This is a genomic window from Pedobacter glucosidilyticus (assembly GCF_002483235.1).
GTDB lineage: Bacteria > Bacteroidota > Bacteroidia > Sphingobacteriales > Sphingobacteriaceae > Pseudopedobacter > Pseudopedobacter glucosidilyticum_B.
Window position 1 is genome coordinate 1 of the sequence record NZ_DLHN01000011.1, and the last position, 54,560, is coordinate 54,560.

Annotated in this window: 48 protein-coding genes; 13 read left to right on the forward strand and 35 right to left on the reverse strand. The window is 34.9% G+C overall.

Annotated elements, in window-relative coordinates:
* Both B2745_RS02350 and B2745_RS02355 read left to right on the forward strand, forming a co-directional pair.
* The coding region (locus tag B2745_RS02350; protein WP_304063170.1) for a hypothetical protein at positions 1-180 on the forward strand (180 nt) is incomplete at its 5' end.
* 4 nt (positions 181-184) lie between these two features.
* Positions 185-892 (forward strand): hypothetical protein, encoded by a 708-nt coding sequence (locus B2745_RS02355; RefSeq protein WP_304063173.1) that lies wholly within the window; start codon positions 185-187, stop codon positions 890-892.
* Positions 893-1,181: 289 nt separating this feature from the next.
* Here the strand turns inward: B2745_RS02355 and B2745_RS02360 are convergent, their stop codons facing one another.
* Together B2745_RS02360 and B2745_RS02365 are read right to left on the reverse strand one after the other, a co-directional pair.
* On the reverse strand, positions 1,182-1,745 hold the full coding sequence (locus tag B2745_RS02360) for a DUF4276 family protein (RefSeq protein ID WP_304063176.1): 564 nt from the start codon (positions 1,743-1,745) through the stop codon (positions 1,182-1,184).
* A complete protein-coding gene (locus B2745_RS02365) occupies positions 1,742-2,968 on the reverse strand; it encodes an ATP-binding protein (RefSeq protein ID WP_304063180.1) in 1,227 nt (408 codons plus the stop codon). The genes B2745_RS02360 and B2745_RS02365 overlap by 4 nt, the downstream gene beginning before the upstream one ends.
* A gap of 441 nt (positions 2,969-3,409) precedes the next feature.
* Between B2745_RS02365 and B2745_RS02370 the strand changes: the two genes are divergently transcribed.
* Positions 3,410-3,601, forward strand: a complete 192-nt coding sequence (locus B2745_RS02370; RefSeq protein ID WP_304063183.1) for a hypothetical protein — start codon at positions 3,410-3,412, stop codon at positions 3,599-3,601.
* 23 nt (positions 3,602-3,624) lie between these two features.
* On the opposite strand, the gene B2745_RS02375 is transcribed toward B2745_RS02370, so the two are convergent.
* From B2745_RS02375 to B2745_RS02445, 15 genes are all read right to left on the reverse strand, one after another.
* Entirely contained in the window at positions 3,625-4,584 is a 960-nt protein-coding gene (locus tag B2745_RS02375) for an HNH endonuclease (RefSeq protein WP_304063186.1), read from the reverse strand.
* 537 nt (positions 4,585-5,121) lie between these two features.
* Positions 5,122-5,433 carry a hypothetical protein gene (locus B2745_RS02380; RefSeq protein WP_304063189.1) on the reverse strand — a complete coding sequence of 104 codons (312 nt, stop codon included), beginning with the start codon at positions 5,431-5,433 and terminating at the stop codon, positions 5,122-5,124.
* A gap of 43 nt (positions 5,434-5,476) precedes the next feature.
* Positions 5,477-6,031, reverse strand: a complete 555-nt coding sequence (gene mobA, locus B2745_RS02385; protein WP_304063192.1) for a molybdenum cofactor guanylyltransferase — start codon at positions 6,029-6,031, stop codon at positions 5,477-5,479.
* 4 nt (positions 6,032-6,035) lie between these two features.
* Entirely contained in the window at positions 6,036-6,314 is a 279-nt protein-coding gene (locus tag B2745_RS02390) for a SelT/SelW/SelH family protein (RefSeq protein ID WP_304063194.1), read from the reverse strand.
* Between the two features lie 6 nt (positions 6,315-6,320).
* Complete coding sequence (locus B2745_RS02395; protein WP_304063197.1) at positions 6,321-6,827, reverse strand: molybdenum cofactor biosynthesis protein MoaE; 507 nt, start codon at positions 6,825-6,827, stop codon at positions 6,321-6,323.
* Positions 6,787-7,020, reverse strand: coding sequence for a MoaD/ThiS family protein (locus tag B2745_RS02400; RefSeq protein WP_304063200.1), 234 nt, complete (start codon positions 7,018-7,020; stop codon positions 6,787-6,789). Before B2745_RS02400 ends, B2745_RS02395 begins: the two co-directional genes overlap by 41 nt.
* A 6-nt stretch (positions 7,021-7,026) precedes the next feature.
* Positions 7,027-7,962, reverse strand: coding sequence for a GTP 3',8-cyclase MoaA (locus B2745_RS02405; RefSeq protein WP_304063203.1), 936 nt, complete (start codon positions 7,960-7,962; stop codon positions 7,027-7,029).
* Positions 7,963-7,970: 8 nt separating this feature from the next.
* On the reverse strand, positions 7,971-8,705 hold the full coding sequence (locus B2745_RS02410) for a sulfite exporter TauE/SafE family protein (RefSeq protein ID WP_304063206.1): 735 nt from the start codon (positions 8,703-8,705) through the stop codon (positions 7,971-7,973).
* The gene (locus B2745_RS02415; protein WP_304063208.1) at positions 8,702-10,165 is read right to left on the reverse strand and encodes a rubredoxin domain-containing protein; all 1,464 of its coding nucleotides are present in this window, start codon (positions 10,163-10,165) and stop codon (positions 8,702-8,704) included. The genes B2745_RS02410 and B2745_RS02415 overlap by 4 nt, the downstream gene beginning before the upstream one ends.
* The gene (locus tag B2745_RS02420) at positions 10,165-13,686 is read right to left on the reverse strand and encodes a nitrate reductase (protein WP_304063211.1); all 3,522 of its coding nucleotides are present in this window, start codon (positions 13,684-13,686) and stop codon (positions 10,165-10,167) included. The genes B2745_RS02415 and B2745_RS02420 overlap by 1 nt, the downstream gene beginning before the upstream one ends.
* A gap of 8 nt (positions 13,687-13,694) precedes the next feature.
* Entirely contained in the window at positions 13,695-15,002 is a 1,308-nt protein-coding gene (locus B2745_RS02425) for a NarK family nitrate/nitrite MFS transporter (RefSeq protein ID WP_304063214.1), read from the reverse strand.
* A gap of 392 nt (positions 15,003-15,394) precedes the next feature.
* Complete coding sequence (locus B2745_RS02430; RefSeq protein ID WP_304063217.1) at positions 15,395-16,273, reverse strand: ABC transporter ATP-binding protein; 879 nt, start codon at positions 16,271-16,273, stop codon at positions 15,395-15,397.
* Positions 16,274-16,287: 14 nt separating this feature from the next.
* On the reverse strand, positions 16,288-17,076 hold the full coding sequence (gene ntrB / locus B2745_RS02435) for a nitrate ABC transporter permease (RefSeq protein ID WP_304063220.1): 789 nt from the start codon (positions 17,074-17,076) through the stop codon (positions 16,288-16,290).
* A gap of 89 nt (positions 17,077-17,165) precedes the next feature.
* Complete coding sequence (locus tag B2745_RS02440) at positions 17,166-18,362, reverse strand: CmpA/NrtA family ABC transporter substrate-binding protein (RefSeq protein ID WP_304063224.1); 1,197 nt, start codon at positions 18,360-18,362, stop codon at positions 17,166-17,168.
* Between the two features lie 20 nt (positions 18,363-18,382).
* Complete coding sequence (locus tag B2745_RS02445; protein WP_304063227.1) at positions 18,383-19,984, reverse strand: alginate export family protein; 1,602 nt, start codon at positions 19,982-19,984, stop codon at positions 18,383-18,385.
* A gap of 526 nt (positions 19,985-20,510) precedes the next feature.
* Here B2745_RS02445 and B2745_RS02450 point away from each other — a divergent pair.
* Complete coding sequence (locus B2745_RS02450; RefSeq protein ID WP_026903448.1) at positions 20,511-21,203, forward strand: Crp/Fnr family transcriptional regulator; 693 nt, start codon at positions 20,511-20,513, stop codon at positions 21,201-21,203.
* A gap of 3 nt (positions 21,204-21,206) precedes the next feature.
* On the opposite strand, the gene B2745_RS02455 is transcribed toward B2745_RS02450, so the two are convergent.
* The 4 genes from B2745_RS02455 to nirB are packed head-to-tail and all read right to left on the reverse strand — an operon-like array spanning position 21,207 to position 26,315.
* The gene (locus B2745_RS02455) at positions 21,207-22,382 is read right to left on the reverse strand and encodes a molybdopterin molybdotransferase MoeA (RefSeq protein ID WP_304063229.1); all 1,176 of its coding nucleotides are present in this window, start codon (positions 22,380-22,382) and stop codon (positions 21,207-21,209) included.
* Between the two features lie 2 nt (positions 22,383-22,384).
* Positions 22,385-23,335, reverse strand: coding sequence for a bifunctional molybdenum cofactor biosynthesis protein MoaC/MoaB (gene moaCB, locus B2745_RS02460; RefSeq protein WP_304063232.1), 951 nt, complete (start codon positions 23,333-23,335; stop codon positions 22,385-22,387).
* A gap of 51 nt (positions 23,336-23,386) precedes the next feature.
* On the reverse strand, positions 23,387-23,770 hold the full coding sequence (gene nirD, locus B2745_RS02465) for a nitrite reductase small subunit NirD (RefSeq protein ID WP_081987655.1): 384 nt from the start codon (positions 23,768-23,770) through the stop codon (positions 23,387-23,389).
* 40 nt (positions 23,771-23,810) lie between these two features.
* Positions 23,811-26,315, reverse strand: coding sequence for a nitrite reductase large subunit NirB (gene nirB / locus B2745_RS02470; RefSeq protein ID WP_304063235.1), 2,505 nt, complete (start codon positions 26,313-26,315; stop codon positions 23,811-23,813).
* Between the two features lie 382 nt (positions 26,316-26,697).
* Here nirB and cobA point away from each other — a divergent pair, with 382 nt between their 5' ends.
* Positions 26,698-27,420: a uroporphyrinogen-III C-methyltransferase gene (cobA, locus tag B2745_RS02475; protein WP_304063238.1), complete on the forward strand. Its 723-nt coding sequence runs from the start codon at positions 26,698-26,700 to the stop codon at positions 27,418-27,420.
* Here cobA and B2745_RS02480 read toward each other — a convergent pair.
* On the reverse strand, positions 27,413-28,117 hold the full coding sequence (locus tag B2745_RS02480) for an NUDIX hydrolase (protein WP_304063241.1): 705 nt from the start codon (positions 28,115-28,117) through the stop codon (positions 27,413-27,415). The two genes, cobA and B2745_RS02480, sit on opposite strands and share 8 nt — an antisense overlap.
* 114 nt (positions 28,118-28,231) lie before the next feature.
* On the opposite strand from B2745_RS02480, the gene B2745_RS02485 reads away from it, so the two are divergent.
* Positions 28,232-29,389 (forward strand): aldose epimerase family protein, encoded by a 1,158-nt coding sequence (locus B2745_RS02485; protein WP_304063244.1) that lies wholly within the window; start codon positions 28,232-28,234, stop codon positions 29,387-29,389.
* Positions 29,390-29,461: 72 nt separating this feature from the next.
* Positions 29,462-30,520, forward strand: a complete 1,059-nt coding sequence (locus B2745_RS02490; RefSeq protein ID WP_304063247.1) for an aldose epimerase family protein — start codon at positions 29,462-29,464, stop codon at positions 30,518-30,520.
* On the opposite strand, the gene B2745_RS02495 is transcribed toward B2745_RS02490, so the two are convergent.
* The 6 genes from B2745_RS02495 to B2745_RS02520 all read right to left on the reverse strand — a co-directional run bounded on the left by B2745_RS02495 (position 30,517) and on the right by B2745_RS02520 (position 37,802).
* Positions 30,517-31,368 (reverse strand): N-acetylglucosamine kinase, encoded by an 852-nt coding sequence (locus B2745_RS02495; protein WP_304063250.1) that lies wholly within the window; start codon positions 31,366-31,368, stop codon positions 30,517-30,519. The two genes, B2745_RS02490 and B2745_RS02495, sit on opposite strands and share 4 nt — an antisense overlap.
* A gap of 1 nt (position 31,369) precedes the next feature.
* The gene (locus B2745_RS02500; RefSeq protein ID WP_304063252.1) at positions 31,370-31,762 is read right to left on the reverse strand and encodes a response regulator; all 393 of its coding nucleotides are present in this window, start codon (positions 31,760-31,762) and stop codon (positions 31,370-31,372) included.
* A 75-nt stretch (positions 31,763-31,837) separates the two neighbouring features.
* The gene (locus B2745_RS02505; RefSeq protein WP_304063254.1) at positions 31,838-33,148 is read right to left on the reverse strand and encodes a TolC family protein; all 1,311 of its coding nucleotides are present in this window, start codon (positions 33,146-33,148) and stop codon (positions 31,838-31,840) included.
* A 2-nt stretch (positions 33,149-33,150) separates the two neighbouring features.
* Positions 33,151-36,249 carry an efflux RND transporter permease subunit gene (locus B2745_RS02510; protein ID WP_304063257.1) on the reverse strand — a complete coding sequence of 1,033 codons (3,099 nt, stop codon included), beginning with the start codon at positions 36,247-36,249 and terminating at the stop codon, positions 33,151-33,153.
* Positions 36,250-36,264: 15 nt separating this feature from the next.
* Positions 36,265-37,332 (reverse strand): efflux RND transporter periplasmic adaptor subunit, encoded by a 1,068-nt coding sequence (locus B2745_RS02515; RefSeq protein WP_304063260.1) that lies wholly within the window; start codon positions 37,330-37,332, stop codon positions 36,265-36,267.
* Positions 37,329-37,802, reverse strand: a complete 474-nt coding sequence (locus tag B2745_RS02520) for a MarR family winged helix-turn-helix transcriptional regulator (RefSeq protein ID WP_304063263.1) — start codon at positions 37,800-37,802, stop codon at positions 37,329-37,331. Before B2745_RS02520 ends, B2745_RS02515 begins: the two co-directional genes overlap by 4 nt.
* 173 nt (positions 37,803-37,975) lie before the next feature.
* On the opposite strand from B2745_RS02520, the gene B2745_RS02525 reads away from it, so the two are divergent.
* Positions 37,976-39,724, forward strand: a complete 1,749-nt coding sequence (locus B2745_RS02525) for a M61 family metallopeptidase (RefSeq protein WP_304063266.1) — start codon at positions 37,976-37,978, stop codon at positions 39,722-39,724.
* A gap of 51 nt (positions 39,725-39,775) precedes the next feature.
* Here the strand turns inward: B2745_RS02525 and B2745_RS02530 are convergent, their stop codons facing one another.
* Positions 39,776-40,267 (reverse strand): hypothetical protein, encoded by a 492-nt coding sequence (locus tag B2745_RS02530; RefSeq protein WP_304063269.1) that lies wholly within the window; start codon positions 40,265-40,267, stop codon positions 39,776-39,778.
* Positions 40,268-40,446: 179 nt separating this feature from the next.
* Between B2745_RS02530 and B2745_RS02535 the strand changes: the two genes are divergently transcribed.
* A complete protein-coding gene (locus tag B2745_RS02535; RefSeq protein WP_304063272.1) occupies positions 40,447-42,222 on the forward strand; it encodes an AMP-dependent synthetase/ligase in 1,776 nt (591 codons plus the stop codon).
* Positions 42,223-42,364: 142 nt separating this feature from the next.
* Here B2745_RS02535 and B2745_RS02540 read toward each other — a convergent pair whose 3' ends face one another.
* From B2745_RS02540 to B2745_RS02565, 6 genes are read right to left on the reverse strand one after another with little or no spacing between them, the layout of a single operon-like run.
* On the reverse strand, positions 42,365-42,742 hold the full coding sequence (locus B2745_RS02540) for a response regulator (RefSeq protein ID WP_304063275.1): 378 nt from the start codon (positions 42,740-42,742) through the stop codon (positions 42,365-42,367).
* A gap of 57 nt (positions 42,743-42,799) precedes the next feature.
* The gene (locus tag B2745_RS02545; protein WP_304063278.1) at positions 42,800-43,363 is read right to left on the reverse strand and encodes a chemotaxis protein CheB; all 564 of its coding nucleotides are present in this window, start codon (positions 43,361-43,363) and stop codon (positions 42,800-42,802) included.
* Position 43,364: 1 nt separating this feature from the next.
* Complete coding sequence (locus B2745_RS02550; RefSeq protein WP_304063281.1) at positions 43,365-44,222, reverse strand: CheR family methyltransferase; 858 nt, start codon at positions 44,220-44,222, stop codon at positions 43,365-43,367.
* Positions 44,215-44,592, reverse strand: a complete 378-nt coding sequence (locus B2745_RS02555; RefSeq protein WP_039455091.1) for a response regulator — start codon at positions 44,590-44,592, stop codon at positions 44,215-44,217. Before B2745_RS02555 ends, B2745_RS02550 begins: the two co-directional genes overlap by 8 nt.
* A 22-nt stretch (positions 44,593-44,614) precedes the next feature.
* A complete protein-coding gene (locus tag B2745_RS02560) occupies positions 44,615-48,196 on the reverse strand; it encodes a response regulator (protein WP_304063283.1) in 3,582 nt (1,193 codons plus the stop codon).
* Between the two features lie 2 nt (positions 48,197-48,198).
* Positions 48,199-49,659 carry a hybrid sensor histidine kinase/response regulator gene (locus B2745_RS02565; protein ID WP_304063286.1) on the reverse strand — a complete coding sequence of 487 codons (1,461 nt, stop codon included), beginning with the start codon at positions 49,657-49,659 and terminating at the stop codon, positions 48,199-48,201.
* A 202-nt stretch (positions 49,660-49,861) separates the two neighbouring features.
* Here B2745_RS02565 and B2745_RS02570 point away from each other — a divergent pair, with 202 nt between their 5' ends.
* The 4 genes from B2745_RS02570 to B2745_RS02585 all read left to right on the forward strand — a co-directional run bounded on the left by B2745_RS02570 (position 49,862) and on the right by B2745_RS02585 (position 54,490).
* On the forward strand, positions 49,862-50,296 hold the full coding sequence (locus tag B2745_RS02570) for a MarR family winged helix-turn-helix transcriptional regulator (protein ID WP_026903472.1): 435 nt from the start codon (positions 49,862-49,864) through the stop codon (positions 50,294-50,296).
* A gap of 55 nt (positions 50,297-50,351) precedes the next feature.
* The gene (locus B2745_RS02575; RefSeq protein WP_304063289.1) at positions 50,352-52,757 is read left to right on the forward strand and encodes a 3-hydroxyacyl-CoA dehydrogenase/enoyl-CoA hydratase family protein; all 2,406 of its coding nucleotides are present in this window, start codon (positions 50,352-50,354) and stop codon (positions 52,755-52,757) included.
* A gap of 89 nt (positions 52,758-52,846) precedes the next feature.
* Complete coding sequence (locus tag B2745_RS02580; RefSeq protein ID WP_304063291.1) at positions 52,847-53,200, forward strand: four helix bundle protein; 354 nt, start codon at positions 52,847-52,849, stop codon at positions 53,198-53,200.
* Between the two features lie 114 nt (positions 53,201-53,314).
* Positions 53,315-54,490, forward strand: a complete 1,176-nt coding sequence (locus tag B2745_RS02585) for an acetyl-CoA C-acyltransferase (RefSeq protein ID WP_304063294.1) — start codon at positions 53,315-53,317, stop codon at positions 54,488-54,490.
* Positions 54,491-54,560 lie beyond the last annotated feature (70 nt).

Here is a 54,560-nt window from a genome sequence, read left to right on the forward strand (position 1 = left end):
AAGTCAAATAAATCTTTTGTAAAAGCTTTCGTTAAGCACTATCAGAAAGCAAGCGGAAAAAGTGTTACAAAAACTTTCAACAAAGCACAAACTTCTCCACGACTCCCGTTTGTGGCTAAAAGATTTTTGGAGGATTTACAACAATATTTTTATTTTACCTTAATGGAGCATATACCCTAAAAGGATGTATAATATAATTTTAATTTGCACTGCACATTTGGAAAATGGAAAATGTAATTCTGATGAATTATTTGACATCCTGAAAGAGATAAAGCCCGAAGTAATATTCGATGAGTTAACAAGTGATTATTCTGATATGTATTATAGCGACTCATTTGATACGTATTGTGTGAATTGCATTTTGCGTAATAAGCCAGCGCCAGTAGTGCCTCTTGAGGTGAAATGTATCAAAAAATATAAACAATACCATAGGGTCAAAATTGTTCCTGTTGATATTGATGTAAGTAAAAAATTATCGAATTATCAGAATGAGATTACCTATACTTTTCTAAAAATCTTTAAACACGAGGATTATATAAAGTTAGAGAATGAGAGAGATGCTTTGGTAGCACAGGAAGGTTTTCAATACCTTAACAGTGATAAATTTTTAGACTTTTTAGATAGAAAGGAGTCAATAGAAAAAAATATTCTGGAATGTGATATCGAGAATGAAAGGCTACTTAATACTTATAGATTATTTTATGCTGAGCATCGCGTAAACCGCGAGAACTCAATGATTCAAAATATTTACAATTACAGTAAAGAAAATCAATATCAGCAAGCAGTTTTTTTAATTGGTGCTGATCATAAAAAGTCTATCATGCAAAAAATTATAGGTTATGAAGAACTGTCAGAGATTAAATTGAACTGGAGAATGTATGGCAGCAGATGAAATAGAGATGAATTATTTATTTTTATATAGGGCACTTATGCAACTTGAAATAGAGTCCGACTGCACTTTAATCCCCAAGGTGCTTAGTGAGGTAAATTCATTTCTGACCCAATGTTTGGGGTCGACCCACTTCTATCGCAAACATCGGCCTGTGACTAATATTATAACTTAAACATAACAGGAATTAGATAAGAAATCCTTACTGGTTTTCCATTATTTTTCCCCGGGATAAATTTAGGGGAAGCTTTTAATAGTTTATTGATTAATCAATGCATTGTGTCTACATGAATTATGCAGAAAGCTTTCCTTCAAACTCTAACATAAACTCCTTAAAAAAAGCACAGTTTTTTATCAACAAATCTATATTTAATGATTGAAAAACTTCTGGTGCATGAGATTCTTTATACTGTCTCTTTCCATTAGCAGTTTTTGATTTTAGAAATTCTTTTGGATCTTTCTGACGCATAGGATTACCTGTAAAACTAATATTACATTTATACAGGTTATTAAAGGCTGCAATGTCTGCAAGAATTAAAGCCTCTAACTCCCATACATTTAACAATAACACGTCTTCTTTTTTACTCAGTTTTTTAAACCAAGTTTTCTTCCTCTCTACAAAGTCTTGTTGGGTATCAAAGCCGTCCAGATCTCTGATAAAAATGATGATTTTGCAGGATGTTCTTTTTACTTCCTGCTCTAACGCCCTAGATGTTTTAGGATTGTCTAACTGATAGCCCTTTATACCTTTCAGTAAAGGTTTAAACTGAAGTTTACCTTCATATTTACTACTTAGCAAGTTCTTTATCGCTGCAGTATCGTTAGGATCTTCGCCAACCAAACCTACCTGAATCATTCTTCTAAATCTGATAGTAACCAATAATCGCTTAGGTAGCCCACTTCATTCATGTAAGCAGTAGCTTTTTCACGCTGTTCTGTTATCATCCTTGAAATTTGTGTTCCCTGCCCTTTTTCATACCTGGCAATCATAATTCTATCTAATTCTTCAGAGGTTAAAATATCCAGCGCTTTTGGAGAATGGGTGGAAATTATGATTTGTTGATCTTCTGACTGCTCTTTGAGAAATTGCATTAATAAAGACAGCTGGTGTGGATGTACTCCAAGTTCTGGTTCTTCTACAAGGGTTATTCCTCCTTTGTTAAGGGTAACATCAGTAATAATAAAAAATAAGCGTTTGGTACCATCTGATAGTTGAGACCAAGGCAACCAGTTGTCGTTTACTAAAAAATCTAACCTAATATTATCAACAATCAAATGGGAATCGTTTCTATAAAGTGAAATATTCTTATTAAACCTTAACCCTTTAATAGGGGTAAACAGACGTAGATTATCAATAACCTCTTGGTCTAACTCCATTTGCGAAATAATATTTTCAGCATTTAAATTGCTTAGTGCATGATTCCATTTATTTTGTAAATCATCATCATCTTCATCATCTATTGAGGCAAAAAAGCTGTCTTCCAATTTACTATAAGACTTATACAATAACGTTGAATCAACATCGTAATCCCAAAAGTCATCAGCCTCTAATGTTATATTTAGTGAACTTGGAATGGCAATTCCCTTAATATCAGCAGGATAATCAAAGCGAACATATTTAGGAAGAATAAAACGCATTCCCAGTCTTTGCAAAACCAATCTAAGATTACCTCCGGATCTAATATTCTTTCCTTTAAAGTTAAAAGTCTTAGCTTCTATATCTGTGCTATCGAAAATAACTTCTTTATTAAGAAGTAGTTTTTGTTGGTACGCTTCATTGATATCATCAACTGTACTTGTAGCGGCCTTTGCACTTAACCTATCAATAGTATAAGAAATACTATAATCTTCTATAGCATTAAATACTAAGCTACCATTTTTAAACCCAATGATTCCACGATAAATGCTATGTAAAATACTGTTTAAGCCTTCAAGAAAATTAGATTTACCGGCTCCATTTTTTCCAATTAGTATATTAAGACCAGGCATGATAGTTACCTTTAAATCTTCAATAGATTTGAAGCCTCTTATAGAAACTTCGGAAATTGAATATGTAGATTTTGATATGTGATCAGCCATTATACAAATGTAATAGAATTAGGCGTAATAGGAAAAACCACAAAACATGGAACTTTATTAAACTTTTAAAATAGTACGCTGTTATGACGAATATAAAACCTCAATCTAAATGTTTAATAAAAGTATAATTTTTTCTGTAAAATTATACTTTGAACCAAACCACTTGACAAAACAAACTGACATATTAAAAATTCTTCTGTGGCAAGAATAATGACCAAGGGAAGCGGCAAAGGCTTCTTGTGCTAGATAGAGGATAAGCTGGGATGATGTTTTGGCAAGCCGGATGGAAGACTTAAAGCGAAAGGCTTTAAATCATCATGAGAAGACTAACTATGAAATAAAGCGGATCTTTTACGCCATCCTACGGGAATAAAAGAAATAGCGCTATCTTTATTGTACCTCTTGAAAGAGAAAAAGAACATATCAAAACTGTAAGGAACTATGAAAAGATTTTCGCAGAAACCAACTGATTGTACGTCTAATGGGTCTGTTATCCAGAGCGGTCAGGCTGTTAGTTCAAAAAATTGTTCGAGGGTAAAAAAAGAAGCCTCTTCTAGCAGGTTTAGTGGTATGTCTAAAGATTTGGAAAGAGTACCGCCTTTGTATATCCCAGGATACAAGTCGAGAGGTTAAAACCACAAAGTTTCTCGTTTTCATTATTTGCCTTTAAATATATTTTCCCTGTGCCATTTTAAGTTCTCGTGTGCAGGATAATACCTTTCGCCGGGAGGCAGGTGTATTTGTTTACCTTCTAGTTTGTTGATACTGTAAACATGTTCTGCATCTTCGATAATAGCGGGAGAAACGAGTATTTTGTAGTTTTCATCAATACTTAATAGCCCTCGATCGAATGCCCTATGCATATTGGGGCATAAAGCAATGCCATTACTAATTTGATCGTCATGTGTGATGCTAAAGGGTATGATATGGCAGGCATCTACAAAACTGTGACCATAAGTAGAGCTTAGTTTCATCCCTGTAAAGCTGCAAGTAGCTAAATATGCTTTAGGTATGAGCTTTTTAAACAGTCCGTTGCGTACAAAAACATCTTCTTCTGTTTCTATCTTGATGGTTTTATAACGAGCTTGTGGTTCGTTTAAAACATAGTCTTCTAATTGATGAAGATAACCTGCTTCTTTTGCCTGGCTTTGTAATTTTTGCTGGGTTAAAGGGAAATAAGTTGTTAAAAGCTTTTCTTTGATAAGCTGGCGTGACAAAGGATTGCTTAGTAAGAGATACAGTTCTTCGTTGAAAAAACCATAGGCTACGGTTGCGGCTAAGGTATTTACACTTTTAATATGAGCATTAATTTGACATCCAGAATGTGGCAATAAAAACCAAAAAGGCTTAGCATCTGCTTTATCACTTTGTAGATAATAGAAAGGCTGGGTAAAGTCGGCCTGATTTAACGTATTAACCAATAACTGCCAATTCTCTTTGAATGTACCCACGAGGTCTGCATTGATGTATACCTTATTTTCCGTAAGCACACCTCTATCTATTAACTCTATGATACTGATGAGTAAAATAGGTTTATGTGGCGCTAAGCCATAGGGTGTAGAACCTCGCTTGAGCTTACTAAGTGCGTAAAGATATTTGTTTAGTGTCTCTTGCATAAGGGTATCATACAATATTGCAGAATTTGATGGAATAATGCAAGTGGGATTTCGAAAGTAGAAAGATGCTTAATTGTTTATGGTTTCTATAGCCACAGGTTTAAACCTGTGGCTATGGTGATGATGATAAACCAACGATAAAATCGTTAAACCATGTTAAGTACGCGTTGCAAACGAGCACAAGGGTGATGCAATATTTCGATTATTTTTTCTTCCTCCTCCTTCGCCTCCTCCAAGAGGAGGACACCTTGCAAATGGTTGATTACGATGACAAAACAATCGTGATAGCTTTACTGTGTTCGCTATGACAAAATTATGGGGGAGCTTACATTAAAACAAGAGGTTGTCTCCAAAATCTTATTTGTCAAATTGAGCGGAGTCGAAATGTTCTCTGATATACTCAAAAAAGGCTTCGACTCTGCTCAGCCTGACATAAAGTGGTGATTTGGGACAACCTCATGCTCCTGCATCATTTCTGAGCTTCAAACATTAAGCAAATTGAATTTATGCTTAGGGTTATGGGGTTAAAAATCAAATTTATGGTGTTTTAGCAGGCTTTAAATCTGATGTTTTGATGTAAATTTTATTTCCTTTACCATCTATATAATAAATGCGGTCTTTACCATCGCGGTAAACGCTTTGTCCGGCTGGGCCTACCTTATCTTTTATTTGTTGGTCTAAGATTTTGGCTCCGCCTTTTACACCAAGTTCTGCAGTTTTATGACCAGCTTTTTTTACGCCTTTTTTAATATCGTTTACAACAGTATCTGTTTTGGTGTTTTTCTCTTGGGCAAATGCAGCAATACTTACCATGCCAGCAAATGCGGTTGTTAAAATTAACTTTTTCATAGTATTTCATTTTTGGATAGATAGTATCCAAAAGAGATGCCAATTATAAAGCTTGGTTATGGTTAATAAAACTTTCTGGCTGCTGTATATCCAATTTATAGGTGTTCCCTTGGTTTAACAAAGCTTGAAAACTATGCTTAGGCGATGCTTGATCATCATAAGCTTTTAACGCTTTAGCCGTATAAATGGCACATAAAGGTTCCCAAAATTGTTGGTTATGGTAGGCGTAATAATCATAATCAGGAAATTGTTGATAGCTTTCTATCAGTTTAGTAAGGGTAGCTGCTTGCAGATTTATCAAATCGCAAGCTAAAACTATAAAATCTGTTTCAGGATGTAGTTGATGTGCAGATAACAAGCCGTTTAAAGGGCCTTTAACCTCATGATGGTCAATAATAAAAATTTCTGCGTTTGCATGAGTTTGATAGTGTGCTAGCTGTGTTCTATTGATAGAAATAAAGGTTTGGAGGTGAAAAGGTTTGAGTTTTTCGGTCATCAAGGCAAACCAAGGTTGCTTATCTTTTAAAATTAAGCCTTTATCGGTCCCCATTCTTTTGCTTTGGCCTCCGCATAAAATTAATCCGCTTAACGTTGGCATAGGCTTATTTTTTATCAGAATGACCTAAGCTTTTCTCGGGGTTTACCTGATCTCTTATCAGTTGTTTTAGCTCTTTTATTTCTGGAAACCGACCTTCTTTTTTTCTGTCGAATAGTTCTAGTTCGCCTACGCTGATGCTGTATTTTCCACTTGTCTCACTAGGTTTTAAGCTAACCGCTGTAACATCATCTGTAAAAGTTGATAATATTTCCTGAGCCATGTAAGCAGCTCTTAACATCCAATTACATTTTGGACAATATTCTATGGTGATGGTTGGTTTCATATTTGATTAACCCTCAAATTCATAAACGTGTTTATTAGCATCGCCAGTGATTTTTTGGCAAGAACAATTTCCTCCCCATTCTTTGGTTCCATCGCTAAAATATTCGCATTTCCAAATGGGCACTTCATGTTTTATCCTATCAATAATATATCTATTTGCGGCATAAGCTTCTTTTCTGTGTGGCGAGCAAGTAATCACCACCACAGCAGATTCGCCAGACATTACTTTCCCAGTTCTATGCTGGGCTAGAGCTTTGGTTAAATGCCAACGTTTTGCAGCTTCTTCCACAATACTCGCAATCATTTTACTAGCCATACTTTCATGAGCTTCATAATCTAGATAGTTAACCGTTTTGCCAATACTGTTATCCCTAACTTCGCCACTAAACAAGACCACAGCACCCGCTTTTGGGTCGTGGGCCAAGCTCAGCAATTGAACCAAATCTAAATCTATATCACTTAAAGGAGAAATATTAACCTCCGCTACTTGGGGGAATAACGCTGATTTCATCATTTTCATGGATTAAATGGCTTAAGTCTACAAATTCATCATCTACAGCAAAGCGGCAAAGGTTTAGCAATGCTAAGGCTTTAGGTTGTTGTTGGGCTAAGTGAGCCTTTAAATCTGTAATCGTTTTAAGATTTTCTTCTAAGAGAAAATCCTTATCGAAATAATCTTTAAGGGCGGCAAAAACTTTTATTTTCATGATGATTTATCCTCCAATCTCTAACATAGTTAGGCTACTTCCGGTAAATTTAAGGCTTTGTTTTTGTTTCATGGCGTATTGTAGCTTCTGTTTTAAAAGCTCTTCCGAGTCTTCATCAGCCATGTAAACAGATCTGTTACTACTTAAACACCCAAATAAATTTCCTTGAGCATCCATACGTAAGCGGTTACAGTCATGACAAAATGGGGCGCTTTCATTGGCGATTATCCCAAAAAAATGCCCTTCTTGTGTTTGCCAATAATTGGCTGTAGCCGATGTTTTTCTAATCACTCTGGTGAATTGATATTTCTGAGCGATGGTAGCCAAAATCTCATCCTTAGTGAAAATTTGAGCTGTAGTTTGCTCATGTAAATGGCCCATAGCCATCAATTCTAAAAACCTGATAGGGATATTTAAATCAAAAGCATATTTTAATAAAGGTAAAATCTCTTGCTCGTTTAGCCCCTTCATGATAACGGCATTTAATTTAACCTTTAAACCAGCTTTGATAGCTGTTTCAATACCGTTTAATACTTCTTGTACTTTTTTTCTTTTGCTTATTTTCTGGAAAGTAAGTTCATCTATCGCATCTAAAGAAATATTAATACTATCTAAACCCGCATTTTTTAGGTTGGATGCTTGTTTAGCTAATAAAAAACCATTGGTGGTTAAAGTGATTTCTGGTATTTCTAATTTCTTAAGCTCATGAATAAGAGATGCAAGTTGATGATACAATAAAGGTTCGCCTCCTGTAAGTCTTATACTGTCTAGTGCTAAGTATTGATGTAATTTTGCAACTCTCTGAATAAAAAAATCTACCTTTTGTTGAGGTTTGCTAGCTACATTATCAGTTCCCATAGTACAGTAAGAGCAATTGAAATTGCAATGGTCTAGTAGGCTAAGTCTTAGCTTTTTAAACTTTCTGTTGTAGATATCTTCCATTTCCTCCATCACATCAAAAATAAAAGTTTAAAAGAAGCAATTGCTAATACCACAGTTAATAAATATCGTACGGTAGAAATTTTAAAATAGCGGCTACCAAAATATGCGCCTGCAAAGCCTCCGGCTAAAGCCGAAAAAAACCAAAACCATACCGATGAATCTTGTATTTCTAAAGCGTTTGGATAACCTAAAAGCCCCGCTAAAGAGTTGCAAACGATGAATAAGGTTGAAACCGATGCTGATTCTTTGCTATTTGCCCAGCCCATCAGCATAAGTAGAGGACTTAAAAATATACCACCGCCTATGTTTAAAATGCCTGCTAATAAACCTAATAGTGCTCCCCAAATTAAAGCTTTTACCAAAGGAATATCTTTTTTTATTAGAGTTTCTCGGCTACCAAATCCCAATAACCTGATGACCGGAAATACCAAAGCTATACCTAAAAGTGTATGGTAAATTTGAGTATCTAATGCGAATTTTGAGCCTAAAAATGCAAATGGGATAGAGGTTAATAGGAAAGGCCAGCACAAATGCCATCTGAAAAATCCGGCTCGGTAAAACTGGATAAAACCAGCGCCAGCAACCAAAATATTGAGCAAAAGCACCATGGTTTTATATTGAGCAAGCGGAATAGCAAAAATAGAAAGTACAGCCAAATAGCCGCTAGCGCCACCATGCCCTACAGATGCGTATAAAAATCCAACTGAAAATAAGGCCAATAGCAATAAGATTTCTATGCTCATAAAAAAGGCTGTTTTGCTAAGTGAATTTCAAGAAAATCTTCTTTTGGAGCCTCACATACAGGGCAAAAATAGGATTCTAAACTGTTAAAATTTGTTTTTGGAGCTATTTCTTGTGTGCTATCTCCGTAATTCTCATCATAAATGGTTAAACAGTTTTTACACTGATAAACATGATGTTTTTGTATTTGCTTAGGTCTTTCCTTTTCTATTTCAGAGCTTTTTCCTGTATGTTCTCTCAAATGATAATACAGGGTACAAATTTCTGTCAATTTTGGTACAAGCTGTTCTATGGTAACACCCTCATGAAAAGTGATATATTCTTTAGAATTTGGATTAAAGTTTCGTGTGTACAAAAGCTCATACAACTCTTTACCAGTGCTATTTTTACTGTTTCTTTTTCTGATAACGATAGAGCTAAATAAGCCTGTTTTAGGCTTAGTTTTGATGGCAAAACATAAGCGATAGGTTCTTAAATCGGCTTCTTCAAACTGTTTAACCAAGTCTATTTTTAGCTTTAAAGCTTCTTCGCATAAATCTTCAACTTGCCAATTTAATTCGTTAGCAGCATGCCTAATATTGATTCTAAATTTATCTAATAGGCTACTCCAATAAGTTCTGTCTTTGATATTGATATTTTTGATAACTATAGATTTCCACGAGGTGGTATAGAGCTGGCCAATTCTTGTTGATTTGCAAATCTCGCAAACGGCTTTTAAGAATTTGATGCTATATTCCTCATGCCTCCTGTAAATACCTAGCCACAATTTGTTTTCGCTGTATTTGTTAAGTCCTTCGTAATAAGGTAATTGAAAATCGGTATGTATTAAGGGTTTTTGAATTTCTTGTTGATGAAAATTATGGCTTTTAAGAACCTGAGCGTAAATATCCTCTCCGTTTAGGTTAGTTGTTTCTTTATTAAAATTAGGACTAATGTAATTTTCTAAAACTGAACTCAAAGCCGCAATATCTTCAGAATAGATTAATGAGGGCCAGCAAAACATATCATTCGTTTTTGGAAAACGGATATATAAATACCAGAAATTATTAGTCTCTGAGGCTATAAAATTAAGGTTGCCCGTAAAAAAGGGAATTAAATTTTGGTAGTAATCAACTATATTAATTTTAAGCTTTGGCTGGTGATTAAAGCCGTCTAAAATATCTTTATAAACACCTTCTGTTAACCATAAGGATGTTTGAAAAATTTCTTCTGTAACATAAGAACTTACAATGTTAGGAAACTCATCTTGGTCTATTTCATAGGGAATATCATGAACCATAAACCTATCTTTTAAGTCTTCTAGTGCAGTTGCTGTAATTTTAAATAGAATTTGTTGGCGATTACCAAATCTGATATTCTCTACATCGCACTGTTCTGCAATGGTCAAGATTTCATGTAAATCTCCGATAGAGACAATGCCACCCGGTAAGTTTATTTTGATGATGTGCGTTTCTATAGCCATTAGATTAGATTTAAAACTACTTCCTCTTTTTGGGATGCTTCATCAAGGATTTTTTTAACTTCTGATTTACAAGAGCCGCAACCTTGACCTGCACCAGTGGCACTGCATAAGGTGTTTAAATTTGTACAACCCAAAGCTATTTTTTCTTCTAAATTACCTTTACCAACGTTATTGCAACTGCAAACGAGTTTACCTTTAACAGGTTCTGCTTTTTTGCCGCTTCTAAGCAACTGCATTCTCTTTTCGCTCAGCTCTATTTTGTTAGCAATAAGTTCTTTAAATTCTAAAAATTCAGATTTGTCGCCAATGAGAATAGCACCAACCAGTTTATCTTGCTTGATGATACATTTCTTATAATATCGCTTAGCTTTATCGATAAAAACTATTTCTTCATAACTCTCATCAGGGCATTCTGGTAAACCAATGCTGCATAAATCAAAACCATTGATTTTTAACAAATTCATGTTGGTGCTACCGCTATAGTAGCTGGCAATATCTCCGTTTAAATAGTTGGCAACTATGCTGGCTTGTTGTTCTGCGGCAGCGGTAATGCCATATAAGCTACCATTAAACTCGGCAATTTCTCCTATCGCATAAATATTTGGGTCGTTAGTTTGCAGATAATCATTAACCACAACACCTTTTTTGCAGTTTAAATCCGATGCTTTGGCTAGTTCTATATTTGGTGTGGTGCCAATAGCTAAAATAATAGCGTCACAATTTATTTTTCTTCCGCTTTTTAGACCAATAGCTGTTAGTTTTGATCTTCCGTAGTAGAGTTGTACTTCGTCATCATAATAAATATCGCAACCTAGATCTACCATTTCTTCGTGTAAAAGCTGACTGCCCAAAGCATCTAGCTGCCTGCCCATAAGCCTAGAACTTCTTTGGATAATGGTGATTTTAACACCTATTTCTCTTAAAGAAGCAGCCATTTCTAAACCTAGCAATCCACCACCATAGATAGCAACATGGGCATTTTTAGGAATATGATTTTTGAAATTATCCGCATCTGTACGGCTCCTCATGGTGAAAATACCTTTTAAATTGGGTAAGTTTTTTGGTACTGATGCTCTGCTTCCTGTTGCCATGATCAGAATATCGTAAGGTGTTTTTCTACCCAAGCTATCGATAACCAATTTTTGCTCCCGGTCTATTTTTTCAACACTTACACCGCGATGAAGCCTAATTTTATAATCTGGTTCTTCTTCATCTGTCATTTTTACCAGTTGCTCCCAGCGTTGTTCTCCACTGATATAATCTGGAAGCATGACCCTATTATAAAAAGGAAAATTTTCTTTGCTAAAGATGGTTATCGCATCTTCTTGGTTAATTTCTCTATAAGCTTTAACAAAGCCATAAGCACCTGCCCCGGCGCCAATAACCACTATTTTTTGTTCTGGTTTTTGATATTTAGTAACCTTAACAGCGCAGTATTTAAAATCTGGTTCTTTAGAAATGGGGTCAAGCAAATCATTGGTGATATTATTTGCTCGGTTTAAATCGTTTCCTAAAATTTTACCCCAATGCATAGGTAAGAAAACCACACCCGGTTTAATGGTATCGCCAATTTTTACTTTAGCTCTTACTTCTCCTCTTGTGGAAGTAATGATGGCTATGTCATCTTCTTTCAGCTGCAAATGCTCAGCATCCTGAATATGAATTTCTAGATACGCTTGTTTGATATGCTGGTTTAGCTTGTTTACTTTACCCGTTTTACTTCTGGTATGCCATTGGTCTCTAATACGGCCAGTGGTTAGGATAAAAGGAAAATCGGGATTTGGTTTTTCGCTGGTTAAAGTATCCGGTACGGCATGTAAGATGGCTTTTTGTGATGGTGTATAAAACTTTTTATCCTCAAAAAGACGTTTTGTTCCGTTTGGTTTATGCTTTTTATAAGGCCATTGAATGCTTCTATTTTCTTTCAGGATAGCATAATTTAAGCCATGTATATCAATGTTGGTTCCTTTGGTAAGTTTGGTATGTTCTATGAATATTTCTTCAACGTTGTTGTAGTTGAAGCTATCATAGCCCATTTTTTGAGCAAATTTACAGATGATTTCAGCATCAGGTAAAGCTTCGCCGGGGGCATCTACAGCTTTATGTAGATAGGTGATTCTGCGTTCAGAATTTGTCATGGTACCTTCTTTCTCTGCCCAAGCTGCTGCTGGTAAAACAACATCAGCGTAAGCTAAAGTTTCTGGTTTATTGCTGATTTCTTGTACCACCACAAATTTGGCTTTTTTTAATGCAGCTTCGGCTTGCCGGGTATTGGGTAAGCTGGTTAATGGATTGGTACACAGTATCCAAATAGCCTTTAATTGCCCGGTTTCTAAGGCCTCAAACATTTCTGTTGCGGTTAAGCCGGGTTTCTCTTGTATTTTTTTTCCTCCCCAAAAAGCTTGCACTTCTTCTCTGTGTAGGGGATTATTAAGGTTGCGATGGGCAGGTAAAAGGTTTGATAGGCCTCCAACTTCTCGGCCGCCCATAGCGTTGGGTTGGCCGGTTAATGAAAACGGACCAGCACCAAGTTTGCCAATTTGACCGGTAATTAAGTTGAGGTTAATCAAACTTAGGTTTTTATGAGTCCCTATAGCACTTTGGTTAAGCCCCATCGTCCACATACTGATAAAGCCTTTGGCTTCGCCAATATATTGTGCTGCCAGTGTAATATCATCAAGGTTTAAGCCGCAAATTTGGGCCGCATCTTCTAAGCTTTTTTCAAAAACTACAGCCTTATAAGCCTCATAACCTTCTGCATGTTGTTGGATAAAGTTGATATCAATATCTCCATTTTCTATCAACAGCCTGCCAATGGCGTGGTTAAGGGTAACATCAGTTCCGGGGTTGATTTGTAAATGTAAATCTGCAATAGCACAAGTATCGGTTATGCGTGGGTCAACAATGATGATTTTTACCTCAGGATGAGCAGCTTTATGAGTTTCAACTCTTCTCCAGATGATAGGGTGACACCAAGCTGGGTTAGCACCGGTAACATAAAAGCAATCTGCCAGTTCTATATCATCATAACAAATGGGTACGCTATCTTCGCCAATAGACATTTTATAGCCTACAACGGCGCTACTCATACATAATCTAGAATTGGTATCTATATTATTGCTGCCAATAAAACCTTTGATGAGCTTATTAATCACATAATATTCTTCAGTTAAACATTGCCCTGAGGCATAAAAGGCAACCGAATCTGGGCCATATTTATCTATAAAAGTTTTAAAAACTGCGGCCGTACGTTCTAAAGCATCATCCCAGCTTACCCTTTGTAAAGGCATGCTTTTATTGTAACGCATTTGCGGATACAGCAACCTATCGCTTTTATCGTTTACAGTATGATGCAGGTTTAGGCCCTTACTACAGAGCATTCCTTTGTTAGAAGGATGATTTTTATCTCCCTCAACCAAAATATTTCCGTTTTTTTCTTTTTGGATAAGCACACCACAACCCACTCCGCAATAGCTGCAGGTAGAAGTAAGTTGTTCTGTTGTTTTTTTAGTGTGCGACATATAAATTTTTATTTAGATGTTTTCAACGATAAGTTTTGAGTTTCAAGGCTTGCTGTTTTTGAGGTAGAAAATTTTGTAATGAGGATAATGATAGAAACGATAATGATGATATAGCCTATGTATTGAAATGCTTGAACATAGCTGATAGATTCTACTTTAAACAAGAAACCAAAGGCCATACCACCCAAATTTCCACCGGCACCTACTATACCGCTCACCATTCCTACATTTTTTTCGTTCACAAAAGGAACAATACCATAGGTTGCGCCATTTGCCATTTTTAAGAATAAGGCGAAAGTGAGCATAGACACAATGGCTAATACAAACGAACCGGATAAAGCAAATAACAGTAAGCCAAAGCCTTCTAACAGCAGCATGATGGCCAGTAAAATACCTTTACCTTTTAAGCCATATTTTAATCCGGTTTTGTCTGATACGATGCCGCCCATTGCCCTGGCGAAAATATTCATGAAGCCAAATACACCAGCCCAAAAGCCGGCACTACTTTGCGATAGGCCAAAAGAGTCTACAAAATGAAGGGCAGCTATATTATCAAAGGTTATTTCCATACCAAAGCACATGGCATAAGCTAAGGTTAAGGCCCAAACTCGCCAATCTCCCAAAATAGACCAATCTGTTTTAGCAGCAGCTGATTTCTCTTTGTTAATCTCATCAAAATTTCCTGCCGGAGTATCTTTGGTATACTTCCAGTATAAAAAGGCGGCTACAAGCATCATCAGCCCGGGTACAATCATGGCGTATCTCCAGGCTTGGGCATCGGTATAACCGAAGCCAACAATAGCCGCAAAAATTAAGGGCATCACCATATTGGTTACGCCACCACCTAAATTTCCCCATCCTCCGGTTATGGCATTGGCAGTTCCTTTAATTTTTGGTGCAAACATCATAGAAGTATGGTATTGTGTAATCACGAAAGATGCACCTATGACGCCTATAGCAAGTCTGAATAATAAAAAAGTCTCGTAAGAATCGGCCAAGCCAACTAAAAACACAGGTAAAGATCCTAAGCTTAATAACCAAATTGCAGCTTTTCGTGGGCCTATAACATCACACAACCTGCCAATAACTAAGCGGGCTATGATGGTAGAAGCTACAGAGGCTATAATGAGGTTGCCAACTTGCGCTTTACTTAAATCAAGTTCTGCCCTGATGGTTGGCATTAAAGGGGCTAAACCAAACCATCCGAAGAAACAAACAAAAAACATGAGCCATGTGATATGGAAAGTTCTCATTTGTATACCTTTTACACTAAATAAGTTAAGTTTTTCTAGTGGTTTTTCGTTTGCTTTTATCATGATTCTAGTATTTGATAGATTTTAATTCTGATTTATCTAATAATTTTAAATGATTTTAAAAATTAGCTCAAAAAATTGATATTAAGTGTTGTTTTTATTGATATAAATTTATCATAAGTAATATTTTAAGACAAATTTTTAAGCGAAATACTATAATTTATATGATATTAGTAATATTTAAGTGTTATTTATGTTGGTTTTTGATGATTTATTATGACTTTTATTTGTTTATTGAGGATTTTTAAATTTAAAAATGGTTAAAAACACAATTTTTATACTTAGAAACTCATTTTTATGTCGTTTTTAAGTGTAATTCTTCTTAAAAACTGCTTATTTATTTTGGAATGTGGTTTTTTGTAGATTAAAAATTAGTTTTTATGGAGATAATGAGCTTAATAATCAGAAATCGAGAATTTATCTATCAATAAACTCAATAATCTATCATGAATTTCTTTGTATTTGGGATGATGAACGATTTCTTTCTTATTTCTTGGTCTTTCTAGCGGTATATCAACAATTTCTTTGATGGTTGATGCTGGACCATTATTTAAAACCACCACCCTATCTGATAAGAAAATAGCTTCTTCAATATCATGGGTAACCATAACAATGGTTTTATCTCTGTTATCTAAATTCCAAAGTTTTAAAAGCTCAATGTGCATTGCGCTTTTGGTTAAGGCATCCAAAGCACCAAAAGGTTCATCAAGCAATAAGATTTTAGGGTTAATAGCAAAAGCTCGGGCTATAGCAACACGCTGTTTCATTCCGCCAGATAAATGCCCCGGTAATTTATGTTGATGTTCCCAAAGGTTTACCATTTTCAGATTCTTTTCTACAATGGCTTTTTTATCTTCTTTGGAGATGTTTTTGAAAGAAGAATCTACAGCTTCATAAATGTTTTGAAACACCGTTAACCAAGGTAATAGCGAGTAATTTTGGAATACAATTCCTCTATCTGGTCCGGGGCCTTTTACCAGTTGTTCGTTGGCAATTACTTCTCCGCTGGTTGGGCTTACCATCCCAGAAATGGTATTCATTAAAGTTGATTTTCCACAGCCAGAATGCCCAATTAAAGAAATAATCTCACCTTTTTTAATATCTAAACTGATGTCTTTTAAAGCGGTGTATAAACCTTTTTTGCTTTTAAAAGAAACAGTTACGTTTTTAATTTTAATGGCTGGCGGCGCCAAAAGTTTAGCTATTTCATCTTTATTTTCAATCTCTTCTGTTTGTAAGAGTTCTAGTTCTTCTTGAGTTAAATTTTTCATCATGATATGTTTTAAGGTTATTTATTTTCCCAGGCAAAAGCCATTTTTAAAGTATTAAAGAATTTATCTAGCAATAGGCCTACGCTACCTATAATCAGAATGGCAACTAGAATTTTCTCAAGCGAAAGTCCGTTCCAGCTGTCCCAAACAAAAAATCCAATACCAGAGCCTCCGGAAAGCATTTCGCCAGCTACAATCACCATCCAAGCGATGCCAATAGAAAGTCTTAAACCTGTTATCATGTGCGGTAGGGTATAAGGGATTAAAATTTTTGTTAAGTATTTAAGCTTAGAGAAGCCAAATGCTTTGCTTACATTTTTATGGTCTTGTGGTATGTGGGCTACTCCAAAAGAGGTATTGATTAATGTTGGCCACAAGGAGGTGATGGTGATGATGAATATCGTAGCTCCGGCTGCTGCTTTAAAAGCTAATAAGCCCAAAGGAAACCATGCTAGAGGTGAAACCGGACGAAGAATTTGGACAATAGGATCAAAAAGGCGCATCATAAATTTAGAGGAGCCCATTAATATCCCTAAAGGAATAGCTATTAAACTACCAATACCGAAACCCAAAAATACTCGCCATAAAGATGCGGTAAGTTGTAGTCCTATACCTTTATCGTTGGGGCCGTAATCATAAAATGGCTCTGCAAACATTTCTTTTGCCACTTGCCAGGTAGCAATAGGGCCAGGTATTTCACTTTTAGTAAGTAGTGTAATCCCTTGCCATATCAAACATAATAAGAGCATACTGGCTGCAAAAGATATGATTTGACCTATGGTGTTTTTAACGAATGTATTTTTCATGATGTTGTTTTTAAAGAAACCTCTGTACTACACTAAACTTTTGGGGTTTAGGTAGTACAATAGGTTTCAGACCTAAACTAAATTTTCTTTTATTTTTTGGTGGTTTTTAGATAAGCGCCAATATTTGATGGATCGAAGTTTACATCGTAAGTAGTTTTGAAAGGAACCATATCTGGCTGGATAGGTATTTTCATTTCCTTTGCTACTTCTGCAAATAAATCATCAAGTACTAATTTTTCTGCAATGGCTTTATAATTAGGTTCTGCTTTTAGCATTCCAAATCTTACGTATTGAGCCATAAACCACATCCCATGAGATTTTCTTGGCGTGTTTACTAAGCCTCCTTTGTAAAAAGTCATAAAATCTCCTTTATATCTTTGGATGCCTAAATCGCAACCCAAATCGCTAGAACCCATTAATCGGGCCTCTATAACAGCTAATGGTGCGTTAACATAATAAGGTTTGGTTAGCCAAGTAGCGGCTTTTTTTCTGTTGCTCAATACATCAAGCCATTTGCAGGCTTCTATAATAGCTTTCATCATTTGTTTAAGCTCTTGTTTATTGGTGTTGGCAAAAGCAGCGTTAACAACCAAGGCTTTCTCTGGGTGGTCTTTCCAAATATCTTGCGATGCTATATGTGTAAAGCCAATGCCTTGTGACGCTGCAACGCCATTCCAAGGTTCGCCTACAGAGAAACCTTCCATGTTATCAACCTTCATGTTGGCAACCATCTGTGGTGGTGGAATAGTAATAATGCCAACCGATTTTTGATTAACGCCAGCTGCAGCAAGCCAGTTACGTAGCCATATATCATGAGTTCCTCCAGGGAAAGTCATGGCAAAGGTTACTTCTTTTCTGGCTTGTATTTTCTTTATGGCAGCACCAACCTTAGCTATTTCTTTATATCCTAAAAGGTTACAGAAATCTTTTGATAAGGTTATAGCTTGGCCGTTATTGTTAAGCACCATGGCAATTTTCATTTCAGAACCTGCTTTGCCACCAATGCCTGTATAAACAGAAAAAGGCATAGAGAATAGGCAGTGTGCGCCGTCTAGCTCGCCGTTAAGGATTTTATCTCTGATGTTTGCCCAAGATGCTTCTTTTGAGAGTTCTACATCGAGACCGTATTTGGTAAAAAGACCAAGTTCTTTTGCGGCTACTAAAGGAGCGCAATCTGTTAAAGGGATAAAACCTAGTTTTATTTTTTTTGCACTAACTGTTAAAGAGCTAATTACTAAGATGAGGACAAAAAATACCCCTAAAGGGTTGTTTATATTATGTTTCATGATACTAAAAGTTTAAATTTTTATTGTTTAATAGCTGATGGTTTGGTGTATAGGAAATCTGGTTTGATATTAATCATCAAATAGCCAAAGTGTCCTGTTTTATTATAATCTGCTGGAGAGCCAGGTTGGGCTTTCGCGATAACCATATTGTCTTTGGCTTTCATGATAGAATAACCTAGTTCAACTGTGGTAAATTTATTGAGCGTATAATTGATGCCTAAATCAACTTCTTGTCCTAGTTCTTGAGTATTAGTAGAAGCCAAAGCTTGAGCAGTTTCAAAGAAATGATAATCTGCTATGATGTAAAATTGATTGGCTGTAAATTTTGTTTTAAAGTAATAATCTTTTAAACCAGCGGCAGGCGAGCCTGTTGGCGCATAGAAATAATCCATAGTGCCCCAAAATTTATGTGGTGTACCATATAGAGGGTCAAATCTGTTGCTTTCAGTTGTAGGCGTTGTAGTTTTATTGCCTGATAAATAATCAAAACCAGGTCCTAAGGTAAATTTGCCTTTACTGTAATTAGCGCTAATGGTGTAGTGGTAAGCATCTAACTTTTTGCCATCTCTATCATGCCCTTTTTGATGATAGTAAGCTGCTTGGAGCGCTATCTTACCAAAACCTGAAGCGTTGCCAAAAACAGGCGTAATCATAGCGCCAAAAGTGTTTCTGTTATGAGTTCCGTTGATGTCAAAGAATCTTCCGTAAACTTTTCCACCACCACTATTTACACTGTCTAGTCGGTATTTTCCAAACTCATCATGAAAATAAAGAGCTGAAACTTTAGTTTGACCAAATTTTCGGGCTACATAAACACTGGTAAAGTTTTTATAATCTTGGTTTCCGCCATTGGTATTAGGTGGGTTTGTAAATGTAGGGTTGCCGGTTTTAGTACTATTGCCTGTTGCATTTACTAAAGGGATCATATTTGCAGGTGTGGGTACTAAAATACCTATATCGTTTTTTACATTGGCGGGGATATTTGCAGGTACATAATTGGTTCTGGCAAAGTTTTCATTGTTTTGGTTAAAAGCATAACCAATATCTACTTGCCAGCCATGATGCACCACTTTTAGCAAGGCCATATCAAACCTACGCCCTTGTTGAAGCCAATCTAAATTGCCTATTAAACGGGCATCATCATAAATTAATTCTTGTCGACCAATTTTTAAAGACAGGTTATCAAATAACTTAAATTTAATGGTTGTATCAGCTTTATTTGCCAAAGTTAAATCGGCCCAACTTTCATGAAGCATAAAACGGCTGCCGTCTGCCTGAGATATGGTAGAAGCATCTTGCCCCCAAACCCTTACATCTTGTGCGCTTACACCAAAAGTTAGCTTATCCCATTTATAACCAAAAGTTAGCCTTGTTCTTTGTGAAATAAAAGCTGCTGTTTTAGCACCATTGGGAACCAAGTTAGCAAAGCCTTTTCTTACTTCGCCACGAGGTCTTATTTGACCTGTTAAAGAAAATTGTGCATGCGCTTGCGCTGATGATAATGATATGAGGAAGATGTAAAGGAGTTTTTGAAATATAACTTTCTTCCTTCGGAGGATGTTTTTTTGGGGTGTAAAATCTCTGCGACCAGACCTTACACGGTTTGATAAAAATTTATACATTTGTTTAAGTTTAATTTGTGTGAGCAAGTTGACTATTTTGCCCATTAGGAATTGCGACTTCCTGGTGGGCTTCTTTTTTTCTGTTTAGTTTGATTTATTCATATTATATATTTTAAATTTTTTATTACGTTTTTATGTCATAAATATAATGTATATAATAAAAATGTGCTAAAAATTTTACATAAAACCATAAATTTTATGTTTTTTGCAATAAATAACCTTCTTAATCTTTCTAATTTTACTTTTTTACAATAAAAACATAAAAAATATCTAAATATTTTAATAAAATAATAGTGAATTTATTGTTTTTGTATAAAATGTAGAACATTTTTTAATGAAAAATATCTTATAATTCACTTTTTTAAAAAATTAATTCGATTTTTATATAAAATTATTGTGTTTTATATTGATTTGTATAAATACAGCTGATTATTTAATGGTGTTTATATGTTTTTTTAAGTTATTTTCGAAAATTACTTTTAAAAATTACAATAAAGCTCGATTTTTTATTTAGAATACGAATAAAATGAAAAAAAGTAAAGTAGAATGTGATTTGCAGACTTGTTTTATGTGTAAAATGTGTTTAAAAGAATGGCACCCGGCTATTCATGCACATCGGAAAACATTTCAGGTAAAAAAGGGTGAAAAAATTATAGAAGAGGGAGAACGTGTAACGGGCGTCTACTTTGTTTTTGATGGGATAGTAAAAGTTCATAAAAAATGGGGCGATAAAGAGCTTATTGTAAGATTTGCTAATAAAGGTGCTGTTATTGGACATAGAGGTTTGGGTACAAAAAGTTCTGTTTATCCTATTTCTGCAACTGCTTTGGAAACTTCTACTGTATGTTTTATTGGGTTAGAGTTTTTTAACGCTACTTTAAAAGTAAATAACGAGTTTACTTACCAATTGATGTTATTTTTTGCTGATGAACTTCAGGAATCTGAACGTAAAATGAGGAATCTGGCACACATGTCTGTAAAAGGGAGGGTAGCACAAGCTTTATTTAATTTGGAAGAGCAATTTGGAAGTACCCCAAATGGCGGCTTAAATATTAGTTTAACCAGACAAGATTTAGCTTCTTACGCAGGAGCCACTTATGAAACGGTTTTTAGAACTATAAATGAATTGGTAGATCATAAAATATTACGTTTAGAAGGAAAGGATATCATCATTAATGATAGACCTAAATTAGCGGCTTTAACTCAAATTATTCTTTAAAGATTATGGGATAGACTTGAAAAAAACGGGCTTCCCTTTTTCTAAATCGGTAATTTCAGCTGGATGCCATGCAATAGCGTTTGCTTGTAATCCTAATCTAATATCTCCTGAGCCATTGATAGGTAAATACTGTAGTTCTTTTTGGTTGTTGAGAACAGGAAAAAACTCGTCTAATGCTGTTTTTCCTTTTCTTGTAAAGCTTATAGGTAGCTGCTCGTCAGGGTTAGGTATTCCTAAGCAAGAAAAAATAAAAGGTTCCACGAAAATCTTAAAAGTAACTAAACAAGAGAAAGGGTTTCCTGGCAAGGCAAAAACCATTTTATTATCCAAGTAACCACACCAAATTGGTTTTCCGGGCCTTATAGCTAATTTATGAAATAGCTTTTGTATACCTAATTCTTCTAAAATTTCTGGTATAAAATCGGCATCACCAGCTGAAACACCTCCGTTTAAAATGATGATATCAGCTTTAAGCGCATCTTCAAGTGCGGTTTTGATGGCTTTTTTATCATCTAAAAGATGTGCTGCTTTTATTGGGTGTATGTTCAGTTTTTTAAATAAAGCTTTTAATAAATGTAAGTTGCTGTTGTTAATTTGCGTTGCCGATGCAGTTTGATGGACAGGTACAACCTCATTCCCTGTAGTTAGTACAGCTACTTGAGGCAGTTTTTGTACTTTTAATGTGTGTTTTCCTAAAGCAGCTAATAAGCCAATTCTTGCTGTATTGATTTGCTCTGATTGCTTCAAGACCAATTCGCCTTTTTTTAAATCTTGTCCCTTTTCGGCAATATTTTGATGAATTTTATAACTGTTAATGTTCAGCTTTGCTGTTCTATCTTCAAACAAAATATCTTCATTGCGGATGACAATATTAGCACTTTCAGGAACAGCAGCACCGGTCATGATTTTATAGCATTCGCCACTGGCTAATTTTTTAAAGCTTTCATCTCCGGCATAAATGGTTTCTACTATATGGTATGATAAAATACCTTTTTCTAAATCTTGGATGTGGATGGCGATACCGTCCATAGCGGCTCTGTTAAAAGGAGGAAAATCTCTTGGGGCAAAAATATCTTCAGCTAAAATACAGTCTAAAGCATCGTCTAAATGTACTTCTTCTGTACCAAAAGATTTTGCTTTTGACTGGGTAATTTCTAGCGCTTTTTGATAAGAAATCATGATTAATGACCTCCGCCTTTCATCATTTTTCGGGCATGGAAAACTGCGGGTAATATAGCTTCCAGAGATTCTCTTGCACCATCTGTACTTCCTGGTAAAGTTATAATTAAGCTATGTGAGATAGAACCCGCAACACCTCTGCTCATCATGGCTAATGGGGTACGTTGCTGACCAAAACTACGCATGGCTTCGGTTATACCATCGGCATCTCTTTCTAAAATTTCTTTAACAGCTTCAACGGTATTGTCGCGTGGGCCAAGGCCTGTTCCACCAGTGGTAAATATGAAGTGGATGTCTTGTTTTACCCAGGCTAAAATAGTTTCTTGAATTTTAATTTTGTCATCAGCAACTATTTGATAATCTGTTACATTGGCGTTTACATTGCTAAGCATTTTCTTGATGAGGATGCCGCTTTTGTCTTCTCTTTTACCTGCTGCTGTACTGTCTGAACATACTAAAATAGCACAAGTAGGAGAGGTGGCGAAGAACTTTTTCTTGTCACTTTTACCACCTTTTTTATCCAGTAGTTTGATGCCCGATATTTCCAATGCTTTATCAACTGGTTTCAGCATATCATATATTTCTAATGCTGCTACAGAAACGGCTGTTAGGGTTTCCATTTCTATACCTGTTCTGCCAATAGATTTTGCTTCGCCATAAATGATGATGCCACTTTTATCTGATAAAGATTGGTTAAACCAATGTTGATGAAGTTCTGGGTCTAAAAATTCAAATTTTAAATCCATGCCGTCAATGGCAACAGGGTGGCAATGAGGTAATAATTGCGGAGTAAGTTTTGCGCCAATAAAACCTGCTGCTTTAGCAACATCAAATAAATTTCCTTTAGGAAGTTGTTCTTCTTTAATAAGTACTATGGTTTCTTTGGAGCAAAAAATAGCTCCAATTGCTATTGCACTTCTTAAGGTGATTTGTTTGCTGCTAATGTCTCTCATGCTGCTATGGCTTTGCTTCAAAGGTAAGCATAGCTTTAAATTATTTATGCTTTAATCTATCCGGATATAAACTTTGCCTTCTTCAATTAAAACGGGATAAATTTTAATCGAATAATCATCACCGCTAAGGCAATCTCCACTTTTTAAAGAGAAAGTTTTTTTATGGAAAGGACAAGCAACTTTAGGTTCGCAATCATGTCCGGTGCTGCCTATCATCCCTCTTGATAAAGCCATTTGTTGTTTATGCGGACAAAGATTTTGTGTAGCGTACCATTCTCCTCGGCGGGTGAAATTGAAGATAGCTATTTGTGTGTCTTTATATTTTACACAAGCTCCGCCATTTTGTGGAACATCATCTGTATAACAAGCAAAAAATAAATTTTCAGAAACTGCTGTGGTTTCTATTTGATGGTTTAATTCTAAAATCTCGCTCATAATTTTGGTGTTTAAATCTTTTTTAATCTGTTATTGAAAATTACCAGGCTTCTGCCTTCACCTGCTCTCGCATAGGAGCAAATTTTACAGTAGGGTCTTTTTCTTCTGGTGCATTAATAAAGTGTGCAAATCTTTTTCTCATCTCTGGATTTTCGATGGCTGCTTTCCATTCGCAGGTATAAGTATTTACATGATAATGCATAGCGGCTTCTAATTCTTCGGCAATGCCCAAGCTATCGTTTATGATAACATTTTTGAGATAAGTGATGCCGCCTTCCATTTTATTTAACCAAGTTGCTGTTCTGGTTAATGGATCGGCAGTTCTTACATAAAACATTAAAAATCTATCTAGGTATTTGATACAGGTTTCTTTATCGATATCTGTGGCAAGCAATAAAGCATGTTGAGGTTTAGAGCCTCCGTTACCGCATACATATAAATTGTAGCCCTTTTCTGTAGCGATGATACCAAAGTCTTTAGATTGCGCTTCGGCACATTCTCTGATACAGCCAGAAACGCCACCTTTAAGTTTATGTGGCGAGCGTAGGCCTTTATATCTATCTTCTACTTCTATAGCAAAACTTACGCTATCTTGAAGTCCGAAACGGCACCAGGTGCTTCCTACGCAACTTTTTACAGTTCTTAAAGATTTGCCATAGGCATGGCCGCTTTCAAAACCAGCATCAATAAGTTCTTCCCAGATGGCAGGTAAATCGCTTAAATGTGCACCAAATAAATCAATCCTTTGGCCGCCGGTTATTTTAGTGTAGAGGTTGTATTTTTGAGCTACTTGCCCAATCACGATAAGTTTTTCTGGAGTAATTTCTCCGCCTGGTATTCTAGGTACAACAGAATACGTTCCTCCTTTTTGGATGTTAGCCAAAAATCTATCGTTACTGTCTTGTATGGTATCTTGTTTTAAAATTAAATCATTCCAAACGCCAGCCAAAATATTAGCGATAGCTGGTTTGCAAACCTCGCATCCATCGCCTTTTCCAAAATGGTCTAGGGCGGTATCATAATCTTTAATTTTATTGAGTTTGATAAGATCTAGCAGCTCTTGCCTCGAATAATCAAAATGTTCGCAAATAACGTTTTTGATGTAAACGCCATTTTCTTGCATGGTTCCGGTAATTAAATCTTTAACCAGAGGAACGCAACCGCCGCATCCGGTACCTGCTTTGGTGCATTTTTTTATATCATCAAGAGAATTTGCGGTTCCATCGCTAACGGCACCACAAATCATGCCTTTGGTAACAGCTTCGCAAGAGCAAATTAGAGCATCATCAGGCAAACTCATAACACCAGCACCACCATCAGTTTCTCCACCGCGACTACCTAATATTAAATCTTCTGGGTTTGGTGGTAATATAATTTTGTTGTTAACTGTTTGTAATAGGATGTTATAAGCATCGGCATCGCCAATAAGAATACCGCCAAGTAGGTATTTCCCATCATTAGTGATGTTAATACGCTTATAAATTCCTTTATGGGTATCTTCAAAAACAATGGTTCTTCCTTCGGGTTCGGTAATAAAAGCTTCACCAAAGCTGGCAACATCAACACCTATTAATTTAAGTTTGGTGCTCATATCAAAGCCATAGAAATACTTTTCTTGTTGGCAGATGTTAGCCGCTACAACTTCGGCCATTTCATAACCTGGAGCTACCAAACCATAAATCATGTCTTTATATAAAGCGCATTCACCAATAGCGAAAATATTAGGGTCGCTGGTTTGTAGTTTCTCGTTAACTAAAATTCCGCCTCTGGTACCAACTTCTAAGCCTGATAGTTTGGCAAGTTCGTCTCTTGGTCTTATACCGGCAGAGATAACCAGCATATCTAATTCTAGTTGGGTATCATCGTTAAAAGCGAGGGCTTCTATTTTTCCATCGCCAACAATCTCGCTGGTGCTTTTATTAAGATGTATTTGAAGATCTAATTCTTGAAGTTTATTTTGAAGAAGTTTGCTTCCTGCGCTATCCACTTGCCTTGGCATCAGGCGTGGTGCAAATTCTATCACATGGGTTTCTGCTATACCTAAATCTAATAAAGCTTTTGCCGCTTCTAAACCTAGTAAGCCCCCGCCCATAACTGCACCTTTTTTAGCTTTTAGGGCGTAGTTTTTCATTAATTCCAAGTCTTCTATAGTACGGTACACAAAAACACCTTCTTTTTCTACGCCAGGTATGTTTGGTACAAAGGCAGAAGAACCTGTTGCCAGAACGAGGTAATCATAAGGTTGTAAAATGCCTTTTTGAGAATGAACAGTTTTATTTTGTCTGTTGATTTCTAATACAGGGTCTGATAAATGTAGGGTGATATGGTTTTCTTGGTACCAGTTTGCTGGAGACATACTGAGGTCTTCGGCGGTTTTTCCGTTAAAATATTCGCTAAGATGAACCCTATCATAGGCTCTTCTAGGTTCTTCTCCGAAAACGATGAGGTTAAAATTATCAGACTTGGCAATTATTTTTTCACAAAACTTGTATCCAACCATTCCATTGCCAATAATTACGATGTTTTTTTTGTTTTTTGCGACCATTTGTGTGAGATTAGAATTTTTTAATCATAAACATGATTAAAATCATATATTTTACTAAAACAAGTATAAAAAATTAATATAAATGTTTTATAAATCATATAAAATTTAATAAAAGACTAAAAAAAGTATTAAAATTGTATTGTAAATTTTATGTTTTTTAAAATAATACATCTTTTAGTGTGAAAATATTAAGTATAATGTCTTTAAAATGTTATTTTTATCTGTTTTTTTAGATTGTTATTTGAGATTTTTAGACTTTTTATGGTGGTTTTTATAAAAATATGATGTAAAAAGAGATGAGTTTTTAGATTTCTTTAAGTATTGATAATAATTTCTAGCAATACAATTTTATTTATAGTTTTAAACGTTTTTATTTTAGTAGATGAGTGTGTTACTTCCCCAATTGTATGTAGTAGGAGCTGGTCCGGGTGATCCCGAATTACTTACCATGAAAGCTTATAAGATATTACAAACAGCTGATGTAATATTGTATGATAATTTAGCAAATAAGGCTTTATTGGAACTTGCCCCTCGGGATTGCGAATGTATTTACGTAGGTAAACAGCCTTATGGCGAGTATACACCGCAGGAACGTATTTTAGAATTGATCAAAGAAAAAGCTTTAGAAAAGGGAAGGGTTATCAGGCTAAAAGGAGGAGATCCCTATATTTTTGGAAGAGGTTTTGAGGAGATTTTATTTGCTAGAACACATGGAATAGAGACTTTTTATATTCCAGGGATAAGTAGTATGCAAGCACTTGGTTTTGAAGATATTCCGTTAACACACCGCTCGGTAAGTGAAAGTATTTGGGTAGTAACCGGAACCAAAAAAGACGGAAGTTTATCAGCAGATTTAAAACTAGCGATGCAAAGTAATGCTACAGTGGTTATTTATATGGGGATGAAAAAAACAGCCGATATAGCACTTGCTTATGTAGAAGCCCATAGAGGTGAAACTCCGGCAGCCATTGTACAACATGCTTCCTTACCTCATAAAAAAACAGTAAAAGGCAAAGTGAAAGATTTGCAGCTAATGGCAGAAGATTCAAAAATTACGCATCCGGCATTAATCATTATAGGTCCAGTGGTTGCTTTAACTATTTAAGTTCTGTAGGGTTTGATATAAAATGGAAGAAATTTTCGAACTTACTTTTGTAAGTATCTTTATCCAGTTTATAATAAAAAGCTCCCTTTTTAGAATTTAGCTTGTCTTTCTCTTGTTGTTTGATGATTAAGCCGGTAGAGAATAATTTTCTGCTAAAGTTTCTTTTATCTAATTCGGTATCAAAAACCTGCTCGTAAAGGGCCAGAATTTGTGGGATGGTAAATTTTTCAGGTAATAACTCAAATAATATAGGATGTAAGGCAGCTTTATACCTGATTTTTTCTTTTGCTTTTTTAACCATCTGGTTATGGTCAAAAATTAAATCGGGTAGTTGGTTGATCTCAAACCACTCGGCATGATAATCATTACTTAACTGTTTTTCATATTGGTGAATATCTACCAAAGTATGGTATGCAATGCTTAAAGTACGTTCGATAGGATCACGGTTAATATCACCAAAAACTTCTGTTTGCTCTAAATAAACATTCTCTAACCCTGTAAGTTGTTTTAGAACTCTGTAGGCAGCATCTTCTGGGGTTTCATCGGGTTTTAAAAATCCTCCCATTAAACTCCATTTACCTTTTTTGGGTTCAAAATCACGTTGTATAAGTAAAAGTTTTAGCTTTTCTCCATCAAAACCAAAAATAATACAATCTACAGCTACAAGCAGACGGGTTTGTTTAGAATATTTTTGCATGTAAAGTATTTGAAGATTTAAATCTACTAAGAGAAAATGGTTTCCTAAATAATTAATTATAATTGTGGAAATTACATTTAATATATTAGATTTAAATTATAACCCCAAAAATCAATGAAAAAAATATTCTATTTAAGTATGATGGTTGGTCTATCATTTGGTAGCTGCACCAATAATCAACAAAAAAGCAATCAGCAAGATACCATAGAAAGCATGGTGAACATTCCAGATTCGGTAAATTTTCAAAAAGATATCTTAGGTAAGCGTACTGATTTGTATGTGCTTAAAAATAAAAATAATATGCAAGTGGCTATTACCAATTACGGTGGTCGTATTGTAAGTATTATTGTGCCAGATAAAAACGGAAAATTTATTGATGTTTCTTTAGGTTACGATCATGTAGAGACATTTCAGAAAGACGGAGAACCATTTTTTGGAGCTTTAATAGGTCGTTATGGTAATAGAATAGGAAAAGCCAAATTTACTTTAGATGGCAAAGAATATAGTTTAGATGCTAATGATGGCATAAACACTTTACATGGTGGTAAAATGGGTTTTCATGCTCAGGTATGGGATGTTAAAGGAGTAACTGATAATAGTTTACAACTTCATTATATTTCTAAAGATGGTGAAGGCGGTTACCCCGGAACTTTAGAGGTTGCAGTAATATATACCTTAACAGATGATAATAGTATTGATATCAGCTACCAAGCTAAAACGGATAAAGCAACGCCAGTAAATTTAACCAATCATGCTTATTTTAATTTAAATGGCGAAGGAGACTCAACCATTTTAGATCATCTATTAACGATTAAAGCTGATGCTATAACTCCTGTAGATGAAGGCTTGATTCCTACGGGAGCTTTAATGGATGTTAACCATACACCTTTTGATTTTAGAAAAGCTACGCTAATAGGTGCCCGTATTGATGAAAACCATGAGCAATTGAAAAGAGGTAAAGGCTATGATCATAATTTTGTACTGAATAAAACAGATGGTTTGCAGCTTGTTGCAGATTTATATAGTCCTAAAACCGGAATTTTGATGGAAGTTTTAACAGAAGAGCCGGGCTTACAATTTTATAGTGGTAATTTCTTGACAGGAGAAACTAAAGATGGTAAAGGCGGTAAAGCTTATCAATATAGATCTGCATTGTGTTTAGAAACCCAGCATTTCCCAGATTCGCCAAATCAGAAAAACTTTCCATCAACCATTTTAAAACCAGGTGATATATATAAAACCAAGACGGTTTATAAATTTTCAACGAAATAATTTTTACCATATAGGGTATAAAAAAGGTAGTCTAAAAGCTACCTTTTTGTATTTTTATGCTTTATTTCGGTTATGACAAATCTTGAAACACTAAAGGAAGCCTTTATTACCCATATCAAGGGCGCATCTACTACCTTGATAGTTCTAAAAAATCAGAAAGGTACACAAGTAGGAATTTGTAACTATGGTGCAAGAATTACCCATTTTATAGTTCAAGATGAACAAGAAAACTGGGTAGATGTGGTACTGGGTTTTAATAGTATTCAAGAATATTTAAACGCTGCGGAGCTTTATCATGGTGTAACAGCCGGTCCTTTTGCAAATCGTATAGCAAATGGAGCGTTTGTGATAGGAAATACCCTTTATCAACTAGAGCAAAATGATGGTTTAAATAATTTGCATAGTGGTAAAGCTGGTTTTCATGCACAGGTTTGGGATGTAGCAGAACAAAATACTTCTTCTGTTCAACTGAGTATTTCTTATGCTGATGGAGAAGGCGGTTTCCCAGGTCCTATTACTGCAAGTGTTACTTTTACTTTAACAGATGATGATGAACTGGTGATGGATTATAAGGCTAGTTCTGGAAAAGATACCATCATTAATTTAACCAATCATGCTTATTTTAATTTGAATGGCGAAGGTAGTGGAACTGTCTTAAATCATGCTGTTAAAATAAATGCAGATAGTTTTGTGGAGATAAACGAAGCATGTATACCAACGGGGAAACTTATCCAAGTAGAAAATACAGCTTTTGATTTTAGTGTATTAAAACCGATAGCTAAAGATATTGCAGAAGAAGATATACAGCTTGTGAACGGTAATGGCTACGATCATTCTTTTGTTTTGAATCAAAATGAAAATGGTTTAACACATGTTGCCACAGCTATTGGTGATATTTCTCATTTAAAGTTAGAAGTGTTTACAGAAGAGCCAGGGATGCAATTTTATACGGGTAATTTCTTAAATGCTAAAGATAAAGGGAAGGCTGGGAATTATTATGGATGCAGAAGTGGCTTTTGTTTTGAAACGCAACACCATCCAGACTCACCAAATCAGGCTCATTTTCCGTCTGTTATACTTAAAGAAAGAGAGCTGTTCGAATCAAAAACTGTGTATAAGGTGAGTTTTTAAAACCCTTCTTTGGCTTTTACAAATTCATACAATTCATAAATAGGTTTTTCTAAAATTTTACCTACATGAATTTCGTACTTCCGGCATAAAGGAATCAAGAAATCTTGAAAATGATAAGCTATATCGCCAACAAAATGGCAGTAAAGTTCTTTATAATTGGGATAGGTGCAGATACTTATTTTAATAAACTCTTCTAAGCCAATAATGATAATTTTCTGGATATATGGATGATCCAAGTTTTCTTTTAGGAAACCTGCAAAAGCTGCTAAATAATGATTAGGTAAAGGTTTTTGGTAGATGTTTTTGATAACGTCTTCCTTTGTAGGCTTGTATTTGGCATGAAACTTATCAGCTAAATCATCAGGCATTTTTTTATAAAGAAAATCTGTAATAAGAATTTTTCCGAAATAAGTTTCAGAGCCTTCATCTCCTAAAATGTAACCTAAACCATGTAAGCCGTCGTGTAAATTGCTGCCATCAAAAAAAGAGATATTAGAGCCTGTGCCTAAAATACAATTTAAACCAGGCGTATTGCCACAAGTAGCATAGGCAGATCCTAATAAATCGCTTTCTACATTAACAAAAGCATTCTTAAACTTTGCAGATAAGGCATTAGAAATAATTTCACGTTTATCTGGGCTATTGCAACCGGCACCAAAAAAATGAACTTCTTTAATATTTTGGGATATATCTTGAAATAACTTGATATTATTAATAACCTTGATGATTTCTTTTTCTGCAACGAAAAAAGGATTCAGCCCTTTACTTTCTATGAAGTGTTTTTCTTGATTTGGTAATAGGCAAATCCAATCTGTAATAGTAGATCCACTATCAGCAACTATTAACATATTAAATGTCTTTTAATAAATCACTAGTTAATGGTTTTCCAAAGAAATCTGTTACGTTATTAAATTCTGTTACTTTTTTGTGGTCGCTAGGGTCTAAAGAAGAAGAAAGCATGACAATTTTAACGGTATCTTTTTCTGTAGATGGCAATTGCTGAAACTCAACTAAGAAATCAAAACCTGTTTTAATAGGCATTCTGATGTCTAAGAATATAATTTGAGGTAATTCTTCTTGTTGGTTGATAAGTTCTTGTAGGTATTGTATAGCCGATTCACAAGATTGTTTGACCACAATATGCTCTGCAAAATCAGAGTTATTGAGTATCTTTTGGTTAATCATATTATCAATGAAATTATCATCAACCAAAAGCGCTGTTTTATATTTGTAAGTTGGCATCTAAATTAAAATTGTAATAACAAATATATGAAAAGAATATTTTTTAATGGAATTATTTAAGTCTTATACGCTAGTTTATAACTGTATGTTACCAGCTAATTCTTTGATGGCAACTTCAGCTAACTTTGCCTGAAATTGTGCGTTTGCATATCTTACCGTAGCATCAACAAAATTTCTTTGTGCTTCTCTTAATTCTAAAGGTACAATACTTCCTAATCTGTATTTTTCTAATGTAATATTTAAATTTTCTTGAGCTACTTCAACATTATTTTCTTCTAAGGTAACCAAACGTAAATTGGTTTGGTAGTTTTGATAAGCAATTAATAATTGCGATGTAATTGCTTGTTGTGTACGCTCCAAATTAAACTGAGCATTCTCAATTTCTAGTTTGGCATTAGTTTCTGCTCTATTTTGTTGTAAGCCATTGAAAATATTAATAGATGCTGTAAAGCCATAATTTAGTCCGCGAGTATTATTTCTAATGGCAAAGCCGGTAGGTGGCGATGTTGAATTAGAAAAATTATAACCCGATGTTACGGCAATAACCGGATACCTGTCTCCTTTAACTTCTTTTAAACTAAGTTCTGCTATTTTTTGGTTTACTACTGCTGTTTGCAATTCTGGGTTTTGGGCTAAAACTAATGATTTAGTGTTTTCATAATTTAACTGTTTATCCAGGATAATCGTATCAGCAACAGCAAATTCAATTTCTGCGGATCTCCCTAAAATTTGGTTTAAATTAACTTTAGCAGCTTTTATAAGATCTTGTTGTACCAGTAAAGAGCTGGTATCGGTACTTAGGTCTACTTTGGCGGCTAAAAGTTCAAGTTTAGAACCTTTACCTATTGTATACCTGCTATTGGCATTTTTTAGTCTTACCCTTGAAACTTCTAATGCGGTTTGTGTAGCTTCTAATTGCTTGTTTAAGGCAATTAAGTTATAATAAGAAGTCAATACATTGGCAATGGTATTTTGTACATTAAGTTTAAAGTTTAACTCACCAAGTTTTTGTAATTCTTGTAACCTATCATAAGTTGCAAACATCCTAAAACCATCAAAAATACGCCAGTTTAAGCTTGCTCCGTAGTTGATATTGGTGTTTTTTGCGTTGCTTGCATTTCTACTACCTCCAGAGGCTAAATCAACTTCACTGGTTTCTACCCTGTTTATATCGTTTAAATTTCCGGTTACAACGGGTAACATACCGGCATTACCCGGTGTAACGTTGTTTTTGCTTATTTCTGTTACGTTTCTACTGATTTTTATATCGAAATTGTTTTCTAATGCAATTTGTATGGCATCTTCTAAACTTAACTTCTCTTGTGTAAATGCTGTATTTACGGATGATAAAAATGCTAGTATGATTAATAACCTATTAATTTTCATGCTTAAATAGATTTTTCTAGTTCAATTTCTTTAGCAGCTTTTTCTGCTTTACTTTCTTTATGTTCTTTAGACCAATACGAGTAAATGGCTGGTATAACAAATAGCGTTAACATTAATGAAAATAATGTGCCACCTATAATTACCGTACCCATGCCCATTCTACTTTTTGCTGCAGCCCCTAAAGCCATAGCAATAGGTAAAGCACCTAGGGCAATAGCCAAACTGGTCATTAAAATAGGTCTTAACCTAGAAACAGATGCTTCCCTGATGGCATCAGCCACACTCATACCCTGTTCTTTCAATTGGTTGGCAAATTCTACAATGAGGATGCCGTTCTTCGTTACCAAGCCTATGAGCATGATGGTTCCTATTTGGCTAAAGATATTCCAACTTTGACCTAATAACCACAGAGAGAAGAATGCTCCGGCAACAGCCATAGGCACTGTTAGGATGATGATTACCGGGTCTATAAAACTTTCAAACTGTGCGGATAAAATAAGGTAAACCAACAACAATGCTAAGCCAAAGGCAAATAGCGTATTAGAATTACTCTCACTAAAATCTCTTGATTCTCCAGCTAAATCTGTACTAAAGCTATCGTCTAGGATTTTTTCTTTTGCTCTTTCCATGGCATCTATACCATCGCCAATGGTTTTACCTGGAGCCAAACCACCAGAAACCGTTGCTGATGCAAACCTGTTGTTTCGGTACCTTTGTGGAGGGCTACTTCTTTCTTCAATTTTTACAAGATTATCTAACTGAATAAGCTCACCTCTGCTATTTCTTACAAATATGGATGTTAAATCATAAGGGTCGTTTCTTTTTTGCCTATCAAACTGTCCAATAACTTGATATTGTTTGCCATTCATGGTGAAATAAGCAAACCTTTGTGCACTTAATGATAATTGTAGGGTTTGGGCAACATCAATTACCGATACTCCTAAATTCTGAGCTTTATTTCTATCGATACTTACATTAAGTTCTGGTTTGTTAAATTTCAGGTTAACATCGGTATTGGTAAAAGTTGGATCTTGGTTAATCTCATTCATAAAAGCAGGTATTTTTTCTTGCAATTGCTCAAAATTATTAGCCTGAATAACATATTGAACGGGTAAACCACGTACCCTACCAACAGAAATTGTTGGTTGCTGTACCACAAATGCTCTTGCTTCTGGCAGTTTCCTTACTACTCTGGTAAGTTGGTCTGCAATTTCCATTTGAGAACGTTCTCTGTCTTCGGGTTCTCCTAGTCTGATTCTGAAAAAACCAGTATTTGCAGCTCCTGTACCGCTAAAGCCAGGTGATGTTACAGATATATTATTGATTTGCTCGGGTACAGAATCGTTAAGTTTTTGTTCAAGATTAAGAATAAAAGCATCGGTATAATCAAATGAAGCACCTTCTGGGGCTGTAATTTGAATGTTTACGCCACTTCTATCATCTAATGGTGCTGTTTCTTTTGGTAAGGCATTCCAAAACAAGAAAATAATACCAAAGCAAATGAGAATAATAGGAAAAGCTAGCCATCTTTTGTTTAAAAACTGCTCTAAAGATGTCTTGTAGCTATCGTTCATCTTCTCAAAATAAGGCTCTGTTTTGATGTAAAAATTAGACTTTTTATGTCCGCTTTTCATCAAATAAGCATTTAACATAGGTGTTAAGGTTAAAGAAACAAAAGCCGATATCAATACTGCTGCGCCAATAACAACTCCAAATTCTCTAAACAATCGGCCAACAAAACCTTCTAAGAAAATAACAGGTAAGAATACTGCAGCTAGCGTAATAGAAATTGAAATTACAGCAAAGAAAATCTCATTAGCTCCTTTTATTGCAGCTTCAAAAGGCGACATGCCTTCTTCTACTTTTTTAAAGATATTTTCTGTTACCACAATACCATCATCAACAACTAAACCCGTTGCCAAAACAATAGCCAATAAGGTTAATACATTGATAGAGAAGCCTAGTAAGTACATCACAAAGAAAGTAGCTATAAGCGATACCGGAATATCTATTAAAGGTCTAAAGGCTATGCTCCAATCTCTGAAAAACAGGTAAATGATGAATATTACCAATACCAAAGCAATAATCAGCGTTTCTGCAACCTCTAATACAGATTTTTTGATGAAAATGGTATTGTCTAAAGCAATGTCTAACTTATAATCTTCAGGAAGTTCTTTTTTTAGCTGCTCGTAACGTTTATAAAATTCATTAGCAATATCTAAATAGTTAGCACCAGGTTGTGGAATTATGGCTGTAGCAACCATAGGCTTTCCTTTAGATCTTAAAACAGTTTCTTCGTTTTCCGGACCTAAAACAGCCGTACCAACATCTTTAAAACGGATGATATTGGTGCCATCATTTTTAATAATCAAATCATTAAAACCTTCTTCAGTACTTAAATTTCCTACGGTATTTACCGTAAGTTCTGTATTATCTCCTGATATTTTTCCGGACGGGAGTTCAACATTTTGCTGGTCTAGGGCATTTCTAACATCTAGCGGCGTTAAAGCGTAGGCTGCTAGTTTATCTGGGTCTAGCCATAAACGCATGGCGTATTTTTTTTGTCCCCAAATTTGTACGCTGGAAACACCTGGTATGGTCTGAATTCTTTGAGCGATAACGTTCTCTGCAAAATCACTAATCTCTAAAATACTTCTTTTGTCACTTTGGATGGTCATAGAGATAATTGCATCAGAGTTAGCATCAGCTTTTGAAACCACTGGGTTACCATCTATATCTTTCGGTAGATACCGACCAGCCTGTGATACTTTATCTCGAACATCATTAGCGGCTTCTTCTAAATTTTTATCCAGGTTAAACTCGATGGTAATAGAGCTTGAACCTTGGTTACTTGAAGAAGAGATATTTTTAATACCATCAATGCTATTGATAGATTTTTCAAGAGGTTCTGTAATCTGAGATTCAACAATATCAGCATTTGCACCGGGATAATTGGTTCTTACAGAAACTACCGGAGGGTCTATAGAAGGGAACTCTCTTACTCCTAAAAATGTAAATCCAATGATACCAAATAATACGAGTATCAGGTTCATAACGATGGCTAAAACTGGCCTTTTTATACTGGTGGTGGATATACTCATGATAATAAATCTGTATTACTTGTTTTTCACACTTACTTTAACAGGAGCATCAGGTTTTAAAGCCATCACTCCGGTTGTTAATACGGTATCACCTGCTTTTAAACCAGTTGATACTAATACTTCTTTATCTGTCCTAACATCAGATTCGATTTTTACAGCCTTGGCTTTTCCGTTTTCAGCAATAAAAACTTGTTTTCCGTTTAAAATAGGCACTACAGCTTCTGTAGGTACTAAAATAGCATCGTTGATATTTTCTAAAGGTAAATTAACATTGGCAAAAGTTCCTGGCAGTAATATTCCTTTTGGATTTTCTGCTCTGGCTCTTAAAATTAAAGTTCTGGTAGCAATATCAATAGCGGGCTCTATAGCATATACTTTTGCCGAGAAAGTTTCTCTGCTGCCCGCAACGGTAAAGGTTATGCCTGAACCTTCTTTTACTCTTTTCGCATATTTTTCTGGAACAGAGAATGTAATTTTAACAGGGTTTATATTTACAAGGTTTACGATGTCTGTTGTAGGGGTGATATAAGCACCGTTAGAAATACTTCTTAAACCTATTTTACCCGAGAAAGGCGCTCTGATTTCTGTTTTAGAAAGTTGCGCTCTTACCAATTGACTTTGCGCTTGTAAAGAGCGAAGCTCGGCAAGAGTGTTATCATATTCTTCTTGGCTAATAGCTTCTGATTGAAGTAGTTTTTTTGAACGAGACTCTGTTTCTGAGGCTAATTTTTCTCTGGTTAAGGCTTGTGCTAATTGTGCTTGTAGCTCTCTATCATCTATTTTTATTAGTAAAGCACCTTTGTTTACGGTAGAGCCTTCTGTGAAATTAATAGACCTAATTAAGCCAGAAATCTCACTTCTTATCTGTACTTGTTCATTTGCTTCAATAGTACCTGAAACAGAAACTACATTAGAAAACTGGGTTGGCTTAACAATAATACCACTAACACTTATAGGTGCATTGCCACTTGTTGCTGCACCACCTTTTGGTCCTTTTGTTTCGGATGATTTATTTAAGCGGTTATAAATCATATAACCCAGTAAGCCAATAATTAAAATATAAATGATGTACTTGGTTTTCATGTTGTATGTTTAAGTTTTTTAAAATCAAGGATAAGCTCGTGAGTATTTTCTGTATTTAAGTTTTGTTGCATTTGTGCTAACACGTCAAAAAAGTGCCCAATATTTTCTTTTGATACGTTTTTAAATGCTTTTTCATTAAGATTTTTAAAAATAAGATTTATTTCGGGTATTAATTTTTTAGCCTTGTCTGTAAGTTTTATTAAATGTTTGCGTCTGTCATGTTGGTCTGCTTCACGTGTAACAAAATCATGAGCAGATAAATAATCTATCATGGTTACCATAAAAGATTTATCTACTTGTAAAATTTCTGCCAATTCTTTTTGTGTATAAAGTTCTTCTGCTTCGGCTAAAATAAGTAAAACATAATGGTAACGCTCCATAGGTATATGGCAGGCAATTTTACCAAATTCGCTTAAATACTTTTTGGTTACTTGTATAAGTTGATGAGCTATAGGTTCTTCAAATTTCATTTCAGGTTTAATAACTTCAAATCTATTATTTAAGTTTACACAATAGTTGAAGGTATCAACTATATTACAAATCAATCATACAGCTTAAATTTTTGAATCCTGAATAATATTTTAGTTTTGTATAAAAACTTAAAATGCGCTCAATCAAAATCTTATTAAACACTTTAATATTCATGATGATGATACAATCAACTGCATGGGCAGATGATGCTTACAAAGTAGAATTTACGGTATCTTTTTCAGAACCTCAGGCACATTATGCTGATGTTGAAATGCGTATCAGCAACATCCGTAAAAAGGAAATTGAAGTAAATATGCCAGTGTGGGCACCAGGTTCTTATCTGGTAAGAGAATTCTCTAAAAATGTTGAGGGTTTTACCGCAAGTACAAGTGCTGGAATGCCATTAATATCAGAGAAAATAAAAAAGAATAGCTGGAAAATTAAAACAAACGGGAATAAAACAGTGGTTGTAAACTATAAGGTTTATGCTTTTGAGATTTCTGTTAGAACCAGTTTTATAGATGCCAGTCATGCTTTTTTATCACCAACTGGCATTTTTATGTTTGTAAAAGATAGGTTAAATGAGCCGGTGCGAGTTAATATTGCACCTTATAGTGATTGGAGCAAAGTTTCTACAGGATTAGAGAAAATTGAGGGAACTAATTTTTCTTACCACGCTCCTGATTTTGATTGGTTGTATGATTCTCCTATAGAAGTGGGTAATCAGGATATTTTTGAGTTTGATGCCGCTGGTGTTAAACATGAAGTGGCTATGGTAGGCGGTGGCAATTACGATAAAGAGAAGTTGAAGGTGGATATGGCGAAGATTGTTGAAGAAGAGACTTTAATTTTTAGAGAAAATCCTAACAAACGTTATGTCTTTATTGTTCATCATTACCAAAATGGAGGCGGTGGTTTAGAGCATTTAAACTCTACCGTTTTAGGTGCTAAAAGAATGGGATATACTGATCCTGCAACCTATACCAATTTTTTAAGTTTGGTAGCTCATGAATATTTCCATTTATGGAATGTAAAAAGGTTAAGGCCTATTGCGCTTGGTCCGTTTGATTATGAAAACGAGAATTACACTACTGATTTATGGATAGCAGAAGGTTTTACGGCTTATTATGATAATCTGATTATACAAAGAACAGGCGCTATATCTCAGGCTGATTATCTTAAAATTCTACAGTCAGAAATTAACCTGATAGCTAATCAGAAAGGTGATAAAATACAAGCTGTAACAGAAGCTAGTTTTGATGCTTGGATTAAGTATTACAGACCAAATGAAAATAGCAGTAATGCTACTATTTCTTATTATAATAAAGGTGCTTTACTTGCCGCAATGCTTGATTTGGCTATCATCTACAAAACAAATGGCGAGCAAAGTTTAGATGATGTTTTGAGAGATACCTACATAGCTTATTATAAGAAAAAAGGAAGAGGTTTTACCAGTAAAGAGTTTAAAGAGGCATTGGAAAAGGTTTATGGAGAAAATTTAGATGATTTCTACAACAAATATGTAAATGGTACCCAAGAAGTAGATTGTGCTAAATATCTGGCTTATGCCGGCTTAGAGTTAGTTAACAGGGCTAACCCTAATATCCCTTCTTTGGGCGTTAGAACCAGAAAAAATATCATCGGTACAGTTGTTAGGGGTGGTGCAGCCTGGAATGGCGGCTTAAATGTTAACGATGAAATTATTGCAGTTAACGGAGAAAGAGTTGAAGATATTAATGATTATATCAAAACTAAAGCAGTTGGCGAGAACTTGGAAATTGTTTTAAATAGAGATGGTATTATCCAAACGTTAAATATCAAGTTAGCAGCTAGTACTGATAAGTATTATCAAATAGATAAAATGAAAAAGCAAACAGAGCAGCAAAAAACTGTTTATAGGAAGTGGTTGAAGGTACAGTAACAAAAAAGGAGGTCTTGTAAACCTCCTTTTTTGTTTTTCTTATTCTTTATCTTAGAAAACAAATCTTAATGAAAAACCAGGCTCAATATCTAAGAAAGGGCCTTTAGCTAATTCTAATCTAGGGTGTAAATCAACACCTAAAGTAAAAGGTATTTCGGGCATTTGCCATTCTAATCCTAAAATGGCGTCGGCACCAAGCAATAAGCCTTTATCATAAAACTCATCATCGCCAAAGTACCTTCTGTATCTTCTTCCATCATCAATACCTCCAATGTGTGCACCGGCACCATAATACCATTTTAAAGATGGCTCACTAAAAGCTGTAGCATGTTTTTCATATAAACCGGTAACCACAAAAACGCCTGGTCTAAAACCTAAAATACCTTCAATGGCAGTATCAGATTTTACAAAGTGTTTAATAGTTAAACCATTCTCAAAACCTCCGGCTCTAAAACCTACACCTGTATTATAACCTTGAGCGTTTACTTTGGTAAAAGTTAAGAGCAATAACGATAAGCTTAATAACAATAATTTTTGTTTCATTTTTTTATTTTATTTATCCAAAGCTGCATACTCAAATCAAATGCCAGAGATTAATGCTCGCCAAAAAACTTTAATCAACAAAATAATGTTATTCTAATATTTGTAATAATCCTATACTCTTTTTTGAGGTTAAGTATAGATTATCTATATTGAAATAACCAATTATAAATAGCATCATTATGGAAGCCATTAGCAGAGTGTTTGATTTACTTAAGCACAATAAAGAAAACTTTAATTGTGAGGATGTGTTGGCCACAAAAGTAAATGGTCAATGGAAAAAATATAGCAGTAAAGATTTTATTCAAATCTCCGAAGAAGTAAGCCGTGGGCTTATTAAGAAGGGAATTGGTAAGGATGATAAAGTGGCTATCATGTCTGAAAACAGGCCTGAGTGGAATTTTTGCGATTTTGGAATTATGCAAATAGGAGCCACCCAGGTACCTATGTATCCCACCTTAGCAGAGGCAGATATTAAATTTATATTAATGGATGCCGAGGTAAAAATTGTTTTTGTCTCCTCAGAAGAACTTTATCATAAAATTTGCAAAGTAAAGCAAGAAGCCGAGTTACAAACTCAGGTTTATACCTTTAATAAAATAGATACACTGCCAAATTGGGAAGAAGTTGTAACATTAGGTAAAGAAAATCAGGATATAGATTTAGAACCTTATAAACAACAAATATCAGAAGATGATTTGCTTACGCTGATTTATACTTCTGGTACAACGGGTACACCCAAAGGCGTAATGCTTACACATAAAAACTTAATCAGTAATATATTATACTCCTCCAAACTATATCCTGATGAAGTAAAAAGAGCCTTAAGCTTTTTACCATTATCGCATATTTTTGAGCGTATGGTGGTTTACATGTACTTTTATTTAGGAGTGTCTGTTTACTATGCAGAAAGTTTAGATACCATAGTAGCCAATTTAGCAGAAGTTAAGCCACATTGTTTTACTACCGTACCAAGGTTATTAGAAAAGGTATATGATAGAATTGTTGCCAAAGGTCAAGCTTTAACAGGAGTAAAAAAATCATTGTTTTTTTGGGCTTTGAAGCTAGGGCACCAATATGAAATGGATGGTAAAAATGGCTTTTGGTATGAGTTACAGTTAAAAATAGCTCGGAAACTTATTTTTAGTAAGTGGAGAGAAGCTTTGGGCGGAGAAATAATAGTCATTGTTTCTGGTGGTGCTGCCTTACAAGAGCGTTTAGCCCGTGTTTTTTGGGGCGCTAATATCAAAGTATTAGAAGGTTATGGTTTAACCGAAACTTCGCCAGTAATTGCTGTGAATGGTCCAAGAAAGGGAGAAACCATGTTTGGTACAGTTGGTAAGCCTTTAGGCAATGTAGAAGTAAAAATTGCTGAAGACGGCGAAATTTTGTGTAAAGGACCCAGTGTGATGAAAGGTTATTATAAACGCCCTGATGCTACAGCAGAAGCTATTACAGATGGTGGGTGGTTTCATACAGGAGATATTGGAATGCTAAAAAATGGGTTTTTAGCTATAACTGATAGGAAGAAAGAAGTATTTAAAACCGCTGGTGGTAAATATGTTGCACCACAAGTTTTAGAAAATAAGTTTAAAGAATCTGTTTATATAGAGCAAATTATGGTGGTTGGGGAGAATAAAAAATTCCCATCGGCATTGGTGGTACCAAATTTTGAAAAGCTTTTAGAATGGAGTTCTAGAAATGGTATTAGCGAACAAAAGCCAATTGAGCTTATTAAGAATAAACAAGTTATTGATAAAATTTGGTCTGAAGTAGAAAGATTGAATGCAGGCTTTGGCAAGTGGGAGCAGGTTAAAAAGATAGCTTTATTACCTAAAGAGTTTACCATTGATGGTGGCGAGCTTACACCAAAATTAAGTTTAAAGCGTAAAGTAATTTTGAAAAACAACGAAGTTTTGGTAGAAAAGCTTTATGAAGAAACAGATAGATTAGAATAACAAAAGGGGCTGTCTCCAAAGAAGTTATTTATCACATTAGAGCAGATTATTGTTGTTATGCTGAGCGAATTCGAAGAATTAAAAATAATTTCGAATCCGCTCAGCCCGACACAAAATATCGGTTTTTAAATAGCCCCAATAATTATGAATGTTTACGCTCTAAAACATCAGTAACGATATTTTCTAACTCAATTAAATCAAAAGGTTTAGGTAAATAAGCATCTGCACCAGCGGTTTCGGCCAGTATATGTATGTCATTATTGGCAGAAAAATAAATAACCGGGATATGTTTGAAATCAGGATGTTGTTTTAGTAATTGTGTAGCTTTTATACCGCCAATATCGGGTATCCAATTATCCATTAAAATAACATCAGGTTTTACAGTAATTACCTTTTCTATAATATCATGTGAAGTTTCAGAAATTTCTACCTGATAACCAGATTCTGTTAAAATGATAGAACACAGTTCTAAAATATTAACGTCATCATCAAAAATTAATATGGTTTTATGCGTACTCATTTATATGTTAAAAGAAAGTAGTTTAAAAAATACACCCAGTTTATGATTGCGTATCATTTACGAGACATTAAGTTTGTTTATAAATGTGGCAATTTCACTGGGGTTTAATACAAAATCAATTTTTGATTGTGTAATAGCCTGTAAAGGCATATAGTTTACTTCTGCCGTTATAGGATTTTGTGCAAGTGTTGTTCCATTATTTGCTTTTACTGCTTTTAAGCCTTCAACACCATCTGCATTTGCACCAGATAAAATTAATGCGAAGGTGTTTTCTTTAAAGATTTTTACTGCCGAGCTAAAGGTTATATCAATAGATGGTCTTGAGAAATTAAATTTCTCAGAAAAATCAAGAGAAATAGTTTTATCCTGTTCTAAGAGTAAATGATAGTCTGGTGGCGCTAAATAAATGTTTCCAGGGCTTAAAGGTTCTTTATCATCAGGTTCTATAACATTTAAGCTAGTTTTAGCATTTAACAAGTTTACTAATTGAGAATCTACATAGCCTTTTCTATGTAATATGATAATAATAGGAAAGGTTAAATTTGCTGAGAGTTCAGGTAAAACTTCAAGTAGAACTTTTAAGCTACCTGCCGAGCCTCCTATCAAAAAAATAGTATCCATGTTAAAAGTTGTTACTTTTTATCAATCTTTTATCCTCCTTTTGTTTACGCCATATTTTTTCTGTTGATATTTGATGATAATGTTTATCTAGCTGAGAGAACCTAAGTGTTTCTTTAGAACCTAAACCCAAAAAACCTAAGTGTTCTAAGCTATCATCAAAAAGTTTAAAAACTTTTGCTTGTAAATCTTTATCAAAATAAATCAATACATTTCTGCAAATAATAAGCTGAAATTCGTTGAAAGAACGGTCTGAGACTAAATTATGCGTAGAAAAAATCATTTTTTGTTTTAAATCATCATTAAAACGGGCAAAATCATAATTGGCAGTGTAATAGTCTGAAAAATTTTTGAGCCCGCCAGAGTTGATATAATTTTCTGAGTACAGTTTCATTTGGCTGATAGGGAAAATTCCGTCTCTGGCTTTTTCTAATACACTAGGGTTAATATCTGTGGCATAAAAAAGTGTTTTTTGAATAAGATTAGTTTCTTTGGCTATGATAGCTAAAGAATATACTTCTTCACCTGTAGAGCATCCGGCTAACCAAATTCTAATGATTGGATAAGTATCCAGTTGTGGGAATACATCATCTCTAAGTGCTTTATAAAAGGATGGGTCTCTAAACATTTCTGTTACGTTAACCGTAATTTCTTCTATAAACCTTTGTAAATAAGAGGGTTGTTTAATAAGTTGATAGCGTAACTCGGCAAAACTGGTAAATTTATCAATTACACAGATACGGTTTACTCTTCTTTTAATAGAGGCTTTACTGTACTGTGTAAAGTCGTAACCATAGAGTTCTGCAATTTCAATCAGCAGCTTTTCTAGTTCTTCATCTCTTATTAAATCTGGCTCAATCATTTAAAATTTTTGCTATACTTATTAAAAGTTTATCAATATCAATAGGCTTAGATATATAATCTGCTGCACCTGCTGCTAAGCATTTTTCTTTATCTCCTTGCATAGCTTGTGCCGTAACAGCAATAACAGGTAGTTTTTTTATTTTTTCTTGGTGTGTAATAACGCCAATTCCTTCATAGCCATCCATTTCTGGCATCATCATATCCATTAAAATAAGAGCAGTTTCTGGAAACTGTTTTAAAAGCGCTATACCTTCTGCTATGCTGTTAGCTGCTATACAATCAAAACCTTTTGATTTAAGAACCATTTTTAAAGCGAAAATATTTCTATGGTCATCGTCTATAATCAGGATAAGGGTGTTTCTTGTCATAAATTTTCTCCATGTTGTGTTTTTAATATTGATACAACCAAACTCTTAATAAGGAAAGTAATTGGTCAATATCAACTGGTTTTGATATGTAATCAGAAGCTCCGGCGGTAATACACTTTTCTCTATCACCCATCATGGCTTTGGCAGTAACAGCCATAATAGGTATATTTTTAAATTTAGGATGTTTTCTAATTCTACTGGTAGTTTCATAGCCGTCCATTTCTGGCATCATCATATCCATTAGTACGATAGCTATATCGGGGTGTTGTTCTAATTGTTCTAAAGCATCTTTACCGTCTGTTGCAGAAATAACTTTCATCTGGTACTTTTCTAATGCTTTGGTAAGCGAGAAGATATTGCGCACATCATCATCAGCAATAAGTACAGTTTTGCCTTTAAGAACTTCATTTAAGGTGCCCAAAGTATTGGTTTTTTTCTTTTGGTTGTCTGTTTTCTTTTCTTCTACTAAGTGTAAGAAAAGACCAACCTCATCTAATATTCTTTGATAAGAGTGTGCTGTTTTAACAACGATAGAATCTGCATATTGCTTAATTTTAATTTCTTCGGCTTTTGATAAATTTTTGCCTGTAAAAATAATAATAGGTAAATGCTCTAAACCTTCGTTTTTCTTAATAATTTCTAGAGCTGCATAGCCTGTTTGGTCTGGTATACCCATATCCAGAATGATACAGTCTACTTTATCAGAAGTTAGGGCTTTTATGCTATCTTCTACATTGGTTTTTATCTCTGTTGATATTTCGTAACTACTTAAAAAGTAAGAAAGTGCTGTAGCATGTTTTGGGTTTTCTTCTATGATGAGTACTTTTTTGGGATGCCTGTTTAATGCATCTTCTATCTTATGAAAGATAGTTTGCATTTGTTCTAAAGCAATGGGTTTATTAATAAAATCTATAGCTCCTTTAAGTAAACTTTCTCTTTTTACTTCTAAAGAAGACATGATATGCACCGGTATTGGTTTAGTTTTAGGATTTGATTTTAACTCTTCCATCACCATCCAGCCATCTTTAACGGGTAATTGTATATCTAACAAGATGGCTAAAGGCTGATATTTTTCTGCAAATTCTACCGCCAAATCTCCTCTTACAATGACAATTCCTTTGTATTGTTGTTTTCTGGTAAACTTCAATAGTAAGGATGCAAAGGCTGTATCATCCTCAACGATTAAAATGGTTTTGTCTCCGGGATTAATATTATTTCTATCATCGGCTATTTCATCGGGTATTGTTTGCGAAACATAAATGCTTTCTGGGGTATTAAATAAGTCATCTTCATGAGGATAACTAACCGTAGGGATGGTATTAGGTGCTACACTTTCTATTTTACCATGAGCAGGTATTTCTAATGAAAATTTACTTCCTTTTTCTTCCTCGCTGATTAAATAAATGCTACCACCTAATAATCTGGATAACTCTCTACTGATGGATAAACCAAGCCCTGTACCCCCATATTTTCTTTTGGTAGAGCCATCCGCTTGTTGAAATGCTTCAAAAATTAGCTTTTGTTGCTCTTTTGGAATTCCAATACCTGTATCTTCTACAATAAATTGTAAGAAACCATTTTGTTTTGGATGATTTTGGATGGTTAAATTTACATAGCCTTCATGAGTAAACTTGATAGCATTTGAAATAAGATTTTTTAAAATCTGATCTAAACGTAACTTATCTGTAATAATTTTTTGAGGAGCTTCTCGGTCTAGGTTTAAGCGGAGAGCTATGTTTTTTTCTTTAGCTAAAGGATTAAAAATCGCTTCTAAACTACTCATCAGCTCGGTAATATCGGTTTCCTGAAAATCTAAATTCATTTTACCAGCTTCAATTTTTGATAAGTCAAGAATCTCATCAATAAGTGTTAACAAACCAGTTCCCGAGCTTAGAATAACTTTTGCTGATTCTATTTGTTCTTCGGTAAGATTTTTCTCATTATTTTCTGTCAATAATCTAGACAAAAGCAGAATAGAGTTTAGCGGTGTTCTTAACTCATGAGACATATTTGCCAAAAACTCTGATTTGTATTTTGTACTTAAGGCAAGCTCTTCTGCTTTTTGCTGTATTTCGGTATTTCTTTCTACAATAAGCAGGTTTTTTTCTTCTAATAATTTAGAGCGTTCTTCTAATTCCTGGTTAGATTGCAAGAGCTCTTCTTGTTGTACTTTTAACTCTTCTTCTGAGGCCTGTAATTTTTGAGTTTGTGCTTCCAGTTCTGCATTTAGGTTTTCCAGTTCTGTATGCTGCGCTTGCATTTCTTCTGATTGTGCTTGGGTTTCTTCTAAAAGCCTTTGCACATGCTTACGTGTTGCAGCAGCAGCTATGGCAATACCCAAATTTTTTGTCGCATCTTTAAAGAAATCAACCTCTATTTCGTTAAAAGGATGGCAACAACCCAATTCTATTACACCAATGGCTTTATCATCATAAAGGATAGGAACAAGTAAAATATGTTGTACTTTTATATTACCATTTGCAAAAGAAACAGTATAGTTTTCATCGCTTATGTTAGAAAATAATTTCTCTTTCCCATCGGCAAAAACTTGACCAATCATGCCTTCACCAGATTTTACCGGTTTCAACATTCTTTCTTCTAAACCATAAGCACTTTGTAAAGTAAGTAAGCCGTTCTCCATCAGGTATAAAGCACCAGAATTGCACTCGCCGTAGCTAACCAAGTGGTTTAAAGTGTCATGAGCGATAAGTTCTAAAGTTTTATTGCCAACAAGTTTTTCATTTAAAGTGGCAATCCCTTTTTGTAACCATTCATTATCATTTAAAATAGTGAAAGATTTTTGTAAAGCCTCTGCCATAATATTTAGCGAAGTAGCTAAGCTTCCTAATCCATCTTTTTCATCATCATTTAATCTTATATCATATTTACCTTCCGAAATTTGTGATGCAACCTCTTGTATCAAATGAATTCTTTTGGTTATATCTTCATCTTTCTTTTTAAGGGATAATCTTAAATTATCTCTTTCTACAAAATCATTACGCACCCTTAAATAAAAAAAGAAGGTTATCAGTATCGCTATAATGGCCGCAGAAACTATTAAAATGGTAGTGTAATTGCTAAAACGATGCACTGATGCTGTTCGTTCTATTAATAACTCATTTTCTGTATCCTTTATTTCATTAATGATTTTTCTGGATTTCTCCATGGCTTGTCTGCCTATTTCCAAATCAGCTTCTATATAACCTCTACCAAATTTTTTATCCTCAACCAATTTTGTTAAAACATTAAGTCTGATATCAATGATGCTAGAAAGTTCTTCAAATCTTTGTGTTTGGACAGGATTATCTTGTGTTAAATCTATAGCTACTTTTAAAGAGCCTGGTAAAGACTTTAAGCCACTGTAATAAGGTTCAAGAAAACTTTCTTTACCAGTTAATAAATACCCTCTTTGTCCGGTTTCTGCATCTTTTAAATCAGATAAGATTTTGTCTGAAGCATCTAAAACGTCTTTAGTATGGGCTACCATAGCATTGCTGCTTTGTAATTGCCTGATGCTTATAAATGAAGCAACAGAACTGATGATTAAAACCACCAATGATAGGCTAAACCCAATTTGTAAATTGCGTAAAAATGTCTTTTGCATACTTATATAGGAATGGTAAAATAAAAAGAAGAGCCTTCGCCAGGTTTACTGATAACACCAAAACTCCCTTGGTGCTGTCTAATAATTTCTGAACAAATGTATAATCCAATACCTAAGCCTTGAAATCTTAGAGATGATTCTTCTACTCTGAAAAATTTATCAAAAATATTTTTTTGTTTTTCTGATGGTATGCCAATACCAAAATCTGTTACTGTTAATTTTAATTGATTTTCGTTTATCTCTGTTTCAATGATAACTTGCTTATTTTCTGGCGAATATTTTAATGCGTTGGTTAAATAGTTGATTAAAACTTGTTCAATCCTAACCTCATCAGCACAAATATGTAGGTTTACCGCTTCTCCTTTTCTTACAATATCTACATGTTCATGTGTTTGATGGATAATATCAATGACACTAGAGATTAAGTTCTCAAAATGAAAAGGTCTTTTATTTAATTTTAGTTTCCCACTTTCTATTTTTGATATATCTAATAAATCAGCAATTAAATTATTGAGTTTGGAGAGTTGCAATTGTGCCCTATCCAGATAAGTATTAGCCGTCTCGTTAGGATTATTTTTTAAGCTCCTTTCTAACAATTGGATATAGGCTTTTATACTGGTTAAAGGTGTTTTTAATTCATGACTGGCAATACTTAAAAACTCGTCTTTCTTCTTTTCAATTTGCTTTTGGTCTTCAATATCAGTAAAAGTACCTACCCATTTAACAATTTTATCTTTTTCTTTTATCGGGATAATCCTTAATAAATGAAAATGATATACGTCAGAATCAAGCTCTTTTAAACGTACTTCCAGTTCAAGCGGATTCTCTGTAAGCATACAAATTGTCCATTCTTCATCAATGTTTTTATCCTCGGGATGGGTAATAGGGAATGTTTTTGTAGATACAGAATACCTAAACCATTGCTTATTTACAAATTCTATATTGCCTGATGGGTCTGATGTAAAAGCTACTTGCGGTAAAGATTCTAAAGTAGAATATAATTGTTCTACCCGCTCTTTAAGCTCTGCCTGTACTTTTTTTCTGATCTCAATCTCGGCTCTTAAAGCTGTTTGTATTTCATTTAGGGCATTAGTTTGTTCATACAAACGGTAAAAGGTTTTTACCTTTAACATTAAAATATCAGGGTCTACAGGTTTTGTAATATAATCTATAGCACCAGAAGCATAACCTTGTGTAATAAACTTTTTATCAGTATTAACCGCAGAAAGAAAAATAATCGGAATATCTTTTGATTTGCTAAAACCCGCTAGAGTTTCTGCTACTTCAAAACCATCCATATCAGGCATTTGCACATCTAATATAATGAGTGCATAATTATTTTTCAATACTTTTTTCAAGGCCTCTTCGCCTGATAAAGCACTATCTACTTCAAACTTTTTAGACTCTAAAAGCCTTTTTAACGAATATATATTTTCTGGTTTATCGTCAACAATTAAAATCATATTGCTGTGATTGGTATTTTATACCAAGGCTTTTTTACTATTTATAAATGAAAACTTGTTGTGATTTCTTTTAGCGAAACTTTTAAAAATCAGTTTTCGATAGCAAAAACCAATCCAAAAGGAAAATCATAGAAAAATATTATTATGCTTGCATAATAAATGTTCACTTGTTATATTTGATACTCAATCACCTAAACATTTTATGAAACCACAAGAGACTATAGACTATCACCTTAAGGTAACCTGGCAGGCAATTGCAAACAAATATAATCAAATTGCAGCAGGGTTTGGTATTACGCAATCTGTTGGCTACTTGCTTATTAACATTCATGAGCATGAAGGTACCACAGTATCAGAGGTGGCATCTTTATTGGGATTAAAGTCTACCAGTTTAAGCCGTACCTTAAGTAATCTAGAAAAAGATGGACTCATCATCAGGCAAATTCATCAAGATGATAAACGCTCTGTAAAGGTGTATTTAACCGAGAAAGGAAAAGAAAAAAGACATTTAGCTAGGGTAGTGGTAAGAAAGTTTAATGATTATTTAGATAGTCATTTATCAGAAAAGGAAAGAGATATTTTGATTAATTCCTTAGTTAAGATTAATACCTTAACCATGGAGTATGATGCTGATTAATTAGGTTTATTTTTAAAATGACGCATTACCTTATAAACATAAAGAGTATAAACAGATGAAAAGAATTATCAGAAAAGTTGCTGTTTTAGGATCAGGGATTATGGGCTCGCGTATAGCTTGCCACTTTGCCAACATAGGTGTAGAAGTACTTTTACTTGATATTGTTCCTAAAGAATTATCAACCGATGAGCAAGCTAAAGGTTTAACTTTAGAACATCCTAAAGTACGTAATCGTATTGTTGATACTGCTTTGCAAAACACCTTAAAAAGTAATCCTTCGCCGGTTTATAACAAAACGGTTATCAATAAAATAAAAACCGGAAACTTTACAGACCACATGAGGGATATTGCTTCCTGCGATTGGACGATAGAAGTAGTGGTTGAAAATCTGGAAATCAAAAAGAAAGTTTATGACCAGGTAGAGCAATATCGTAAACCGGATACTTTAATTACCTCTAATACTTCCGGTATTCCTATCCACATGATGGCCGAAGGAAGAAGTGATGATTTTAAAAAGCATTTCTGTGGTACGCACTTTTTCAATCCTCCGCGTTACTTAAAATTACTCGAGATTATACCTACCCCAGATACCGATAAAACTATCGTTGATTTCTTGATGCACTATGGAGATTTATATCTGGGTAAAACCACAGTTTTATGTAAAGATACTCCTGCTTTTATTGCTAACCGAGTTGGCGTTTATTCTATCATGGCATTGTTGCATTTGGTAGAAAAAATGGATTTAACCGTTGAGGAGGTAGATAAATTTACGGGGCCTGCTTTGGGCAGACCGAAATCTGCTACTTTCCGCACTACAGATGTTGTGGGCTTAGATACCATGATAAATGTAGCCAATGGTTTATATCAAAATGCCCCTCATGATGAAGCTAGAGATAAATTTATTCTCCCAGAGTATGTAAAGCAAATGCAAGCCAATAATTGGTTGGGAGATAAAACAAAGCAAGGTTTTTACAAAAAGACAAAAGATGCTGATGGAAAATCAGAAATATTAGCGCTTGATTTAAAAACACTTACTTACAGGAAACAAGAAAAAGTTAAATCTGCAACTTTAGAAGCTACAAAACCCATAGAAAACTTAGCAGAACGTATGAAAGTTTTTGCTAAAGGAAAAGACAAAGCTGGCGAGTTCTTTAGGGTGTCTTTCGCAGGTTTGTTTGAGTATGTTTCTAACCGTATTCCCGAGATTTCTGATGAACTTTTCCGTATTGATGATGCCATGAGGGCAGGTTTTGGTTGGGAGCTTGGTCCGTATGAAGTTTGGGATGCCGTTGGCGTTGCAGAGGGAATTCAAATCATGCAGCAGCATGGTCATCAGCCAGCAGCATGGGTAAAAGAGATGCTTGATGCCGGAAATACTTCCTTTTATAAAGTAGAAAATGGTATCAAAAAGTATTATGATATCCCTTCTAAATCTTACAAGGTAATTCCAGGCAGAGAAGCTTTCATCATCCTGGATAATATACGCAGCACCAAAACGGTTTGGAAAAATGCCGGAACAACACTTACAGATTTAGGCGATGGTATTTTAAATCTAGAATTCCATACCAAGATGAATACTATTGGTGGCGAGGTACTTACAGGAATCAATAAAGCTATTGATATCGCCGAGAAAGATTTTAGAGGTTTAGTTATTGGTAATGATGGTGCTAATTTTTCTGCCGGAGCCAACGTAGGGATGATTTTTATGATGGCTGTAGAGCAAGAGTGGGATGAGGTAAACATGGCTATCAAATTATTCCAGAATACATCTATGCGTATCCGTTACTCTTCTATCCCGGTAATTTTAGCACCACATAATTTAACGCTTGGTGGTGGCTGCGAATTTTGTTTACATGCAGACCACGTACAGTTAAGTGCAGAAACCTATATGGGCTTGGTGGAGTTTGGTGTTGGTTTAATTCCTGGTGGTGGCGGAAGTAAAGAGTTTGCCCTCAGGGCATCAGATGAATTTACCGATGGGCAAATAGAGCAAAACGTATTAAAAGAAAGGTTCTTAACTATTGGTATGGCAAAAGTTTCAACTTCTGGTCTAGAGGCTTATGATTTAGGTTATCTAAAAAAGGATCAATTCTCTATCAGTATGAACAGAAGCAGATTAATTGCCGATGCTAAAGAAAAAGCTCTAGAGTTGGCCAATAATGGTTACACCCAACCCGTAAGAAGAACAGATATTAAGGTTTTAGGGAAAAGTGGTTTAGGGATGGTTTATGCCGGTGCAAACACCATGAAATCTGGAAATTATATCTCAGAACACGATCAAAAAATATCACAAAAACTAGGTTATGTGATGTGTGGTGGAGATTTATCAGCACCAACACTGGTAAGCGAGCAATACTTACTTGACCTAGAACGCGAAGCCTTTTTATCTCTTTGCGGAGAGAAGAAAACACTCGAACGCATTCAAAGCATCATTACAAAAGGTAAGCCTTTAAGAAATTAGTTGATTTGGTATAGCGTAATGGGTATTGAGTATAGCGTACCTCGTATGACGGCTCTAACTATAATTTATCATGATTAAGCATAAAGAATATGCACAACATTAAAGAACTGAAGATTTGGAATAAGGCGATAGAGCTTGCGGTTGAGGTTTATGACCTTACTTCAAGATTCCCATCTGATGAAAAGTTTGGATTAATTTCTCAAATGCGTAGATGTGCTGTTTCAATTTCTTCAAATATTTCTGAAGGTGCAGGCAGAAATAGTAGCGGAGAATTTAAACAGTTTTTAGGAATTGCAAATGGCTCGTCTTATGAATTACAAACTCAATTAATAATCGCAAATAAACTTGGGTTCTTAGGAATCGAAGAGACTGATAAAATATTAGATAAGATTGATGAGATACAAAAGATGAATTATAAGCTTCAAGTCTCATTAAATAAATAAAGTACTAGATAGCGTCTTTGTATAAATGTGCAAATCAAAAATAAAGTTTAAAACAATAGATAGGCGTCTCAATACACACTACTCAATACGCATATCTAAATAAAATATAAGAATATGGAAGCATACATCATAGCAGGATACAGAACAGCAGTAGGGAAAGCTCCGAGAGGGGTATTTCGCTTTACTAGAGCGGATGATTTAGCTGCTGAAGTCATACAACATTTGGTAGCCTCTGTGCCGGGTTTAGACGTAGAAAGAATAGACGATGTGATCGTAGGTAATGCTACGCCAGAGGCAGAACAAGGACTTAATATTGGAAGAATGGTGTCTCTTATGGGATTAAAAACCGATAAAGTTCCGGGTGTTACCGTAAATAGATATTGTGCGTCGGGTTTAGATACCATTGCTACAGCTGTAGCTAAAATTAGGGCTGGTATGGCGCATTGCATTGTTGCGGGCGGAGTAGAAGTGATGTCGGGTATGCCTTTTGGCGGATGGAAAATAGTGCCAAATGCTAAAGTGGCTATGGAAAATCCTGATTGGTATTGGGGGATGGGCTTAACTGCAGAGGCTGTTGCCAGAGAGTTTGAAGTAAGCAGAGAAGACCAAGATAAATTTGCATTTGAATCGCACCAAAAAGCAATAGCAGCTTTAGAAAACGGACATTTAAAGGATGGTATTGTACCTATTAAAGTATCAGAAACCTATTTAGATGAGCAAATGAAAAAGAAAACTCGCGAATATGTGGTTGATACTGATGAAGGTCCAAGGAAAGATACCAATTTAGAAGCTTTAGCCAAGTTAAAACCAGTTTTTGCAGCCGGAGGCTCTATTACTGCTGGTAATTCTTCACAAACATCAGACGGAGCAGCTTTTGTTTTAGTAGTTTCTGAAGAAATGCTAAAAGAGCTAAATGTTAAACCTATTGCCAGGCTGGTAAGCTATTCTGTAGCTGGTGTACCACCAAGAATTATGGGTATTGGCCCTATAGAAGCTATTCCGAAAGCCTTAAAACAAGCCAATTTAAAACAAGATGATATCGATTTAATTGAACTCAATGAAGCTTTTGCATCACAATCTTTAGCCATCATCAGAAAATTAAATCTTGATACCAGCAAAGTAAATGTAAATGGTGGTGCTATTGCACTAGGGCATCCGCTAGGTTGTACAGGAGCAAAATTATCGGTACAAATTTTTAATGAGTTAAAAAGGAGAAATCAAAAATACGGTATGGTAACCATGTGTGTAGGTACCGGGCAAGGTGCAGCTGGGATTTTTGAGATGCTGTAACAAGTAATGCGTATTGCGATTTGAGTATTGCGATACCAAAGATAAGATGTTAACCAGAGCGAGGTCTCAG

Coding starts and splice junctions, on each gene's coding strand:
- B2745_RS02355 (WP_304063173.1), top strand. CDS start 185: ATGTATAATATAATTTTAATTTGCACTGCACATTTGGAAAATGGAAAA.
- B2745_RS02360 (WP_304063176.1), bottom strand. CDS start 1,745: ATGATTCAGGTAGGTTTGGTTGGCGAAGATCCTAACGATACTGCAGCG.
- B2745_RS02365 (WP_304063180.1), bottom strand. CDS start 2,968: ATGGCTGATCACATATCAAAATCTACATATTCAATTTCCGAAGTTTCT.
- B2745_RS02370 (WP_304063183.1), top strand. CDS start 3,410: ATGAAAAGATTTTCGCAGAAACCAACTGATTGTACGTCTAATGGGTCT.
- B2745_RS02375 (WP_304063186.1), bottom strand. CDS start 4,584: ATGCAAGAGACACTAAACAAATATCTTTACGCACTTAGTAAGCTCAAG.
- B2745_RS02380 (WP_304063189.1), bottom strand. CDS start 5,433: ATGAAAAAGTTAATTTTAACAACCGCATTTGCTGGCATGGTAAGTATT.
- mobA (WP_304063192.1), bottom strand. CDS start 6,031: ATGCCAACGTTAAGCGGATTAATTTTATGCGGAGGCCAAAGCAAAAGA.
- B2745_RS02390 (WP_304063194.1), bottom strand. CDS start 6,314: ATGAAACCAACCATCACCATAGAATATTGTCCAAAATGTAATTGGATG.
- B2745_RS02395 (WP_304063197.1), bottom strand. CDS start 6,827: ATGATGAAATCAGCGTTATTCCCCCAAGTAGCGGAGGTTAATATTTCT.
- B2745_RS02400 (WP_304063200.1), bottom strand. CDS start 7,020: ATGAAAATAAAAGTTTTTGCCGCCCTTAAAGATTATTTCGATAAGGAT.
- B2745_RS02405 (WP_304063203.1), bottom strand. CDS start 7,962: ATGGAAGATATCTACAACAGAAAGTTTAAAAAGCTAAGACTTAGCCTA.
- B2745_RS02410 (WP_304063206.1), bottom strand. CDS start 8,705: ATGAGCATAGAAATCTTATTGCTATTGGCCTTATTTTCAGTTGGATTT.
- B2745_RS02415 (WP_304063208.1), bottom strand. CDS start 10,165: ATGGCTATAGAAACGCACATCATCAAAATAAACTTACCGGGTGGCATT.
- B2745_RS02420 (WP_304063211.1), bottom strand. CDS start 13,686: ATGTCGCACACTAAAAAAACAACAGAACAACTTACTTCTACCTGCAGC.
- B2745_RS02425 (WP_304063214.1), bottom strand. CDS start 15,002: ATGATAAAAGCAAACGAAAAACCACTAGAAAAACTTAACTTATTTAGT.
- B2745_RS02430 (WP_304063217.1), bottom strand. CDS start 16,273: ATGATGAAAAATTTAACTCAAGAAGAACTAGAACTCTTACAAACAGAA.
- ntrB (WP_304063220.1), bottom strand. CDS start 17,076: ATGAAAAATACATTCGTTAAAAACACCATAGGTCAAATCATATCTTTT.
- B2745_RS02440 (WP_304063224.1), bottom strand. CDS start 18,362: ATGAAACATAATATAAACAACCCTTTAGGGGTATTTTTTGTCCTCATC.
- B2745_RS02445 (WP_304063227.1), bottom strand. CDS start 19,984: ATGTATAAATTTTTATCAAACCGTGTAAGGTCTGGTCGCAGAGATTTT.
- B2745_RS02450 (WP_026903448.1), top strand. CDS start 20,511: ATGAAAAAAAGTAAAGTAGAATGTGATTTGCAGACTTGTTTTATGTGT.
- B2745_RS02455 (WP_304063229.1), bottom strand. CDS start 22,382: ATGATTTCTTATCAAAAAGCGCTAGAAATTACCCAGTCAAAAGCAAAA.
- moaCB (WP_304063232.1), bottom strand. CDS start 23,335: ATGAGAGACATTAGCAGCAAACAAATCACCTTAAGAAGTGCAATAGCA.
- nirD (WP_081987655.1), bottom strand. CDS start 23,770: ATGAGCGAGATTTTAGAATTAAACCATCAAATAGAAACCACAGCAGTT.
- nirB (WP_304063235.1), bottom strand. CDS start 26,315: ATGGTCGCAAAAAACAAAAAAAACATCGTAATTATTGGCAATGGAATG.
- cobA (WP_304063238.1), top strand. CDS start 26,698: ATGAGTGTGTTACTTCCCCAATTGTATGTAGTAGGAGCTGGTCCGGGT.
- B2745_RS02480 (WP_304063241.1), bottom strand. CDS start 28,117: ATGCAAAAATATTCTAAACAAACCCGTCTGCTTGTAGCTGTAGATTGT.
- B2745_RS02485 (WP_304063244.1), top strand. CDS start 28,232: ATGAAAAAAATATTCTATTTAAGTATGATGGTTGGTCTATCATTTGGT.
- B2745_RS02490 (WP_304063247.1), top strand. CDS start 29,462: ATGACAAATCTTGAAACACTAAAGGAAGCCTTTATTACCCATATCAAG.
- B2745_RS02495 (WP_304063250.1), bottom strand. CDS start 31,368: ATGTTAATAGTTGCTGATAGTGGATCTACTATTACAGATTGGATTTGC.
- B2745_RS02500 (WP_304063252.1), bottom strand. CDS start 31,762: ATGCCAACTTACAAATATAAAACAGCGCTTTTGGTTGATGATAATTTC.
- B2745_RS02505 (WP_304063254.1), bottom strand. CDS start 33,148: ATGAAAATTAATAGGTTATTAATCATACTAGCATTTTTATCATCCGTA.
- B2745_RS02510 (WP_304063257.1), bottom strand. CDS start 36,249: ATGAGTATATCCACCACCAGTATAAAAAGGCCAGTTTTAGCCATCGTT.
- B2745_RS02515 (WP_304063260.1), bottom strand. CDS start 37,332: ATGAAAACCAAGTACATCATTTATATTTTAATTATTGGCTTACTGGGT.
- B2745_RS02520 (WP_304063263.1), bottom strand. CDS start 37,802: ATGAAATTTGAAGAACCTATAGCTCATCAACTTATACAAGTAACCAAA.
- B2745_RS02525 (WP_304063266.1), top strand. CDS start 37,976: ATGATGATGATACAATCAACTGCATGGGCAGATGATGCTTACAAAGTA.
- B2745_RS02530 (WP_304063269.1), bottom strand. CDS start 40,267: ATGAAACAAAAATTATTGTTATTAAGCTTATCGTTATTGCTCTTAACT.
- B2745_RS02535 (WP_304063272.1), top strand. CDS start 40,447: ATGGAAGCCATTAGCAGAGTGTTTGATTTACTTAAGCACAATAAAGAA.
- B2745_RS02540 (WP_304063275.1), bottom strand. CDS start 42,742: ATGAGTACGCATAAAACCATATTAATTTTTGATGATGACGTTAATATT.
- B2745_RS02545 (WP_304063278.1), bottom strand. CDS start 43,363: ATGGATACTATTTTTTTGATAGGAGGCTCGGCAGGTAGCTTAAAAGTT.
- B2745_RS02550 (WP_304063281.1), bottom strand. CDS start 44,222: ATGATTGAGCCAGATTTAATAAGAGATGAAGAACTAGAAAAGCTGCTG.
- B2745_RS02555 (WP_039455091.1), bottom strand. CDS start 44,592: ATGACAAGAAACACCCTTATCCTGATTATAGACGATGACCATAGAAAT.
- B2745_RS02560 (WP_304063283.1), bottom strand. CDS start 48,196: ATGCAAAAGACATTTTTACGCAATTTACAAATTGGGTTTAGCCTATCA.
- B2745_RS02565 (WP_304063286.1), bottom strand. CDS start 49,659: ATGATTTTAATTGTTGACGATAAACCAGAAAATATATATTCGTTAAAA.
- B2745_RS02570 (WP_026903472.1), top strand. CDS start 49,862: ATGAAACCACAAGAGACTATAGACTATCACCTTAAGGTAACCTGGCAG.
- B2745_RS02575 (WP_304063289.1), top strand. CDS start 50,352: ATGAAAAGAATTATCAGAAAAGTTGCTGTTTTAGGATCAGGGATTATG.
- B2745_RS02580 (WP_304063291.1), top strand. CDS start 52,847: ATGCACAACATTAAAGAACTGAAGATTTGGAATAAGGCGATAGAGCTT.
- B2745_RS02585 (WP_304063294.1), top strand. CDS start 53,315: ATGGAAGCATACATCATAGCAGGATACAGAACAGCAGTAGGGAAAGCT.